This is a genomic window from Moorena sp. SIO4A1 (assembly GCF_010672065.1).
Lineage (GTDB): Bacteria > Cyanobacteriota > Cyanobacteriia > Cyanobacteriales > Coleofasciculaceae > Moorena.
On the sequence record NZ_JAAHHX010000054.1, the window covers coordinates 1 to 43551 of the forward strand.

Consider the following 43551-nt stretch of genomic DNA (forward strand, 5'->3'; position numbering starts at 1 on the left):
ACTCCAGCTAGGGTTCCCTCAAGACTTACAGCTCCTTCTGTTCCCCGGGCTACTGGCTGTAAGGTAGTAATCAGGAAAGTCCGTTTGCCGTAAGCCTTACCCACCTCACTGGCAGTGGTATCGGACAACTTAGTAGCAAAACTAGCGACATAGCCCAGTAACAATAACTGCTGGTAAGGAGCATCCACCACTAGGGTACCCAAAGCACAAATCGCTCCAGTAAGTGCTGAACCCCAAACATTCTCTGGTCCCCTAGCACCGGAACGCTTTTCCGCAATTCCTGCCGCTTCCTTTTGCGCCATACCAATGCGGGTGACACCAGACCCTACCAAAAAGTAAAATCCAACTACTGTGTAACCTGGCCAACTCAGAGTACCCCAAATCAGTACCCCTAATATCCAAGCGTGGACGATCCCAGCAGGGGTGAGTAACTTTTTGGGAGCAATCCATACCATGGCTAGGAAAACTGTGTTCACTCCAACAGCAACTAGCCAAGGATTTAAAGAAAGAATATCATCAAGCATAGCAAAATAGTTATATTGGTAATTGGTAATTGATAATTGCTCTAGCAGTTATCAATTGGGTGAGGTACAAATTACTGGGTTTTAGGGAGTAGGGAGTAGGGAGTAGGGTTATCGGGCGAGGGTATGGGGAGAATGCTAAAAAATCCTGTGTACCTCATCAGTATGAGAATTGCTAGAAGTGGTAATTAGTAATTGGTAATTGGTAATTGTGATTGCTTCTGAGCCATTACCCCACTACTCATTGCCTATTCCCCATTATCCAAAAAACCAACAACAAAGCACACTACTGAAGCAATCGGATACCAGATTAGTTCAGATTCTTGAATAAAGTTGAATTTATTCAAAACCTTGGCCAAAAGGCCACGCGTGCGCGTTCAACCTACCCTACAAGAGATCCCTGGGCAAGAACAACCTTAAACATTCAACCTTCAAAACCTTGGCCAAAAGGCCACGCGTGCGCGTTCAACCTTCAAAACCTTGGCCAAAAGGCCACGCGTGCGCGTTCAACCTTCAAAACCTTGGCCAAAAGGCCACGCGTGCGCGTTCAACCTTCAAACTTTAAAACCTTGGCCAAAAGGCCACGCGTGCGCGTTCAACTGTCAAAACCTTCAACAGTTTTCCCTTCAAACCAAAACTTATGAAACCAGTGCTATTTCATCTCGCATTTCCCGTTACCGACATTGAGCAAACTAAAGTTTACTACGGTGATGGACTTGGCTGCGAAATCGGTAGAGAATCTCGCCATGCGGTGATTCTGAATTTATACGGTCATCAACTCGTGGCTCACCTAACCAAAGAACCCCTGACACCTCAGCGGGGTATTTATCCTCGACATTTCGGGTTAGTTTTTACATCCCTGGCTGATTGGGAAGCCTTACTTTCCCGTACTCAACAAAAAGAATTACCCTTCTACGAGCAACCCAAGACTCGCTTTCCCGGTCAACTTACAGAGCATCGCACCTTTTTCCTCCAAGATCCATTTTATAACTTAATGGAGTTTAAGTTCTACTCTGATGGTTCAGCAATTTTTGGTGGACGTGAGTTGGCAGAAATTGGCGATCGCGTTTAATCCAAATCCTTTTCAGCAATTCTAAAACAGGGAAAAAACCCAAGAAGGGTTGATTAACAGGAAGGTTGATAAAAGTAGAAAAAACCCCTTACTCAGTAAGGGGTTTTTTCTGCTAAGCTCACTGGAACTACTGATACCAAGTCCCTATAACTTCCACAGGCATAAACTGTGCTTTGGATCTGTGACGGTGCGGGTTATAGATGATGGCACTCCTGAAGGTGTTCACCCCGGCACCATCACTCACACTGTTACAGCCACAGATGACGAAACCAACTATCCCGAAGATACTGAACTTACTCCTGTCACCCTTGAAATTACCGATAATGACCCAGGGTCATAACTTGAGCTGATTGAGAATCACAACTAGCCCCCCAAAACAGCGGGGGGAGAAGAGTAACGTTTGCTATAGTGATTCAAAATGTTTAGTTAGTTATCTATAGCAATAGCTAGTACCAATTGCTAATTAGGGATAGCTGCATCAGAATTGGCTTCGGGTTTGGGTCTATAGGAATTGGCTAAAGGGATTCCGGACACCCACTGGTATAGGTATCCATCTGAGTTATCCATCCTCTGGCAATACAAATGCCCGACCGGGTTTCAATTTGTCTTAAAACCTTTCCCCAATTAATTTGACCCAGCGATTTTATTCTCTTCCCCTTGACCTACTACTGTTCACCGGGAAAGTACCGAACTTACTGTGGCGCTAACTAGGGATTTTACATAGACTTCTCGAAAACTTTGCATTTATAATAAAGTACTGGCTTAGCCCCCTTGAAAACTGCCCCAAACCGATCAGAGACTGGAGTTGTTCAGGCATGAGCCTTTCAGAGGTGTTTTGTGAAAAAAGTTTTAGGAATCATTCTCGGCGGTGGTGCAGGAAGCCGCTTATATCCACTAACCAAGCCCCGGGCTAAACCAGCGGTGTCATTGGCAGGCAAATACCGGTTGATCGATATTCCTGTCAGTAACTGCATTAATTCTGAGATTTACAAAATCTATGTCCTAACCCAATTTAACTCAGCATCTCTCAATCGCCACATTACCCGTGCCTATAATTTCTCTGGCTTGACAGAAGGGTTTGTTGAAATTTTACCAGCCCAAAAAACTGCCGAAAACCCAAGCTGGTTTCAGGGAACAGCAGATGCGGTTCGTCAGTATCTCTGGTTATTTGATGGCTGGGATGTTGATGAATACCTAATTCTATCCGGAGACCACCTCTACCGGATGGACTATCGGTTATTTCTCCAACGTCACCGGGACACTAGAGCGGATATTACTCTGTCGGTTGTGCCTATTGATGAGACACGGGCATCTAGCTTTGGCTTGATGCAAATTGATGATCGGGGCAAGGTGATTGACTTTCGCGAGAAACCCACAGGGGAATTGCTCAAACAAATGCAAGTGGATACTACTGTGCTTGGGCTTACACCAGAACAAGCCAGAAATAGTCCTTATATTGCTTCTATGGGGATTTATGTCTTTAGTAAAGCAGTGATGAAAGAACTCCTCGAAGCTAATTCTGAGCACACAGACTTTGGTAACGAAGTTATCCCAGCCTCGATGCAAAAGTATAACATTCAAGCTTATTTATTTAATGATTATTGGCAAGATATCGGCACTATTGAGGCATTCTACAATGCTAACTTATCCCTGACTCGTCAACCTAAGCCATCCTTTAGCTTTTATCAGGAAGATGCTCCGATTTACACCAGGGCTCGTTATCTACCGCCCTCAAAGCTTTTAGACTGTCGGGTAACAGAGTCAATCATTGGGGAAGGGTGTATTCTCAAAGACTGCCGCATTAATAACTCGGTATTGGGATTGCGATCGCGAGTGGAAGCTGGAACAGTTATCGAGGACTCTTTAATTATGGGGGCTGACTACTATCAATCTTTAACAGAACGTCTATCAGCCCAAGAACAAGGCCAAGTGACTTTAGGGATTGGTAAGGATACTGTTATTCGTCGTGCAATTATCGATAAAAATGCTTGTATCGGTAACAATGTCAAAATATTCAACAAGGATCGTGTAGAAGAAGCCAACTGCGAAAGCGAGGGATTTTATATTCGTAATGGCATTGTTGTAGTGCTCAAAAATGCCGTAATTCCCCATGGAGCCGTGATTTAGTCCTATGGGGTGGAAACGGTAAGTTCATCTACATCAAAATTAGGCGCTAGGCAAACTTACCCTAGGGATAGGGATTAGACATGCTTAGCCTAGGCATTAATTACTACAAGCATTAGCCTAACACCTTGCTACCGAAGACCTTGCCCTAACCCTGAAAACAGCCTTGACAGAGTATTTAACATGTACGGAAATTGCGATCGCACCAGTGAGGAAGAACCGAACTAAGTTTAGTTGAAACCTTTGTTACCCTAGCGTTGAGGTAGATAAACCATAATCCAAGGGCAATAACTTACCCGTTACGATCTTAGACGATTAGGAGAAACTCTTGATGGCTGCGACCGACTTCAAAGACTATTACTCCATCCTAGGAGTCAGCAAAACTGCTAGTGCTGATGACATTAAAAAGTCCTTTCGCCGTTTGGCCCGGAAGTACCACCCAGACCTGAATCCTGGGGACAAACAAGCCGAGGCTCGCTTTAAGGAAGTCAATGAAGCCTACGAAGTGTTATCTGACTCGGACAAACGGAAGAAATACGATCAATTTGGTCAGTACTGGAAGCAAGCGGGACAAGGATGGTCTGGTGGTAGTGGAGTCGGTGTTGATGTTGGTGGCTTTGATTTTAGCCAGTACGGCAGCTTTGACGAGTTCATTAATGAATTGTTAGGTCGCTTTAGCACTGGTGCGCCCGGTGGTGGAAGCAGAAGTAGTCATAGCTACTCCTACCGTACAAGTACTTCTAACTCTAATGGGTTTAATGATTTTGGTGGTTTTAGTGGCTATAGCAGCACCTCAGGCTTTAACAACACTACGGGAGCAAGTGCTGACCGGGAAGCAACCATTAGCCTCAGTTGGTCTGAAGCCTTTAATGGTGTCCAAAAACGTTTCAGCCTAGGTAGTGAAACTATAACTGTTAGGATTCCCCCTGGTGCCAAACCCGGTAGTCGTATTCGGGTGCGAGGCAAGGGTCAGGTCAACCCTCTGAATCAGCAAAAGGGAGATTTGTATTTGAAAGTAGAACTCAAATCTCACTCTTTCTTTGAGTTCGATGGTGAGAATCTGGTTTGCGAAGTGCCAATCACACCAGATGAAGCCGTTTTGGGTGGGTCAATCGACGTACCAACTCCAGATGGCTCTGTGAGTATGAATATTCCTGCTGGTATTCGTTCTGGTCAATCTCTGCGGTTGCGGGGTAAAGGCTGGTCTTTACCTAAGGGTGGACGTAGTGATCAGTTAGTGCGAATTACGATAGTAACTCCGAAAAACCTCACCAATCAGGAGCAGGAGTACTATGAAAAAATCCGTGAAAGTCGCCGCTTCAATCCCCGGAGTCACTTGTCCCAAGTTCGACTATGATTATATCTAGCAGTTCTCAATTGGGTGAGGGACTTACTAGGAGTGGGTTAATGGGAGTAGGGAGTAGGGAGTAGGGAGTAGGGGTAAGACCATTGACTTTACCTCATAAGAGGGTATCGATGGCATTTAACAGTGTCTCTACTTCAGCATTTGAATTGAGAAAAGAAAATAGATGTTGAAAGCGGAGTTTTCCTAGCTGATCTAAAAGAAATTGGCCAGGTAGGGGAGCACCCAGTGCTTGACCAAGGTTATAGCCGCGAAAGGTGCCACAGTTGGGGTCGCTCAGAAGTGGCATTCGTAAACTGAGATCGTTAACAACTTGTTGGCTTTGCCTGATATCTGTACTCGTAATCATTAACACCTCAACTCCTTTCTCAGTGAAACGTTGGTAGTTCTCATTGATGTTTTTGATGTGAGGGAAGCACAGGGGACAGTAATGCTTTTCTGTGAAAATTCGGGTGAATGCCAAGATGACCGGTTGTTTACCCTGATAATCGGATAATTTGGTCTGACGGTTATTGGTAATATCTGGTAGCTCAAAATCAGGTGTCCTTGCTCCGAGTTGTAGGGCGTTAGTTGCTGGTACAGGCACAAAATTGTGGAAGAAGCGCTGATTGATTAAGCCACTAAAGTTAAGGTCTGTGAGCATCAGGGGTTCAATTGTCCTAGACAGGGAATAGTTTATGGTTACTGTTATAGTTTACCTGTAGGCACCCTTAACTGTGGCTAGTTCAGGCAAAGAAGGGCGATCGCTACCCATAAACCACCAGGACTTATAGCAGTTTGCACTTAACTTAGTTACAATAACAACAATAATAAAAAAATTTTGTTATCTCTTCTTTAGTCAAAAAATTACAACAATCAACTAGAGCTTGTTCTAACTCATCTCTAGTCATGGGGACTAAAGAACGCAAATAGTTTTTCAAAATAAACAAAAATTTTTACAAAGTAAGTTTTAAAACTTCCTGGGGGGCGATAATGAAGGCTATAAAGCCTACTGGAGAAGGAAAGCAGCTCTCACACATTGGCGATAATAGTGATGTTTATGGGGATATAAAGAGATAAATTATTGCATTAACTATTCTAAAAAAACAAAAAAACAAAGCAAGTAAATTAATTATGTTTAAACAGAACGATAAAAAAATTACTATGTCGTTTGTATAATATTTGTTTTTAAGTGGTACTATTTACATAGTGAGACACCTTTATGTTTGCCGTTATGACCTAAAAAAAATGCCCAACTATAGTCTAAATTAATTTATATTGGTGCGCATTACCTAGGCGATGGAATGCGCACCGCAATAAAATAATAGAAACAAGTCGGTCATTATTGAATTTAGTATCTTCCATACTATATCCTACTCTTTTTAGATATCGGAACATTCTTTCAATAACTCTATACTTGGTGATAAGACTTGTTTTTGTTCCTCCAAGCTACTGCTGCATTTTTTTGGTAATAATTCAGGGCGTTGCATAATTTTGTTGTCAACAAATAAAAATTATTGACAATAGCCTCCGATTTTTCCGGAGGCTATTTCCTTAAACCCCTTGTCATACCTGATTTTTCCCCCTAATTGTCGCCCCTCTAGGCAGCTTGCTCTCTATCACTTGGCTTGCCAAAACCTTAGCCTAGAAAAAATTCTTGAGCAAGCACCTACTGGAGAGGGAATTTCTAGGGTTCATCTGCTGCTAAAATTAACTAGACTTAGGCAAAATCATGAGTTAGCCAGTTTCTTCAACAAGGTGATTCAAACCGATAGAGGTGTTGAGTTAGATTCAATTTTAATCAATAGATTAAAGAATCTAGGTTTGATAACCTTTGACGGGAATCACGTCATGCCAAGTTGTGATTTATATCGTCAGTATTTCTTAGCACAGCTTAATGAGAAGTAATTTATAGCCAAGCTAATTGGAACCGCTGAATGCCTGAGCTTGTTCAACCCATGGTTTAAGCTGTAGGCTATCAACATCAGGACTTACGCAACTGGCACAACTAATGGTGGGGCTAGAGCACGGCGAGAGTGTAATAACTAAACTATAGACATAGTAATGTCGGGACGTTTTAGTTGGTTAATTAAGTAATTCGAAAAGAGTCCATGCTTAATTTGATAAATTGTTTGACCACTTTTATAAGCTAAATTTTTGAGTCTGAGCCAAACTAAAATAGCACAAGCAATATGGTTTCTTTGAATACGACCCTTGCGACATTGACATGATTCAATACCAGTCAATTGTTTTAATTCTCGATGAAACTCCTCAACCTTCCATCGAACCTTACACTCTTTTTGTACAACGTCCGTAGAATTCTGAGATAAATCGTTTGTAGCGATAAAATCCGTTTTGTCGGTGGAGACACTTACCCGGAAAAGTTTCACTTTTTTGGAGCCGGGAAATTTTTTAATTTTTACTAGTTTCCCGGAGTTTAATTCTTTCTCATCCCAAACTAATGATTCAATTCTTTGATAATCTTCGGGAATTGCCAGTATCATCCACAAGTCGATTCCGTTTGAGAGGACAATAATAATATTTTCTCAAACCTTCGATATATAACATTATTTTATTTGTGGCATACCAACTGTCCATCAATACAGTTCTAAATGGCAAATCCTTAGAATAGACAAGGTTTTGGAGCATATCCAAAACATGTTCTATTTTTGTCTTACCATCCCGTTCTGGGTCATAAATACGATAGTCTACTACCCAAAACTTTTTGGTTTCGTGATTGACATATATACAATTTATTAATCCAATTCCTTGGATTATACCATGGGAATTACCACTATATTGTCGTTTACTTATCTCTATTTTTCTAGAGTATCGTTTATCAATTACTGTGTCATCAAAAACTAGATAGGCTTGCTCATTTATTTCAATTAAGTCTTTGACATTATCCCACAGTAAGCGTGGGGTCAACTTCTCATTTTTTAGATAACGGTTAATTTGATCATGGCTAATCTGCTCTAAATGTTCGGCTAAATTGGTGAGAGTATAATTGAGGTGGCTACTTAATAAGTATTGACAATAGTTAAGTTTAGTAAATTTCATCACTAACTGAATTTTTTAAAGCACCCTCCTCTAATTTTATCAGAAAAATTAAAAAACGAACGACCATTAATTACTATTACTAATCTGAAAAAGGGCTGATCACAGACGTAGCTTAATATAGTACTTTAGTACTATATTAAGCTATCCACTGTGCCAGTTGCGTAAGTCCTGAACATGTTTATGCATGAGTAGTAAAGGAGGTAGGCTTGAGCGGTAAGCTAATTGTTTTCGAGGGAGTGGAAGGTGGTGGTAAAACTACCCAACTACAGCGATGCTCAAATTGGCTTCGAGCTAGTGGCTTACAAGACTGTCTAGGTACTTTGGATCAAACCATGCCCGTTGTTGTAGTCACTAGAGAACCGGGGGGAACATTATTAGGCACTAAGGTTCGCCAACTGCTACTGGATAAAGATTCCTCACCGATTCACCCTCGGGCTGAACTTTTACTCTATGCTGCTGATCGGGCTGAACATGTTGAAGAGTTGATTAAGCCACAGTTAGTCAACGGAGCAATTATCTTATGCGATCGCTACACGGATTCGACAATTGCCTACCAGGGTTATGGGCGAGGTATTGACTTGAAATTGATCGAGGAGCTTAATCAAATTGCTACCGCTGGACTGGAAAGTGACCTCACCCTGTGGCTGGATATTGATGTCGAAATTGGTCTGGAACGGGCGCGACAGCGGGGAACCGTTGACCGCATGGAGCAAGCTGACTTAGCATTTCACCGACGAGTGCAGCAGGGATTTCAGGAGTTGTATCAACAAAATCCCCATCGGATTGTTCGGGTAGATGCTAGCTACAGTGAGGAGGAAGTCCATAATTCCATTCAGAAGATTTTCCGTGAACGGTTTAAATCATGGTTCCAGGAGCGTTCGACTTTATCCTAGGGCAAGACCAAGCGATCGCATTATTGCACGGAGCAATTACAACCAACCGCATTGCCCCTGCCTACCTGTTTGCCGGTCCATCTGGGGTGGGGCGGAGTCTGGTAGCACGGGCTTTTATTGAACAGTTGTTTTGTCAAGGTATCCCCGCTGATGGGCAAGTCTCAATTAAAAAACGACTTATTCAGGGCAATCACCCAGATGTATTGTGGGTAGAGCCAACCTATCTCCACAATGGTATACTTGTTTCTGCTACAGAGGCTGTCCAAAAAGGAATTCAGCGTCAGGCACCCCCCCAAATTCGGTTGGAACAAATTCGGGAAATTGCTCGGTTTCTGAGTAATTCTCCTCTAGAAGCATCGCGCAAGGTGGTGGTACTAGAGCAGGCAGAAACTATGGCAGAGCCAGCAGCCAATGGTTTGCTGAAGACTCTCGAAGAACCAGGAAACGCTACATTGATAGTGATCGCACCTAACACTGAATCTTTGTTGCCGACCCTAGTGTCTCGCTGTCAGCGGATTCCATTTTATCGCCTGGGGCCCGAAACTATGACAACAGTGCTGCGGCAAACCGGTCATCAACAGATTTTACAGGAACCATCAGTACTCGCCATTGCCCAGGGAAGTCCGGGGGAAGCGATCGCTGCTTTTGAGCAACTCAAAGCCATGCCTCCAAACTTACTTACCCAACTTACCCAGTTACCCCACACATCCCGTCAAGCATTGGAACTGGCAAAGGAAATCGACAACAAGCTGGATACCCACACTCAGCTTTGGTTAGTGAAGTATTTACAACACTGCTACTGGCAATCACACACTCAACCAGACATGATTAAAAAGCTAGAGCAAGCTCGGCGATACCTGCTCAGTTATGCTCAACCGCGATTGGTTTGGGAGGTAACCCTGTTGGAATTGAGTATTCTTGAAGGATCAAGGATTTAGGATCAATTATAAAGTCGCAATTTTAAACGATGAAGTGGAAAATATCAAGGATAAAATAGGAAGGATCAAGGATAAGGTGGAAAGGATCAAGGATAAAGCTCCATCAAGTATTTTCTAATACTGGATATTTAGGTGCGCTCTTACCATTAAGAATTAAATTCGCGTGATTGTCGCACCTGAAGAAAACCCTACTAATCAAAATCGTTATGACTATGATATATTTGTAAAGGTTCGTAAATAATCAATTAGATTTGATACCATTTGTGTGGTTGGTTACAGATCATGGTCTGACCATGAAAATCGGATATTGGGTAGATAATTTTCTTATCCATGAACTCCCTCTCAAGATGTATGTATTTAGCCAGCACTTTGAGAAATAGTATGGGTAGCACGGTTTGAGGTGACCACCACTTGATCAGCAATCTGTAGCCAACTGACACCCTACACACTTTAAGGAGCATAACTATATGACTACAACAGAAGGATGTCTCCGGGTAGGCCAACTGGCTCCCGACTTCACGGCCACTGCTGTATTCGAGCAAGAGTTCAAGACAATTAAACTGTCTGACTATGGTGGTAAATACGTCGTTGTGTTTTTCTATCCCCTAGACTTCACTTTTGTTTGTCCTACCGAAATTACTGCATTTAGCGATCGCTTTGAAGAATTCAAAGAACTAGGCACCGAAGTCCTTGGCGTCTCTGTTGACAGCGAATTCTCTCACCTGGCTTGGATTCAGACTGACCGCAAGAGTGGTGGTGTAGGCGATTTAGCTTATCCTCTGGTTTCTGATATCAAAAAAGAAATCAGCACAGCTTACAACGTTCTTGACCCGGAAGCCGGTATTGCCTTGCGTGGTTTATTCATCATCGACAAGGAGGGCATAATCCAGCACGCTACTATCAATAACCTCTCCTTTGGTCGTAGCGTTGACGAAACCCTGCGTACCTTGAAAGCGATTCAATACGTTCAAGCTCATCCCGATGAAGTTTGCCCAGCAGGGTGGCAACCAGGTGACAAAACTATGAACCCTGACCCTGTTAAATCAAAAGTTTACTTTGCTGCGGTATAACCGAATCGCAAATATCTCAGCCCTCCTACCTTGAAGACGGAGCTTTAATACTGGGAAATTGATTGGGTATAATACCTCTTCAATTTCCCATTAACATTATGGGAACATTTTGACCGAAAAATTGGGGACTGTGAGGGGTGAGGTGCTATAGATACGGGGTTAGCCTTACCCCTGACATCAACTTGCTTGAGCAACGCGAAACCGACATATAGTGAGTAAGGAGGAGTGTTAATCCATTGAATCAACAAATGGCGCTGCCTGGGAGGAAGTATAATGTCAGAAGAGCAAAAACAGCAGCCAGAAGCGGCAAATGATGAACCAATTCAAACGCCGCCGACACCATCAGTGACAGATAAATCCGAAGACAGCTTGGAAACAACAAGTCCATCGCCTCAGACAACTGGCAAGGGAAAGTTATCGTCTTCTGAGCCTAAGTCTGGATTAATGAATCGCTTGCTGCCGATTCTTAGTACTCTTGGCCAGTTTTGGGATGGCACCTTAAAAAAAGTCCGCTCCTTGCTACCGGCAGCTTGGAATGAAAAACTGTCTGATTGGATGTTGACTGGTGCGATCGCAAGCGTGGTAGTAGTCATTCTATGGACAACACTAACGCTTCTACCAAAGACACCAGCACAGGTGGCACAAGTTCCTGCTGATACCATTAATTCTCCACAAAATTTGGAAGTTCCTCAGGAATCACAACTGGTGGAATCGGAACCCATACCCACACCAGAGTTAACTCCTGAACAAAGCCTGATTGTCGCAATTCAAAATCAAATTGCCGCTATTACCGCTCAGTACGGTAATGACCTGATTCAAGCAATTGAGGCGAACTTTCTCAGAAGTATGCTCTTGGTCAAGGTAAATGATGAGTGGTACCAACTCAACGATGCTCAGCAGAATACCTTAGCTCAAAGGATGCTGAGTCAGTCTCAAGAATTAGACTTTAGCAAGTTGGAAATTACTGACCTAGAGGGAAAGTTACTTGCCCGTAGTCCTGTGGTGGGGTCAAGTATGGTCATTTTTACCCGACATTAATGGTATTATCTGTTGACGGTTGAGGGTTGACAGTCAAGCGTCCACCCTCAACAACCCCAACTATTTACGTGATAAGATACCAGAAAAGATTAATTATCCTATCACCATTATCCCCCGCTTAATGGGTTCAAGCGCTTCATGGCACGATTTACTACTTCGGAGTAGCGTAATTGCCCACACAGAATGTTGAGCATGATTTGAGTAGCAACGGGTTTTTTAACGCCGACTTTGTACCCAATTCCGGGAAAGCTGTAGAACGCACCAGCGAGCTTAGCAGCCCAACTCATATCAGTTCCCCGTTCTTCCTGCATCACCTGGGTATAGTTTTCTAAGGCATCAGCTTGACCTGCCAAAGCTTGTTGAATGGCCTCAGCTGCTTTCATCCCACTAAACATGGAGGGTCGAATTCCCTCAGCAGTCATGGGATCCACCACACAAGCAGCTTCCCCAGCTAATACAGCATTTTGTGTATGGAGCTTCTCCTGACCTTCCCAGACACAGATGGCACCTTCGTGCTGTTGACAGCTACTCAGGTCTAAGCCGGATTTCTCCGCATAACCTTTGACTATCTTTTGGATGTCTTTGAGGTCACCACCCCGTAAGGAGCCAAGACCAATGGAGTAGCCTTCGGCTTTAGGAATATTCCAGATAAAGCCATTTTTGACCTGACCAAAGTCAAAATGGATCTCCTTACTATTAGTGTCCGATTTTGGCACTTCTAGGGCTAATGCTAAACGTGACTTACGTTCTTTGAATCCCAACCATTTTGCCATCGGTCCAGTAGCACCGTCAGCTGCAATCACATAGCGACCTTCCACAGTCCCATTGACAGTGTTGACCTGCCAGTGGTCTCCCTTAAACTCTACCCCTGTAACTGCTGTATTATCTCGAATTTCAGCACCTTGTTTTTGGGCTTGTTGGATGAGATAGTGATCGAAAACATCTCGTTGCACCATCCAAACCGGTTCTTGAGTGTCCAGTTTCACCTCTACTGGATCATCCATTTTCCAGGTGTAGCGTACACTCTCAGCTTTTAGAGATATGACAGGTGTAAAGTCGAAATCAAACCACTGTTGCACTTGTGGGGAAACCGCACCACTACAAGCTTTGTACCGGGGTAAGGATTCTTTTTCTAGAACCACCACAGACTTTCCAGCTTTAGCCAGGTGATAAGCAGCAGTTCCACCAGCCGGTCCCGCACCAACGATTATGCAGTCAAACATTATGTTTCTACTTTACTCCTCAAAGATTTATCGATTGAAGTTCACAGACTAACAGCCCAGTGTGTCAGCCTACTATCCAAATTGAGTGACCAAATTGAGTGACCAATTTACCAGGACTTACTCACGCTTGATGCCCAGCAATTGAGACAAAGTAACATGGACAATTGTAAAATCACTATCAATTCATAATAATGACCCTACAAACATTGCAGGGTCGAGATTAGGCTATTAGCAAAATGCTTACCCTTAATCAATAACATCCTGAAAACGCCTAATCAGTTATTATCTGGATGCACCTCTATACTGATAGTTTTTGTCTCTTGTTCATTCAATTTTTCAGTCATTAGACTCGTTAATCCGGATAGTTTGTTGGCTAATTACTAGGGGAATCATTAGCTTATAGAACCATTATCGACCTAGAATTTTTGAAACATGTGGATTTCTGAGCAATCTTTATTAAAGTTTCACGAAGTCACCGCCAAAACTATTGCCAAAACTATTGCCAAAACTATTAGTGTATTTTTTTCCTCCCCATCCTCTTTCCCTATGGGATTCTTATCAATCCTCAGTCTATCTCAAATCTGTTGGTATCGGTATTGAGCAGTTCAACCAAGGTAGGGGAGATGTATTTATGTAAGATTTGGGTAGACTTAGTGAGTTAGATCAGATTGCCATGATCTTAGAAATCTTATGGTGTCAGAAACAATATGACCCAATCCCCTAATTGTTCTCCCTGGCAAACTCAAATCCACTAATCAAGCTATTATCTCTATAACTTGGTTAAAGTCTTTAGGAATTGTTAGGGTCTTGGTGACTCCTAGTGTGACCTGAATTAACTAATTAACCAAAACCCCTGGCATAATACCACTAACCTGACTAAGGAAAAGTAAGTCATGGCAATGACTTATTTGACCCAAATCAGACTGTTCGGTGCTCAAGTACCGCCTAGTATGGATTTTGATGAGTTCTGAAAACTACCTCCATCACCCCAATTTTGGTCTACTGTTTCGAGTTTGCATTGTTGAAGAACAACAAGAGTTGTTCACTACGATCTATGCCCAGAGACTTTTCTTTTTGGTGAAAAGTACCACCAATGGTATTGCCTTTGAGCCAATCAGTCGTTCTGAGGCTCGGCTGTTGGTAGAAAATCGCCTTCGCTTACTTAGGCGCAGTGGTTCATCGGCTGACTATGAGCAGCTTCGGATTATCCATCAGCAAACCTTCCAATAAGTTCCATTAGGAAACCCGTTCGGGTTAATTGGGAGACTCTTTGGAGCCGGACAAGGTGAATGGGCTGATATTACCGCCAGAAGTAGGTATAAACGATGATTGTGAGGGTTTTCTGAAATTAGGTTATGGCTAGAGCCAAGTAATGGGGTAGTATATACCCAACCACATCCATCATCAATATTGCCCTCTTATATATAATGGCATAACCTTCTGCTAAGTGTTTGTTTCCACAACTACACCCCAAGCAGAAGGCAGATATATATTCTATATTGATAACCTTGTGGTGTTCTCAAGGGTGAAAATTATTAAGTAAGCTTATGGGGTAAGTTAGACTGTTTACGTTCTAGTCTAAGCATCTACTCAAGACTGCTGCCCTAGAGAAGGTCGATTATCGGTTTTGCAGAAGCTTACACTAAAGTTGTGATGGAGAGTTGACTATGAGCGGTATTTTTAATAAACTGCGCGATTTCGTCGGTCTGAATGAGCCAGTGGAATACGAATACGAATATGAAGATATGGAGGGGGATGCTTACCCAACTCCCTACCCACAAGAGCAACCGGTGCAACCGCCACCAGAGGAGGAACGTCCGACAAGACGTCGTTCTCGGGAGCGGACAACGGTATCAGAAGCAGGCGTAGGGCCATCTCCGATCAATAATGTGATTGGCATGCCTGGAGCAGCCAATGGGATTTCAGAGGTGGCAGTGATTGAACCTCGTTCGTTTGAAGAAATGCCCCAAGTGATTCAGGCACTGCGGGAACGGAAGTCGGTGGTCTTAAACCTGACTATCATGGATCCAGACCAAGCACAACGAGCGGTGGACTTTGTGGCTGGTGGGACTTACGCTATTGATGGTCATCAAGAGCGTATTGGTGAAAGTATTTTCTTGTTCACACCAAGCTGTGTTCAGGTAAGTACTCAGTCTGGTGTGATTCATGAGATACCTACTCCCCAAGTCCCTAATCCCCGTCAGACAGCTCCGTCACCAGCCTGGGGTTCTGAGCCAGATCAGATGGCTCAGTAAGCGTCAGGACTTGACAAGTGTATAGTGTTTCATGAATAACATTAATAGTTGAAAAGAGAGGTGTTGGGTTGCCTATAAAACTTGGCATAATTGGTGGCGGTGTCATGGGAGAAGCCCTCCTATCCCGTCTACTTGCCCAACAACTTTACCACCCTGATCAGGTCTTGGTGAGTGAGCTGCTGGAGCAGCGCCGTGATGGTTTGGCGCAAAAATACGGCATAAGGGTCACTGCCAATAACCAAGCGGCAGCGGCAGCATCAGAGGTTTTGTTACTGGCAATTAAACCTCAGGTATTTGAAGCGGTAGCGGCAGAACTGGGAATGGGTAGAGGTGACAACGGTCACAGCTTAGGAACGTTGCCAATGGTGATTTCAATTATAGCTGGAGTGCCTCTGGAACGACTGGAAACCGCTTTTGCCTCCCAGCCAGTGATCCGGGCAATGCCTAATACTCCTGCAACAGTTGGGGCAGGAATCACAGCCCTAGCGGCCGGAAAATGGGTATCGCCTGATCAAATGGAGCAAGCAAAGACAATTTTTAGGGCTGTTGGTGAAGTAGTTGAGATTCCGGAACACCTGATGGATGCGGTGACCGGTTTATCTGGGTCAGGCCCAGCTTATGTGGCGATTTTGGTGGAAGCCCTAGCAGATGGGGGCGTGGCAGCTGGATTACCCAGAGCGATCGCATTACAGTTGGCCCTGTCTACAGTATTGGGGACAGCCCAGCTGTTACAAGAAACTCAAATGCATCCAGCTCAATTGAAGGATAAGGTGACTAGTCCTGGGGGAACCACAATTGCTGCGATCGCTAAGTTGGAGAAGGCTGGTTTTCGATCAGCTTTGATTGAGGCGGTTTTAGGGTCTTATCAGCGTTCTCGGGAGTTGGGAGGTTGAAGATTGGAAGTTGAAGGTTGAACGCGATTGCGTGGCCTTTTGGCCAAGGTTGAAGGTTGAAGGTTGAAGGTTGAAGGTTGAAGGTTGAAGGTTGAAGGTTGAAGGTTGTTAACCCTTGGCTTCCCTTGTAGGGTAGGTTGAACATGGATCAGAACTGATTGATCAAGTGAATTTTAAGATCGATTAGGCTAGGCCGTTGTTAGTTGGTCTTGGCTAACCCCATCTGCATCTGTAGTATTATGGGGGTGTGATTTCAATGGGCAAAAAAAAACTATTGTGGGCGTCATCTAATTCTGTCATCTAGTTCTATAATAATAGCAGCTAGAGGATTTATCCCACTGGTCAAAATTGTTTAAAAGCACGGTATCTGAACTACAATCACAAAATATTCATAATTTAGTCTGAATGTAAATTTGTGGACTGCATCTATTCTGATCACAGACGATGACAGAATCTTCAATTCCGATTCGAGCCTTACCAAAAGCACGCCAACGTTCTCGACCCAATGGGTTGAAATGGTTTTCCTACATAAGTTTGGGGATTTTGAGTAATGCTGCTATTTTGGGTTTAGCTTTTTTTGTGCTCGAGCAAATCCCTCCAACTTACACCAGTAAGGCAGCAGCAATTATACCTGGTGTGGGTTCTCAAGGATCTGTTCAACTCCCTGGAGTCGGTCAAGCTTCCTCCAATCCAGGTGAGAAGTCTCCTTACGGATATCTTTTAAAGGTAGATCCACGAGAAAACTACCAGTATATCGCCATGAGTGACGTCGTATTAACTGAAGCTGCTGCTGCTGTTAATACCTCAGTCAAAGATTTTGAAGAGTTTGCCAAGCCAAGGGTTTCTTTGGATAGAGGTACCACTATCATAGAATTTGAAGTGGATGGCAAAAGCAAACTGGAAGCTCAGCGAAATACTCGGGCTTTTTATCAAGCCTTAGTCAAGCGGATTGATTACTTGAGAGCAGAAGAATCAGCTCGTCAGGATAACAAGACGTTGTTAGCGTTAGACTCTGCTAATAGTAACTTAAAAAAAGCCCAAACAAAGCTTTCTCAATTCAAAAAGAATTCACCGCTCAAAATTTCTGAACAAATCAAGAACCTTTCAGAAGAAGTAGAGAGCTTGCGAGTGGAGCGTGCTAATTTATTGGCTCAGCAGCAAGCGGCTACCTCTGGATTAAGGCAGCTAGAAGCTAACCTAAGGTTGTCAACTGACCAAGCAGCCGATGCTCTGATGCTTCAGGATGATGAAGTCTTTAAAAAGCTTTGGCAAAACTATAGCGATATCAGCGCTAACCTAACGATACTCAATACTCAATGGACACCAAATAGCCCTCAGGTGATTAATCTCAAAGCTAAGAAGCAAGCGGCGCTTGAGGCATTACTTGCTCGTAGCCAACAGCTATTGGGCAAGCGGATGGATCTTCAACGTTTGGATAATCTCAATTTAGGCTTAGATGCCCAGACAGGTCGAGCAAATCTGGCACAAGTGTTAATTAACCAGAGAGCTCAACAACAGGGACTAACCGGTCAAGTTAACACCTTGGCAGAACAAATTGCTCAGCTAGAGTCTAGACTTCAGACGTTGATTGAGAAGCAGTTAACCCTGACTGAGCTTGAGCGAGAGGTGCAAATCTCTGAAGCTATATTTACGGCGAAGTCGGCTCAATTAAACTTGAATAAATCGGATCATGCTACTGCTTATCCAACCCTGCAATTGTTAGTAGAGCCGAACTTACCGAAAGAACCTGTTGGTAATACCAAAAAAACGGTGATGCTGGGGGCTGTGGCGCTTTGCCTGTTAATTACAACTGGGCTGGTTATCCTGGCCTGGGAAAAACCGAGTTCTAAGACAGACGCTCCCAAAGATTCCACTCCGGTACTTCAACCCGAGTCTTAAACTAGTAAATTCAAAAGCACCAACAATTTGGATCTACCAACAATTTCGTAATTTTTGGATACTACCAGCACGGACAACCAAAAGGGAAAAACTCCAAGTCTGCTACCTTAATCAGGTCTATGCAGTAAGTAATAGCAATGAACCTATCCAACCGTATAATCAAAGGCTGGAAATCTCCCACGCTGCGAGTGATGTCTCTGACCTTCTTGGGTATGCTACTGGCGTGGGTTGCAGACATTTTGATGGCGGCGAAACTGGGGACTAGTCAAACCACAGATGCCTTGATTGTTGCCCTGAGCTTACCACGACTAATTGATACCGTGAGCCGGGAGGGAACCAGACAAAGCTTGGTTCCAATGTTCATGGAGCGCCGAGATGCTCTGAGTCTCAGGGAATATCATCGCTTGGTCAGTGGCATTGTCAACTTAGCTTTAGTACTCGGTGTTAGTCTAACTATTCTGTTGGAAATTCTAGCGCCATTGATTATAACTGGGTTAGCCCCAGGATTTTCCCCAGAGGGTAGAGCACAAGCAACGTTTTTATTTCGGGTCTGTGCGCCAATGGTTTTGTTTGCTCCTGGGATTGCGGTCTTTAGTGTAATCCTCAACAGCCAAAGGCGCTTTAGTGCGGTAGCTCTGCGGAATGCGATCGCACCAGGTTTCGTAGTGGCTGCCATTGGGTTGGCATGGCATCAGTCTAGTATTGCTCTGTGGATAGCGTACGCTTATACCTTGGGATTTGGTGGATTCTTTGTGCTGGTATTTCTAGATGCTTTTAAAGCGGGACACCAGCATCAATGGTTGGCCTGGGCTGGCAAAGATGACCTCCTGCGTCTGTGGCAAGCAGGTTCTTTACCCACTATCGGTTTTGTTATTAAGCTCGCATCTAATCTAGTCAAGAGCCAGATGCTGCCTTCCTTAGTAGCAGTTGGTGGGGTGTCCACATTCTACTTTGCGATTCGGATCGTCTCCGCTGCTCAAACGATTATTGGTGTCAGTATTGCTACCACCAGCTTGCCTGCCATGACAGAGCATGACTTAGCTGGGCATAAATCCCGGTTGGGATCGGCTTTGCGCAAAAACCTGACTAAAACCCTATTAGTAAGCTTACCTGCAGTACTTTTCATTGTGGTATCCCATGGGGAAATCATTCGTTTGCTATACGGACATGGTTCTTTTGAAGCTACCTCTATTGAGCAGACGTCTCAAGTGTTCTTGTGGTTAGGGCTGTCGTTGGCATTTATTTCTCTAATCCCCGTGCTTGAAGCTGGCTTGTATGCTCAGAGAGCTTATGGTTTGGTTGTCTGGAGTATGGTGACTATGGCATTTGTAGGGGTTGCTCTGAGTTGGTTATTTTGGCAAGTTTGGGGATTGATTGGTATTGCTATGAGTTGGCCTGTTATGGCTCTTATCTATGTGATACTTATCATCTATCTACTCCATCAAAAGGGTGTTTCTGTCCTCACCAACCATCCTAGTTAATCAGGGTTAATAAACTCTATGAATAGTTCAAGTATTAAACAGCACGCTTACTTGATTATTGGAGGCACGACAAAAGCGGCAACAACATCACTATTTTATTACCTAGCTGATCATCCTCAAGTTTGTACCTCTAACCTCAAAGAAATTCGCTTCTTTTTGGATAAAGATTATCCGGAAGCTTCCAACTATCGATATGAAGATGGTCTAGAAAAATATGATGATATTTTCCGTTATGCTCAGTGTTACCATTGCGAAAAAATTCGGATGGAGGCAACACCAGACTATCTTTACTCATCAGGGACACCCCATAAAATCAAACTATCTCTACCAAATGTAAAACTTATATTTATCCTAAGGGAACCGGTTTATCGCTTAATTTCTTGGTATAAGTTTGCTAAACAGAAAGAGTATATTCCTCAAGATATCAGCTTTGATAACTATGTTAACCAGCAATTAATTAATGATAATTTTTATCACGAAAATACCTATACCTATATGCGTTCCCTTGAGCAAGGACGTTATTCTTTCTACTTAAAGCCTTACTTTGACTTATTCGGCTCCGATAGAATTTATGTAGATTTTTATGAAGAATTATCCCGTAATCCCAAATCTGTGCTTGAAAAAATCTGTGGATTTGCAGGAATTGATCCCAGCTTCTATGGGGATTATCTCTTTAAAGTATATAATCCCAGCAAGGCAGTAAAAAATTGGTGGTTTCACCGGAATTATGAGCAGTTTTTAAAGTCGATGCGTCAATATACACAAGACAAACCCATTCACAAAGTTTTAAGGAAAATTCGACGGTCGCTCGATCCGATCTATTTACGCCTTAACGTGCAGCCTCAGGAAAAAGTGTCGATTTCACCAGCTATCAAAAATGCTCTTACTAAGTATTATAAACAGGAAGTTACAGCATTGGAAGAACTGCTTGGTCGCTCAGTTCCATGGGAGTCATGGAATTAATTATATAAAAAAACAATAACAAAGAACACTACCGAAACAACGGCACACGATATGATCAGACTGATGAGAGAAGAACACTAATTTAGGTCAATATCCATGAAGAAATATGTCTGTACCGTTTGCGGCTATGTATATGACCCAGAGGTAGGGGATCCAGATAGTGGCATTGCACCGGGAACACCCTTTGAAGATATTCCAGATGACTGGGTATGTCCGACCTGTGGGGTGAGTAAGGAAGATTTTGAACCGGAAGATTGACAATCGTTTATTGTCGTAATCGGTGACACTGCCACCGTGTCTTGATGCAGCGCGGTCATGGGGGAAACCACGCCAGTTGCTCATGGGGGGAACCCCCAAGACCGCACTGGCTCCCCAAGACCGCGCTGCATCGCTTTTTTTGATCAAAAATCATGGGAGGCCAGAAAAACTGGTCTCTTAGAAAAATCGCTTTCTTGGGAATTAGCAATCTGGCACTCCATAGCGCTGCTGAATTTCCAGCAATTTTACCCTGGCCTCCCCAGCATTATCGGCCAACTCAGCAAACTCCAAAAATCGCTTCAATTCCTTTTTCAACAAACTCCGTTCCACTTCCCAAGTTTCTCGTCCTAAATCTGGGGGCAAAACAATCATGTCAAATAACGTTGCCCGTTCCTTACCTGGGTGCGGTCGCAACACTCGCCCTCGCCGCTGAATAAATTGCCGGGGATTGCTACTACTTGCCAGAATTACCGCCGTTTCAATGGATGGAATATCCACCCCTTCATCCAAACATCGAATTGCTACTAACCCCTGCAACTCCCCCCGCTCAAATTGACGACGTAATTCCTCCCGTTCTGCCAACGGTGTCTGAGCAGTGTAGGTGTTGACCCGATAGCCCAGTTGAGAACCTAATAACTGGGTTACTGCTGCTAACTGACGGTTGCTTTCATTACTCACTTGCCCATCTACGGAACCATCCCCACAATAAAACAAGGTATGGTAGGTGTTGAGACGCTTAGCCATTAACCGCTGCAACGCCCTTAACTTGTTAGCAGCCGCCCCAACTAACCGAGCTCGTTGCATCAATAACGATGTTAAAGTAGTGTCATTTTCTATATCGTCTGCTTCCCCTAATGCCCAACCAATCCGTTGAGTTAATCTAGCATAGGCAATATTTTCCGCCTCTGTTAATTCCACGAACACCGGATAGTATAGGTAACGCACTAGCGCTCCTTGGTGAATCGCATCGGCTAAGGTCAGTTCTGGTTGTAATACTGAACCAAAATAGTCAAACAACGCTTCTGTGCCAGCTTCATCAAAATACCGTTCCGGTGTAGCTGACAGAGCAAGGCGCAGTCCAATGTTACGGGGTAAACTCTTTTCGATGCGGGTAGTCCCCAAATTATGGGCTTCATCTCCCACTATCAGGGTTTTATCAGGAAAATACTTCAGCTGAGACTGGAAACCATCCTTAATCAGGGTAGAATTGGTAGTGATTATGGTAATAAACGATTGTTTCCCAACCTGGAGGTTGTATAGCTGGGCAGACAGTTGACTCTGCCAACTGTAGACACTCTCGAAGGCTAAGATCGGTTCGAGATTAAAGTGTTCGCATTCTCTTGCCCACTGAGTAACCAAGTGGCGGTAAGGGCAAACCACCAGCAACACCTGTAAGCCGATTTTTTGATACAGTTCCGTTGCGATCGCTAAAGCAGTAATCGTTTTACCACTACCCGTTGCCATTTTCAGGGTTCCTCGTCCCCGATGGGCAAACCAATTGGCCACCGCTTGCCGCTGATACTGCCGCAACTGAATATCTGGTGGTATCCTAGGGCATCCCTTGGGTGAGTGAGTCTCAAAGGAGAGCGGTAATTGGTAAGCTCCCCCCGATTCAGCTACTTTGATGTTACGGGAGGGCTGATAGTATCCTCGTGCTGCTACACTTTCCCAGTCCACTGATACCATGAATGGGAATTTGTTCTTCCTCATTGGTCATTGGTCATTTGGTATTTAATAATTGGTAATTGGTAATTGGTATTTAGTATTTGCTATAGCATTTTTATTTTAGTTGTGAACATAGGATTAAATTAAAAAGGGAGCAGGGAGCAGGGAGTAGGGAGCAGTAGGAAAGAGATTGGAAGATTTTTTGGTGTTATTAAAAATCAGCAATATTGTTCGTGTCCTATTTATAAATCCTAGATTTCCTAGTTGCTATTTTCTAGTTGCTATTTTCTAGTTTACTGGATCCAAGCAAGTCTTTTGAATTTTACTTTTTACTGTTTACCTTGGTCAGCGAACACCTCAATTTCTCCTGTCCTAGAGGCTTGGCATTCCACATTACCAATTGGTTTAGAACCTAACCCTGATCGCCCATCTACCTGCTTAATGCGACAAGACTTGGTGAAGGAATAAGAGTCAGGTTTGGTGTCAGGGTTTGAACGGGGGCCGTTCCAATTGGCCTGCAAGTCTAAGTTATAGTCAGACCCAGACTTCCTGGATGAAAATTTATAGGTCACTTTCCATAGAGGATCTTCAGCAACCGGTGAGCTTTGCTTGGCTTGATATTCAATTCCCTTCAGCAACTTTTTATGATTTACTTTAAGCAGGGATTTCTCAACCTCTGACCAAGATTTTTCATTCAACTCTTCTTTCAATTGAACTTCCATCCCCTCTAAGATCGATACACCTCTAGATACCATAGTGACTTGGGCAGAGGGCAATTTCCAGACAAAGGAACTATGGATAAAATCATCGCTCAGTAAGCTAGGATATTGCACTAGCCAGTTTTGAATCACGAAATAAAACTGTATCCAGCAGCTAATCAGGAGCTGGCTACCGAATAAGATAACTAGATATTGACGTTCTGCTGGAGACGGTTTTTTTACCTTCAATCTTACTGCTAAAATATAAGGTAAAGCCGCAATTACGGCTGATATCAATGGCCAACTAATGAACGTCAAGGGTGATACGTCTTTGGAGTCGATGCCCAATAAATAGGTACTGATACCGTCAATTACGAGCTGGTATTCTCCAACGTTTAAATTGATGCCGAATAGGTAAATACTAGTTAGTGCGCCAGTAATCCAGGGACCCAGGGGCAAGCCTGTCTTGGCGTCTTTGTTCTTCTTGGCAATTCTTAGCTTAGCCGCCGCTGCCGTTACCCAGTAGACAAATAAAATAAATAAAATACCACCACAGCTTGCTATCAGCCGTTGTACAAATCCCGTGGCTAACCCTGCCATTACATAGGAAAAAACAGTTAGCCACATTAGAGCCTGCCAGGAAAATGCCTTGGGAGGTTTCAGTACCTTTACCAGCGAGTCTACCACCGCTAAGCCAATGACAAATTCGAATAGGGATGTGAAAAATTTCACGACGCTAGTTATCCACTAATGGGGTTGACATAAAGGAAACGCAGAAACAAAAGCAGTAAAATAGCGCTATAGCTACAGGAATTAGCAATGAGGACGACCATAGCTCGATTTTCCCCACCCGATCCTCTCTGACCAGAGCGCCTCAAGGATAATGACTTTTCCTCGTCGGAAGCTGATGTGGAAGCAGTTGCCTGATCTTCAGCTAGTTCTAAAAAGATTTTGAGTAACCTCAGCCCTGCCAGCTTAATAATAAAGGAAAGAAAGAAAATTGTGATCACACTCATAGCGATAAGAGTATAAAAATTGTCAGGCTTATCCTCTGAAAAGTGATCGAAAAAGATATAACTAATCATCTGGCCTTGAAATTCCGTAGGGAGTTGGTCGTGAAGGGCAAAAAAACACCACCAACCTACAATAGTGGAAAGTAGATTAATCGATGTAGCTTGCTGCATGCTGGTTTTGCGGTTGAGTTTTAGCCCTCGTTGCAGGACTATCCCTTCCACCGCAATTACCACCAGCAGGAAGAGAGTTTGAAACACGACCGTCTGTAGAGGCAATACAGGTGCCATAATTTTCGGTTTGCTCCAACGTAATAATTTGCATTAAAAACCCGTTTGAGCCACATTTTACCTGCACGATTCGGTGAAACTTGGTTTTGTTGACACCTTATGTTGACACCTTATGTTGACACCTTATGTTGACACTTTATAGTTGATTATTTTGTGTCAACCTTCAACAGAAATGGAGCAACTAAATGGGAGCAGGTCTAATGTTCATTAAATTAGACTACCAGTAATTTTCCGATACTGGTAGTTAATTTGAATGAGGGGTGTTACCCCTAAGCCTTTTTTTGCGGGTTTCCTGTTAAACTCCATAACCACAGGCTATACATTGAAGCACGACTAGGAACATCTGTAAAGATGCGATTGGCCGTAGGCCACGCTACGGGAACGCATTTTGTTACATATTTTGTCTCTTAGATACCTGTTTGACCTGCGGTCACCCTTCGCGAACAGAATTTAGGGTTTAGGCTCTAGGGTTTAGACTCTAGGGAGGGTTCTGTTGAAAGTTGTCTAGCTCTCTTAGGACGGAGGTGCTCAAGTGCCCCTGTTGTAGCTCATACCTAATACGATTAGCCTAATACCTAGAATTTCTCGATTATTGCTGTATGGCTTTGCGGTCAGTGTCTGGTAGTTGACTATTAGGGCAATGCTATGGTTGATGGATGTACCCCACACCTGACAGACAAGCCAAAACTTTATCTTTACTGTATCTTTGCTGATCAACTCCCATCACCATGGCGCAAACCTATGACACGACATCACTATGAACCTGAACTCAAACTGCGTTCTGAAAAAGGAGTAGACTACACTAAACTGCGAGACGTACTAGCAGCAGGAAAGTGGAAAGAAGCCGACTTAGAGACAGCCAGGGTACTCCTGGAAGCAGCAGGTCGAGAAGCTGAAAAATGGCTAGATGTAGAGTCGCTCAAAACATTTCCCTGTGCTGACCTGCTGACCATTGACCAGCTTTGGGTAAGATACAGCCAAGGACACTTTGGACTTAGTGTTCAACAATCCATTTATCAAGAGGCTGGAGGAGACTGCGTCAGGCTAGGTGAACGCATCGGTTGGAGAGTGAGGGGAGAGTGGATAGCCTATAGTAAAATCAAATGGAATCTAGATGCCCAGATGGGACACCTACCCGTCTGTATGGCATTCATCTGGAGTAATCATCGGTCTGTATCCGGTATCGTGTGGTTATCTCGGGTAGGGTGTGAGGCGTGGTATACTTCATTTATGCAAAGACTTGTAGAGTGTAGCATATAAGCGTTACAGCCCAAGGAAATAATTCTTTCAACAAAAATTTTAAATAAAAATCACATTTTTTTAGTTTTAGAACTCAAAACTCCCAGGTCTATTGTTTAGAGCGCCCTTTGTACAAACTAGGGATAATTTGTTAGTCTATGGGTTACTCCCCACGCCCTACTGCTGGTGCTGGAAGTCGATAAATCTTTTGGAGCGTTTACCATAAAAAAACATAATTCTCTAAACCTATGAGATAGGCTGTATCTGGATAGACAACAATGGAGTATTGAAACTCTGCGCTCTTCCATAGGCGCAGATTCTTCGGAGGAGTTAACTAACAAATGTTAGCCATTGCTCGAAACAATCACATCAACTTAACCTGCCGTAACACCAATAAGCTTGCAGTCCATCAGGCAGTGCCAATTACCGCTACTCTCTCACGGTGGTGGGGGTTGAGGTTAAGTATGTGGTTTAATTCACTAGCCTTAAAGCCTTTGCTTGTAGGGGCTAAAACTAGACTACGTGGCTGTAGCCAATCAATAATTTCGATTGATTGTCTTTTCAGTGGAAGCTCCCACTACTGGGAGTCCCAGCCAACCGAATGTTTTTTTTTGTATAACTATTATTGTAGTACTTTGACAACAGTTAAAATCGCCTCCTCGCGTTTCCTTCACCAGATAAATAACCACATAAATAACATAAATAACATAAATAATAGTAGTTTCCACTGTCCCGTGAGGCTTTAGATGACCAGCGCTTATATCCTGATTGCCTCAATTTTGGTGTTGGGGGGGTTACTCGCTACCTTAGGCGATCGCATGGGTACACGAGTAGGAAAAGCACGGCTGAGTTTATTTAATCTACGTCCCCGTACTACTGCCACGGTAGTAACAATTATCACCGGTGGCTTAATTTCCGCCTCGACCTTGGGGATTTTGTTTGCCACCAGTGAGTCTCTACGGGATGGGATTTTTGAGCTTGATAATATCCTCAAAAAACTTAGAAGTGCTCGCCGGGAGGTCAGCCAATTAGAGGATGAGAAAGATAGAGTAGAGCGGCAGTTAGAGGACGCCAGAGCAGAGCAAATAGAGGTTCAGAAGCGTTTGGATGAAACCAATCGAAATTTCCAACAGGCTCAAAATCAACTGAAAGATGTCTCTGCTCAGGTTGGGGTGCTGCGTACTGAAATTAAATCACTCCTAAGGGAACGTCAGCTGCTAATCCAACAGCGGAATCAACTCAATGAACAAATTACCCAACTCCAAAGCCAAATCACTCAATTAAAAGAATTGGTGAAGAAACGGGATCAGGAAATGCTGGAGCGAGACCAAGCTATCCAAGAGCGAGACCAAGCTATCCTCAAACAAGACCAAACGATCCAGGATCGGGAGCAGGATCTGGCTGAGAAAGACCAAGCTATAAAACAATTTGACCAGAAAATTGCTGAACGAGATCAAGTCATTGCTCAGCGTGAAACTTTCCTAAAAGAACTCGAACAAGAACTTAAAGAACTTGAACAACAACTTAAACAAAAGGAGAGTCAACTGGCTGAACGTAATCAACAACTTGAATCACAAGAAAAACAACTGGCTTTTTTAAAACGGGAACTAGCAATTCTAGAACAGTACTATCAGAATTATCGAGTACTGCGTCAGGGAAATGTTGCTTTATTTCGTGGTCAGGTACTCACCTCTGGAGTAGTACGAATTGTCGATCCAACAGCTGTAAATCAAGCCGTTGATCAACTGTTGAGCCAAGCCAATAAGACAGCCGTAGACATTACCCGTGCTAGTAGCAGTAATTCCCAAGAGCCACTGGTGCAAATTACTCAAGCACAAGTAGATCAGTTAATCCAGCAGATTAAAGATGGTAGAGACTACGTGGTGCGAATTCTCTCAGCGGGTAACTACGTTGAGGGGGAAAAACCAATACAAGTATTTGCAGATGCAGCCCTCAATCAGGTTGTCTTTAAGGGGGGTGATGTGCTTGCTACCATCTCGACTAATCCCTCAACTATGACCAATGAGCAAATTCGCAAGCGGCTCGATCAGTTGTTGGCAGCCTCTGAGTTCCGTGCTCGTCGCGCTGGGATTTTGGGTGATATCCAAGTCGGAGATGGTCGGCTGACCACCCTAACCAACTTTATTGAGCAGCTGGAGCAGTATAGTCAACCCCTTAATGTCAAAGCTATTGCCCAAGAAACTGCCTACACAGCTGGTCCTTTAAAAATGCAGCTGGTAGCGAGCTACAATGGAGAAGATGTTTTTAAAACTATTGTTAACTAGCTAGGTGGTCAGCGGTCAGCGGTCAGCGGTCAGCCGTTGGCCACGCTACGGGAATGGCCAGGCTACTTGAGGTGCTTAAAATAAACCTCATTTTATTCAAAAGCTATTCAATAGCTGATAGCTGATAGCTGATAGCTGATAGCTGATTGCTAATTGCTGATAGCTGATTGCTGATTGCTGATAGCTGATTGCTGATAGCTGATTGCTGATTGCTAATTGCTGATTGCTAATTGCTGATTGCTGATTGCTTACTTGTTAACTAGCTAGCTCCTCCACAATTTGCCAATCGGGATTGTTATTAACTGCCTCTTGAAGTAGCTCAAACATTTGCCGACAATGGTTATTAACCTGTAGAGGTAACTCTTCATTTTTGACCACAAAATTTATGGGCACTTGTTGCTCAGTGGCTTTCGATTTGTCAATCAATACGTCCACTGTAACCAGCTTGGTAAAGGATATATTATCCGGACTCTCTCTTGCCATTATATAGTCATCACTCTCGTAGAGAATCTCAAAATGGCAGGATTTTAGAACCTCAATCAGTAACGGTAGAAGACGATCAAGGGAAATAGTGATTTTAATGGAACGATTGTAGCGAGCCATATAGACCTGGGGCTTGCTGATAGCTAAACTTTTCTATCTTGACATTTTCCGCTCTAAACGGACGGAGATTCTAGGTTGATCGACTCGCCATAACCTGACGGGTTTATACCAACCAAGCTAGAGGGCAAATCTACCGAAGGGTTTTAGGTCTTATTGACCCAGTTTTCTGCATTCCCTGCTGTAACTTGTTTCTCAAAACGGCTTTTGATAGCTAACTAGTTGTTTGCTTCTAAGCCGACCTAGGTGACCAAATTGTTAGGCAAGGATTACGCAGTACCCTATCTCTGGCGATACTTTTTACTTTACTCTACGGACGAAGGATTTGGGCAATAACTTATTGTTTTTTTAACTTATTTTTAAATTATTGTTTGAAATTATTGGTTTAATTTGTTGGTTTATTACTTTATTAGTTTATTAACTTATTTTTTTTTAACTTTTGTTACTTGCTAAATTTTTCTTTCCTACTCTTGTTAAAACTTTATTGTAATCCAGGATGATTTTAACGCAATTAGTCCCAGATGTCAAGAAAACTATCCACGGCGGTTAAAACCTCCCCACACGCTCACGTTTCATCCCCCCTTGAAAAAGACGGGGTTTTCAAGGAAAGACCCAAGGGGTAGGGTGCATCTCATATTTGTAAAAAAGATCGCAAGTGTGGGGAGTGTGGGGCCCGGGCGCGGGGAGTGTGGGGCCCGGGCGCGGGGAGTGTGGGGAGTGTGGGGCCCGGGCGCGGGAATTTTCGCCGGAATTTTTGCCTAATTTCATGCATTGAGATACACCCGGGTAAAGCTTGCGCGAAGGTAAGATTTTTTATAATAATCGAATTTTAAAAAATAAAACTCAATCGAGCGATGAATGTAGCAATCATTGGTTGTGGATACGTTGGTAGTGCCGTTGCTCACCTTTGGCATCAAGAGTTAGGGTTATCAACTACAGTAACCACTACTACCCCTGAGCGTGTCCCAGAACTAGAAACAATTGCTGACCGAGTCGTTGTGGTTAAAGGAAACGACCCTATTGGTCTCGAATCGGTAGTGAAAAACCAGGAGATTATTCTTTTGTCTGTGGGTGCTGCCAATGGCAAGGTCTATCAAGAAGCCTACTTAGACACAGCCCAAACCTTAGTTTCTGTGCTCAAAACCACTCCTAGGGTACGACAGCTAATTTACACGGGAAGCTATGCTGTCTACGGTGATCGAGAGGCAGGCTGGGTAGACGAAACATCACCGATTGCTCCCCCTAGTCCCAATTATGAAATTCTGGCAGAAACTGAGCAGGTATTACTATCAGCATCCAATCCTAATCTGAAGGTTTGTATCCTGCGTCTGGGAGGAATTTATGGTCCGAAGCGGGAACTACTCAAAATATTTGGTCGATTCGCAGGTACTACTCGTGAGGGTTCGGGTCAAGAAGTCACCAATTGGATTCATCTAGATGACATAGTTGGTGCAATAGAATTTGTCCGTTCTCACCAACTTCAAGGGATTTATAACCTAGTAGATGACCAAATACTGACTTATCAAGACTTGCTTGAAAAAGTATTTAAACAGCACAACTTACCCCCCGTATCCTGGGATTCATCCGTTACTAAAGCCCGACCTTACAATGCCCGAGTGTCAAATAAAAAAATAATTGATGCAGGTTACCAGTTTATTCATCCAGAAAAAATTTTCTAATCTGATTACTCGGTGGAATGAGTTTACTGAAAATTAGCCTAAATATAAGGAACGAGGCGATTGGTGCATGAATCGCCTCTAGCCAAGATTCAACAAATACACTATCTAAAACAAGTGTGAATTTTTTGTGATAAATAGGATTTTGAATTTTAGGGAGTAGGGAGTAGGGAGTAGGGAGTAGGGAGTAGGGAGTAGGGAGTAGGGAGTAGGGAGTAGGGAGTAGGGAGTAGGGAATTGGGAAAAAATATTGTTTACCTTATTACTACAAGAACCGATAATTACCCTTAATAAAAATCTCCCCATCTCCCCATTTCCCCATCTCCCCATCTCCCCATTTCCCCATCTCCCCATCTCCCCATCTCCCCACACTCCCCTCTCTTTCCCTATTCCCCGCTCCCAGCGCTATTAGCTGATCGGTGGTACGGTCAACCCTTTAAGAGCCACCCCTTCTGCTGATGGGGTTAACCCCTTACTTTGAATTAAAACCCCAAAGCCACCCAATCCGGTGGGATCGATCAACTGGTGTAACCGTTGGCGACGCTGCATAATGTTGATCACATCCTGTGCTGTTGCTTTCGCATTTCCCCTTTCTCTAGGATCAGAAAGGGCAGCTATGCGATCGCCTAATCCCAATGCCATTAGAAACAACCCTTGCTTGGTGAAACCTACTTTACCCAAACCACATAACTCTCCTTGTCGCTCTAGGGCAGTAAAATCCACATGAGCCGTAATGTCTTGTTCGCCGATATAACTATAGGGGTTATTATGGTGGCGGTGGCGATAATAACACTGTAATGTTCCCTGATCACGGGCTGGCAAATAATACTTTTGGGCTGGATAGCCATAATCAATGGTTAGGAGAAACCCCTGGTTTAACCGTTTCGCAACAGTTTTAATCCAATCCAGTGCTGCTAGATTCACCTCAGAGCGATAGCCCTCTGGATAGGAACCAGAGAACAAATCAATACCTACCAAATCAAAATACTCTCTCAGTTGGGGTGTAGAAGGGGTATCTAAAACTTCTACAAACTTAATGTCATCCTGATCAACGGTTCCGATATAGATTTCTTTGAGATCTCCTGCTTGCAGCACAACTTGATGTACCGGTAACGCATCAACCAATTCGTTAGAGAAACAGCAACCAGTCACGGAATTGTCTTCTATTTCTTCCCAAGAACACCACCGCACAGGTAACGAGGGCTGGTCATTGTCCAGTCTAGGTAGGTTGAGTTTCAACAACAGCTGCTTCTGTTGAGCAATCATTGCTGTTGCCTTTTCCACAATGATGTAATTTACGGCACCATAGCAATCTGGGTAGTGCTGGTGCAAGTAAACTAGAACATCTGCTGCTAGGAGTCCCTGTCCTGCTCCCATTTCCATCAGAGTAAAGGGATTAGGTTGTCCGAGGATATCCCACATTTGGGCAAACTGTTCAGCAAGTAACTCCCCGAAGTCTTTTCCTAGGTGGGGTGAGGTGAAAAAGTCTCCTGATGAACCAATGTTAACTGCACCACTGGCGTAGTAACCTAGCTGTGGATGGTATAGTGCTAAGTCCATGTACTGGGCAAAGGTAATTCGCTGGTTAGGTGCTGTAGCAATGTGATTAGCAATTACCTTAGGTAGGGGTTGAGTAGATGGAAGGTTTGAATTCAAGAAATTAGTCATTAGACTTCTTGCAGAAGTCGGGAATAGGGAACAGGGAACAGGGAACAGGGAACAGGGAACAGTGGACAAGAATTGACGGAAACACGATCAGAAAACTAATTTTGTAAGAGGTTTATTATACATATATACCATTTCTGGTACTTATGAGGTACAGACAATTTCATTCTACCTACTCCCTACTCCCTACTCCCTACTCCCTACTCCCTACTCCCTACTCCCTACTCCCTACTCCCTACTCCCTTTCCTATAGCTTAGGTAGACACTTTTTTATTAGCCGTGAATACGCCATTGGGTTGAGTAATCACTGCTTGAGTCACAACCCCAGCATTATCGGTAGTGAAGTTAATACTATATCCTGGTACATCCTTAAAATAAAATTCGGTTCCTTGGTAACGAACTAACTCTATCTCTGGCTGACCAGCTAATGACAAAAATAGTTTATTATCTTTGATCAAGATAGTTATAGATGATTGACCATAAATGTCATAGTCACCCACAAATTTTTCCATAAAACTAGTGGTTAAAATGCTTTGGTCAGGGATTCGTTCAAATACAATATCCTTCACCGTCGGTTCTAGAGGTATGGACAGTCTCTGAATAGTTCCTTTGGGGTCATTAAAAAATGATAATAGTTGAAAATTATCAGAACCCTCTGATAGTAATTCAAAACTATCATAGTGGTAGTGCTTTAGTTCATAAACAATTGAATTATGAGTTGCCGTTAACTGCTGATCTTTGATCGCAATGGAAACTATTCCGTATCCGGGATGCTCAAAATCTCCTGTGTAATCTTCTAGGGGATGTGATGGTTGAGTGCCAGTTTTAGGCTGTGGTTTGGTGTTCTGTTTGCCTTGTTCAGCAGCTTGTTTAGCTTCCTCAAGCTTACTCTTAATCCTTTCATTCCAAGGAACTTCGTCGAGACCGAGCAAGCGATCGCAAATGTGATAAGTTATAATTTCTCGCAATGGGTTTACTTCGAGATTGGTGAGAACTACCACACCAATTTTATCTTGAGGCATCAACGTTGTCAGGGCATAAAATCCGTCAATATAACCCCCATGCTGAACGTGATTATGACCTCGGTAGGCAGTGAGGTACCATCCTAATCCATAAGAGTAATGCCAGATTTCCGGATACTCAAGGGATAACGGTATCACGATTTGTGGTGTATACATCTGAGTCAGAATACCAGGGTTGATAATCTGCTTATCCTCATAGTTTCCCTGGTTTTGATGGAGTAGAAGCCACTTCGCCATATCAGTAACATTGGAATTAATAGAGCCAGAAGGACCCATGGCGTCGATATTGCGAAATGGGATGGCTTTAACTACGTCATCTTTCTCTCGATAAGGAAGGGAAAAATCGTCAGTCTCCTGGGATTTGACAACGGAAAAATTGCTGTCTGCCATCGACAAGGGATTAAAAATTTCCTGCTGAACAAATTCTTCCCAGCTGCTCTCGGCAATTTGACCGACTAAGTAGCCAGCCGTCATGTACATCAAATTTTGATACTGATAGACACTCCGCAATTCATGATTAGGTTCGAGATACTGTAAGCGCTCAACTATTTCTTTACGAGTCAAAGAACTGTTATACCACATGAACAAATGCTCGGGTAAGCCAGAACGATGAGTGACCAGGTCACGGAGAGTCATGTGTTCACTAGCATAGGAATCGTATAGTTTAAACGTGGGCAGATAATGTCTAACTGGTTTATCCCAATCTAATTTTCGTCGCTGAGCCAAGATGCCCATAGCCATTGTGGTAAACGCTTTAGTGCAAGACCCAATCGGAAAGATGGTTTTAGAGGTTACTTTTAAGCCTTTTTCTACATTCCTAAAACCAAAGCCTTCACAAAAGATGATCTCGCTATCGTGAACAATAGCGACAGCCAGCCCTGGGACTTTCCACTCTTCCATTCTCTGGTTAATAAAATTACTAAGACCTTCCATTAGTTGCTCTCCATTGATGTTAATTTCAGAAGTTTCGACGCCAGTTGCTCATCTGACTCCCCACACTTCCCACACTTCCCACACTCCTCCCACTCCCCTTTCCCCAACTCCTCCTTGTCCTGTTTATTGATAATCACTTAATTTCCCCATGGCAAATTAAGTGAAGCGGGTCACCATTGGCGGTAAAATTAGATAAGATAGGTATATCTACTAGAGAAAAATTACTTATGGCTAGTGGTAAATCCCAGACTCCCGCAACTCTGTCTTACCGCGAATTGCAAATCATCGAACATGTAGCGGCTGGTTTAACCAATCTCGAGATCGCCCAGGAGCTGGCAATCAGTAAGCGCACTGTTGATAATCATATCAGTAACATTCTGACCAAAACCTGCACTGATAACCGGGTTGGTTTGGTTCGTTGGGCCTTAAAGTGGGGCAAAGTTTGCTTGAATGATGTCAATTGCTGTCCTTTACCAGCCCCTGGTCAAACCCAGTGATACCAATCACTCATCCAGTCCCGGAGATTATTGAATCATTACTTACTGATAGTTTTCAGAACTGATAGCTTTGAGAGTCGGCTTGATGCTAGGATTAGGCAGTTTTGCTCAGGTTTATTTAATTAAGTTGGTTTAACTAATTTTATTTTTTCAAGCCACCAGTTCAGCACCTCAGGGGCTCTCTTAACCGCCCAGCTACAGAGCAAGAAACCCATGATTATGTAAGTCACACTGGCATAATTAGTTTAGTTGTCCAGGGTGACTTATAGGCTTTTGGCTGACTGCTGATCACTCAAAGCTGATCACTCAAAGCTGATCACTCAAAGCTGATCACTCAAAGCTGATCACTCAAAGTTGACCGCTCAAGGTATATCTTAAGTATATCTTAAGATATTTTTAGCGATCGCGGGCAATCTTTCTCTAGGATGTCCCATACCTGTTTAGGGGTTAGGGTAGATCTCGTAGATATCTAGACTGCTATTCCTTTCGTTCTACCACTACTTTCAATCGAGCCGCCAATGCCCCGATCGCTCCCAGGGGGAGTAACCAAGGAGCCAAGAAAATAGCAGTAACTCCTCCTAATACGCCAAAAGTTAGCGGAATCTCCAACAAAATCCGATCCTGCTCATTTTTGATCATAATTCGGCGAATATTCCCCTGATTAATTAGGTCTTTAACTTTGTCAATCAGGTCATTACCACTAATACTGAATTCTTCGACACTGACCTTTGGTTGAACATCTGCCTCTACGGAATTGGAGTGATTGTTAATTTGTTGATCAGTTGGTTCATTCATGGTAAGCTGCTAAGGCACCGGCTTGGTAATTATGGTCATTACTTTTCTACATTAGCTCGAAAATAATTGTTAGTGTTGATACAAAATGCTAGAAGACTGGTGGTAAAGCATTTTGGGTTTTATAATATATATTCGAGATGTTCGTTCTATAATTGTTTGACACCGCTGTGACTAAAACCCCCCTACCCCTTAGTATCGGCGACCAGAGGGACCAAGCGACCCAACAACCGGACGCTTTGGGACGTTTTGGTAAATTTGGTGGCAAGTATGTTCCAGAAACCTTGATGCCTGCTCTAAGTGAACTAGAGCAGTCTTTTGAGCAATACCGTAATGACCCGGATTTCCAACAGGAACTACAACAACTGCTGCGAGACTATGTGGGACGTCCTAGTCCTCTGTATTTTGCTGAACGTCTGAGTAACTACTATACCAAATCTGATGGTAGTGGACCACGGATTTATTTAAAACGGGAAGATTTAAATCACACCGGTGCTCACAAGATTAATAATGCTCTGGCTCAGGTATTGCTAGCCCAGCGCATGGGTAAGCGGCGCATCATTGCTGAAACGGGAGCGGGTCAGCATGGTGTGGCTACCGCAACAGTATGTGCTCGATTTGGTCTCGAATGCGTCATTTATATGGGCGTTCAGGACATGGAACGGCAATCCCTGAATGTGTTTCGGATGCGGCTACTGGGAGCAACGGTGCAACCGGTATCGGCTGGGACTGGTACTCTCAAGGATGCTACCTCGGAAGCGATTCGAGATTGGGTGACAAATGTGGAAACTACTCACTATATCCTTGGGTCAGTGGCAGGTCCTCATCCTTACCCAAAAATGGTACGGGATTTCCATGCTGTGATTGGCCAGGAAACTCGCGCTCAATGCTTGGAAAAGTGGGGCGGTTTGCCGGATATTTTGTTAGCTTGTGTCGGAGGTGGCTCCAATGCCATGGGCCTGTTCCATGAGTTTGTTAATGAACCCTCTGTGCGGCTGATTGGAGTAGAAGCAGCAGGCGCTGGTGTAGATTCTGCTAAACATGCGGCTACTCTAACTAAGGGACGACCAGGAGTGTTGCACGGGGCAATGAGTTATTTGCTCCAAGATCAGGATGGTCAGGTGCTCGAAGCTCACTCGATTAGTGCTGGATTGGACTATCCTGGTGTTGGTCCAGAGCATAGCTATTTGAAGGATAGCAGTCGGGCAGAGTATTATAGTGTTACAGACAAAGAAGCGGTGGCTGCGTTTCAACGCTTGTCTCAGCTGGAGGGAATTATACCGGCACTGGAAACATCTCATGCGATCGCATATCTCGAAACTCTATGTCCCCAACTAAGTGGTAATCCCCAGATCGTGATTAACTGTTCCGGTCGCGGTGATAAGGATGTGCAAACTGTTGCTAAATTTATGTCAGCTCAGACCTCGAAAGATTAAGAAAATAAAAAATACATAGGAAATGTGGACTGTCAAGGGTAAATTGTAAACTACGATACAGTAATTCCTAGAAATTAGAGCCCAGCTTTTAGCCAGCCTGCTCATGCCAACACCATTGCTCAAGATTAGTTTGGGAATGCTGATCTTTGCTGTGGAATTAACCCAAGTTTTTATCAAGGGTGGTTAACTCTAGTAACCACTGTGATTTATTTGCTAGTTATGGTGCTATAACATCGCTTTACAGCGATAACTAAAACTACTAACTGACACTACTAACTGACACTACTAACTAACACTACCGGTAGTGGTTAGTCTCAGTGGTTACTGTCATCTTAACGAATAACTATGCCGTAGACCTTCTGATCATGGGAACAGAAACGGTACCCCATAGGAGCATCGAATAAACCAAATCCTGGGAGTTATCCCTAACAATACTATCGCATCAATACTATCGCATCAAACATTATCCCATCCAACAAACTTCTAGAACCTACAACCTATAACCTTTGAACCAATGACCAACACAACTGTAATTGAAGAATTGAAGGATTTTCAAGTTTGCGATCGCGATTTACCCGAATCTATATGCCAAGAGTATCTAAGGGCAGATTCCCTCGCCGTGGATACGGAAACCATGGGACTGATTTACCAACGCGATCGCTTATGTCTTGTACAGCTGTGTGATCCACAAGGACGAGTCACCTTTGTCCGCATTGACAAAGGACAAACAGAAGCACCCCGATTAAAACAGTTGTTAGAAGCGACTAATGTGCTCAAAGTGTTTCACTTTGCTCGGTTTGATGTCGCTATGCTCAGGCAAAATCTCGGTATTGAAGTCAATCCTGTATTCTGCACCAAGATTGCTAGTAAGTTAGCCCGCACCTATACTAGTAGCCATGGTCTCAAAGAATTGGTCAAAGAGCTAGAACGGATAGATTTGGATAAAAGTGCTCAGAGTTCTGACTGGGGTAATGTCGCTAACCTCTCCGATGAGCAGTTGGAATACGCTGCTAATGATGTACGCTACTTGTTAAATGTGCGGCAAAAACTGATCAATATGCTGGAACGGGAAGACCGGTGGGAATTAGCTCAACAGTGCTTTGAGGCGTTACCGACTATGGTATCTCTCGATTTGTTGCACTATCGAGATGTATTTGAACATTGAACAATCGGCGTTGGTGAATCTTCTTTTGAATAGGAGTAGAGTGGGCATCCTGCCCGCCTGGGAATATATTGAAACTGGCAAGATGCCAGTTCCACCAAGATGCCCGTTCCACCAAGATGCCCGTTCCACCAAGATGCCCGTTCCACCAAGATGCCCGTTCCACCAAGATGCCCGTTCCACCAAGATGCCCGTTCCACAAAAGTCTTAAAATCATTCCATTATTAAGCAACGCCGAATAATCAGAGACTGTTCAGAAAGTAGATATTAAAACACTGATTAGTCCCTGACTATTGGTGGGTTACCGGAGATAGCTCCTACAGTCTCGTTGCCTAACTTAACCGATGCCAGGAGCTAAGCAAAGTTTAACAAACAGTTTCCAAGCTCCAAAATCCAACTTAAACTAGTAGAGGGGGGTGTGACCCATAGCCCCTCCAGGAGATACCAGTGAAACGTATGTTTAGTTGGAAACGTGCCCAAATCCCCTTGTGTTTGGGTGCTTTTTTGATATCAGTACTGATTAGCCTATTAACCATAGCACCTAGTCAAGCACAATCTCAGGCAACTAAAACCTTGCCGCGATTGGAGATTACCCAAGGATGGCACTATCTCTGGGGTGATGTTTCTATCAATAACCTCCATAATGCCAAGCTTTGTCCTAAGCTCGAGATTTCCAACGGCGACCCTTGCTGGAAAGAATTTACGTTTCCAGAAAGACTATGGAAGTCACCGCAAGATCAACAGCAAAACAATGTTTGGTTAGGGGTTAGGTTACCAGAGGGTAAATTGCAATCTCCCACTCTTTATCTCGGAGCAGTTCCGAATATACTAGAAGCTTATTTAGATGAGCAACTGATTTATACCCGATTATCCCCTAACTCATTGCCTCCAGGTCATGGTGAAGGGTATCAATGGCCAATTGTTCCTCTTGATTCAAATTTTTCCGGCAAATCATTGTTCATTAATGTTTATGTCGGTGGTGATCAGTCTATTTACATCGGTTTTTTCGACCGGATAGTTATTGGTTCTAAATTTAACGTAATTCGGTGTTTATTCAAAGACGAAATAAGCACTATTTTAGGCTGCATTTTTATTTTAATTGGGCTGTGGTTTAGTTTAACCTGTCTATTCCGGTCTCAAGATAAACGATTGATTCTAGCCTTTGCATTATTAGCCATAGCTGGTGGCATTTACAACCTTAGCCAATCAACCATTGTTCCCTTATTATTTAAGGATTCAATGAATTGGGAGTATAGTCGATATACGGCTTTTTGTTTTCTTCCTATTCTGAGCCTGATTGGTTTTGAACAAATATTTGGTTCAGGGTATTTTTCCATCATCCAGCGGTTATGGCAAATTCACATAATTTATTCCGTAATTTCTTTAGGATTAATTTTTATCTACAACAGTTCCTGGTTGTATGAGATATATATTGATCACTACCTGCTCCTGGCTAGTACAATAATTTTATTGATCCATGCTATTCCTATAGCTATTAATAAGAGAAACTATTATGCGAAAATATTTAGTTTAGGATTATCTATCCTGGCTATAACAGCAATGCATGATATTTTAGTTTATCGCTTTGAACCGGAAAATTGGTATCAGCGATTCTATCCTTGGGGAATGTTGCTTTTTATCCTATCCTTAGGATTAATTTTAGAACGACGATTTGCTGAAACCAGGCGACTGCTAAAGGAATATAACCAGAAACTAGAAACCAAGAATGCTGCTCTTCAGGAAATGGATCAGCTCAAAAATGAATTCTTAGCTAATACATCTCATGAACTGAAAACACCTCTGAATGGCATTATCGGCATCGCTGAATCTCTGATTGATGGAGCAACAGGTGAGTTATCCCAGTCAACAGCATCTAATCTTTCTCTGATTGTCTCTAGTGGCAAACGGTTAACTCAGCTTGTTAACGATTTACTGGATTTTTCTGCCCTCAAGCATAAACAAATCAACCTGAGAATCAAGCCAGTGGGGATGCGAGAAATCACAGAAGTTGTTTTATTGCTATCCCGTCCCCTTGTGGGTAATAAAAACCTACAACTGATTAATCAAGTTTCCTCATCGAGTCCCCCTGTGGATGCTGATGAAAACCGACTCCAACAGATTCTCTATAATTTGGTGGGTAATGCCATTAAATTTACTGAACGTGGTACCATTAAAGTATCAGCAGAGGTGGTCAATTCTTATCTTAAAATTACCGTTTATGATACAGGGATTGGTATCCCACCTGATAAAGTAGACCGAATTTTTGAAGCTTTTGAACAAGGGAATGGCTCCATTAATAGGAAATATGGAGGAGTGGGGTTAGGTTTAGCTGTTACTAAAAAACTGGTGCAGCTCCACGGCGGAAATATTGATGTGGAGTCTACGCCAAACCTTGGCTCACGGTTTAGTTTCACTCTACCGATATCAAAGGGTAAAGTAGAGAGGAAACAGCGAGAGGAAGTTTCCCAGGTTCAGAATTATTTGGCGATGGCAAGTGACTCTGAACACTTGATATCTGATCACCTGATATCTGATTACCTGATGTCTGATCACCTGATATCTGATCACCTGATATCTGATCACCTGATGTCTGATCACCTGATATCTGATCACCTGATATCTGATCACCTGATGTCTGATCACCTGATGTCTGATCAGAACTTATCACCACCAACTATGAAAGCCTTGAAAATCTTGATTGTAGATGATGAACCAGTAAATCTTCAGGTTTTGGTCAACCATCTTTATCTGCAAAACTATAAGATTACTAAAGCAGTTAATGGCGAAGATGCATTCACAAAAATTACCCAAGGATACAAACCAGACTTGATTTTACTGGATATTATGATGCCGAAAATGACCGGCTATGAGTTCTGTAAAAAAATCCGTGAGAAATATCTACCGAATGAACTACCCGTAGTCTTGTTAACCGCTAAAAATCAGATCTCAGATTTGGTAGCAGGATTTGCAGCAGGAGCGAATGATTATTTAACTAAGCCCATATCCAAAAATGAATTGCTAGCACGAATTAAGACCCATCTTCAGTTAGCCAAAATTAATGTAGCTTATGGACGCTTTGTGCCTCGGGAGTTTCTGCAATTTTTAGAAAGGGACAGTATTATTGATGTCCAATTAGGGGACAATGTCCAAAAAGAGATGACAGTACTTTTTTCTGATATTCGCTCCTTTACTAGTTTATCAGAGAAGATGTCACCGCAAGACAATTTTAATTTTATCAATGACTATTTAAGTCGAGTCAGCCCAGTGATTCGTAATTATAACGGCTTCATTGATAAATATATTGGTGATGCGGTGATGGCGTTGTTTCCCGAAAAGGCTGATCATGCCCTAAAGGCAGCCATTGAGATGCAAAAGCAAGTTTATAGTTATAACTCCCATCGGAACAATAGTGGTTATGAACCGATTGCGAGTGGTATTGGTTTGCACAAGGGGAGTTTAATTTTAGGAACAGTGGGGGAATCTCAACGGATGGATACAACCGTGATTGCTGATACTGTAAATTTGGCCTCCCGTTTGGAAAGTTTAACCAAGATTTATGGAGCAGAGATTTTGATTAGTAAACCAACCTTGAATGATCTGGATAATCGAGAAAGTTATCATTATCGGTGTCTAGGGCGAGTTAAGGTGAAGGGTAAAAGTAAACCGGTGGAAATCTTTGAAGTGTATGATGCTAATCCTGAGGATTTGATTGCTTTCAAGTCCAAAACAACTCCTCGGTTTGAGGAAGCAGTTGCCTATTATGTAGAAAAAAAGTTTGCTCAGGCGCAACGGATTTTTGAGGAACTTTTAGAGAGTAATCACCAAGACCGGGTGGTTGAACTTTATATTGAACGGTGTGTTAAAGCCCGGGAGTGTGGGGTTTCGGAATTGGATATTGTGATTACTTGAATTGGTTATTAAGGGAATAGGGAGTAGGGAGTAGGGAGTAGGGAGTGTGGGGAGATGGGGAGATGGGGAGATGGGGAGATGGGGAGATGGGGAGATGGGGAGATGGGGAGAGATGTAGGGTGGGCAGTGCAGCAGACAGATTGATGTGCTTACCATCGGGTTGCGAGGCACTGCCCACCAAGGATTAATCACAATAGTAGTAGATGTAGGGTGGGCACTGCATCAGACAGATTGATGTGCTTACCATCAGGTTGCGAGGCACTGCCCACCAAGGATTAATCACAATAGTAGTAGATGTAGGGTGGGCACTGCATCAGACAGATTGATGTGCTTACCATCAGGTTGCGAGGCACTGCCCACCAAGGATTAATCACAATAGTAGTAGATGTAGGGTAAGCACTGCATCAGACAGATTGATGTGCTTACCATCAGGTTGCGAGGCACTGCCCACCAAGGATTAATCACAATAGAACAGTTGTTGATCACCTCAAGAGGTTTTGTGTTGATGAACTAAGCCTGTTAATAACCTTGGCCAATAGGCCACGCTACGCGAACAACGTACTAACCTTAAACCTTGGCCAATAGGCCACGCTACGCGAACAACGTACTAACCTTAAACCTAATAACCTTCAACATCATAACCTTCAACTTACTAACCTTCAACCTGCTAACCAAAAAAAAGTAGCCGCAGAAATACGTTCCACGGCTAGCAATTTTTACTTATGTCTCAACTTTGTAAACCTAATCAAACATAATCCGATCAGACCGTAAGCTATCAGCTTTCAGCTATCAGCTTTCAGCTATCCGTTTTCAGTTTTCAGCTATCAGCCAACGGCTGACCAATGACCACTGACCACTGACCGCTAACATCAGACCTGATGCTTTGGCCAGGGGGCAAAGCCCCCTGAAATTTAAGCCCTTAACCCAGAGTTAAATACTTCGTCATCATGGTAATGAATTCGCCAGGAATGCCAGTCGCCTGAAGGGGGCTCCACTCATCAATTTGGGCGTAACCCCGTGCATAAAGGGTATGCATGGTGTTGGTTATTGCCTGGCGGGAGCCCTTCAAAATGTGCTTAATGGGGTATTTTTTTGGAGACCGTTCCTGAGGAGTATTACTAGGAGTAATTTCCTCAGGATTGTTTTCTGGGTTAGGGCGGAAGTTGTCAGACATAGTAAAAAAAACGTTTTCAGGTTAATAACTATAATCATAACGATTATTACTTATTTTGTCAAGGGATTTTAGGATTTTTTTCGAGAGGGGTAATTGAAAGAAAATGTACGGATTATGGAATGCGATCGCTTTTAGCGTGACCTTTGGTCAATCGCGTTTTTTTTAAAGGAACAGGTAACAGGTAAAATCGTAAATATTAGTTAGCGTTCGCGTAGCGTGACCTATGGTCAATCCCATAGATATATTTCAGATAATCGCATTTTTTTGGGAGTAATTTTATCGATAGCCACGGAAACATTAAATCGGGAAAGTAATAAATTGTGATAAGTTTTTTTTCCTGCTCCCTATCTCCCTATCTCCCTATCTCCCTATCTCCCTATCTCCCTATCTCCCTATCTCCCTATCTCCCTATCTCCCTATCTCCCTATCTCCCTATCTCCCTATCTCCCTATCTCCCTATCTCCCTA

Annotated in this window: 38 protein-coding genes and 1 pseudogene; 25 read left to right on the forward strand and 14 right to left on the reverse strand. The window is 43.2% G+C overall.

Annotated elements, in window-relative coordinates:
- Positions 1-524, reverse strand: a 524-nt coding sequence (locus F6K53_RS26815) for a DUF92 domain-containing protein (protein WP_293082727.1), incomplete at its 3' end; no start/stop codon positions are given.
- A gap of 477 nt (positions 525-1001) precedes the next feature.
- Here F6K53_RS26815 and F6K53_RS26820 point away from each other — a divergent pair.
- The 5 genes from F6K53_RS26820 to F6K53_RS26840 all read left to right on the forward strand — a co-directional run bounded on the left by F6K53_RS26820 (position 1002) and on the right by F6K53_RS26840 (position 5074).
- Positions 1002-1208 (forward strand): hypothetical protein, encoded by a 207-nt coding sequence (locus F6K53_RS26820; RefSeq protein WP_293070028.1) that lies wholly within the window; start codon positions 1002-1004, stop codon positions 1206-1208.
- On the forward strand, positions 1162-1593 hold the full coding sequence (locus F6K53_RS26825) for a VOC family protein (RefSeq protein WP_293018997.1): 432 nt from the start codon (positions 1162-1164) through the stop codon (positions 1591-1593). The genes F6K53_RS26820 and F6K53_RS26825 overlap by 47 nt, the downstream gene beginning before the upstream one ends.
- A gap of 181 nt (positions 1594-1774) precedes the next feature.
- Entirely contained in the window at positions 1775-1933 is a 159-nt protein-coding gene (locus F6K53_RS26830) for a hypothetical protein (RefSeq protein WP_293070030.1), read from the forward strand.
- 497 nt (positions 1934-2430) lie between these two features.
- Positions 2431-3720 (forward strand): glucose-1-phosphate adenylyltransferase, encoded by a 1290-nt coding sequence (locus F6K53_RS26835; RefSeq protein WP_293019000.1) that lies wholly within the window; start codon positions 2431-2433, stop codon positions 3718-3720.
- Positions 3721-4048: 328 nt separating this feature from the next.
- Positions 4049-5074, forward strand: coding sequence for a DnaJ C-terminal domain-containing protein (locus F6K53_RS26840; protein WP_293082740.1), 1026 nt, complete (start codon positions 4049-4051; stop codon positions 5072-5074).
- Between the two features lie 103 nt (positions 5075-5177).
- Here the strand turns inward: F6K53_RS26840 and F6K53_RS26845 are convergent, their stop codons facing one another.
- Positions 5178-5723, reverse strand: coding sequence for a redoxin domain-containing protein (locus F6K53_RS26845; protein WP_293030349.1), 546 nt, complete (start codon positions 5721-5723; stop codon positions 5178-5180).
- An 899-nt stretch (positions 5724-6622) separates the two neighbouring features.
- On the opposite strand from F6K53_RS26845, the gene F6K53_RS26850 reads away from it, so the two are divergent.
- On the forward strand, positions 6623-6967 hold the full coding sequence (locus F6K53_RS26850; protein ID WP_293070034.1) for an AAA-like domain-containing protein: 345 nt from the start codon (positions 6623-6625) through the stop codon (positions 6965-6967).
- Positions 6968-7104: 137 nt separating this feature from the next.
- Here F6K53_RS26850 and F6K53_RS26855 read toward each other — a convergent pair.
- Positions 7105-8119 (reverse strand): annotated as a pseudogene (locus F6K53_RS26855) (transposase).
- A 206-nt stretch (positions 8120-8325) separates the two neighbouring features.
- On the opposite strand from F6K53_RS26855, the gene tmk reads away from it, so the two are divergent.
- From tmk to F6K53_RS26875, 4 genes are all read left to right on the forward strand, one after another.
- Positions 8326-9012, forward strand: coding sequence for a dTMP kinase (gene tmk, locus F6K53_RS26860; protein WP_293030355.1), 687 nt, complete (start codon positions 8326-8328; stop codon positions 9010-9012).
- Positions 8982-9950 carry a DNA polymerase III subunit delta' gene (holB, locus tag F6K53_RS26865; RefSeq protein WP_293082730.1) on the forward strand — a complete coding sequence of 323 codons (969 nt, stop codon included), beginning with the start codon at positions 8982-8984 and terminating at the stop codon, positions 9948-9950. Before tmk ends, holB begins: the two co-directional genes overlap by 31 nt.
- Positions 9951-10417: 467 nt before the next feature.
- Positions 10418-11020: a peroxiredoxin gene (locus tag F6K53_RS26870; RefSeq protein ID WP_293025041.1), complete on the forward strand. Its 603-nt coding sequence runs from the start codon at positions 10418-10420 to the stop codon at positions 11018-11020.
- Positions 11021-11293: 273 nt separating this feature from the next.
- Positions 11294-12058: a hypothetical protein gene (locus tag F6K53_RS26875; RefSeq protein WP_293025039.1), complete on the forward strand. Its 765-nt coding sequence runs from the start codon at positions 11294-11296 to the stop codon at positions 12056-12058.
- Between the two features lie 107 nt (positions 12059-12165).
- Here F6K53_RS26875 and F6K53_RS26880 read toward each other — a convergent pair whose 3' ends face one another.
- Positions 12166-13281 (reverse strand): geranylgeranyl reductase family protein, encoded by a 1116-nt coding sequence (locus tag F6K53_RS26880; protein ID WP_293025037.1) that lies wholly within the window; start codon positions 13279-13281, stop codon positions 12166-12168.
- 432 nt (positions 13282-13713) lie between these two features.
- On the opposite strand from F6K53_RS26880, the gene F6K53_RS26885 reads away from it, so the two are divergent.
- From F6K53_RS26885 to rd, 8 genes are all read left to right on the forward strand, one after another.
- Complete coding sequence (locus F6K53_RS26885; protein ID WP_293082733.1) at positions 13714-13881, forward strand: hypothetical protein; 168 nt, start codon at positions 13714-13716, stop codon at positions 13879-13881.
- A gap of 360 nt (positions 13882-14241) precedes the next feature.
- Positions 14242-14511 (forward strand): transcriptional coactivator PipX, encoded by a 270-nt coding sequence (pipX, locus tag F6K53_RS26890; RefSeq protein ID WP_293025033.1) that lies wholly within the window; start codon positions 14242-14244, stop codon positions 14509-14511.
- A gap of 437 nt (positions 14512-14948) precedes the next feature.
- Positions 14949-15536, forward strand: coding sequence for a cell division protein SepF (locus tag F6K53_RS26895; RefSeq protein ID WP_293025031.1), 588 nt, complete (start codon positions 14949-14951; stop codon positions 15534-15536).
- Positions 15537-15604: 68 nt separating this feature from the next.
- Positions 15605-16429 (forward strand): pyrroline-5-carboxylate reductase, encoded by an 825-nt coding sequence (gene proC / locus F6K53_RS26900; protein ID WP_075900396.1) that lies wholly within the window; start codon positions 15605-15607, stop codon positions 16427-16429.
- Between the two features lie 444 nt (positions 16430-16873).
- Complete coding sequence (locus tag F6K53_RS26905) at positions 16874-18328, forward strand: hypothetical protein (RefSeq protein WP_293025029.1); 1455 nt, start codon at positions 16874-16876, stop codon at positions 18326-18328.
- A gap of 137 nt (positions 18329-18465) precedes the next feature.
- On the forward strand, positions 18466-19809 hold the full coding sequence (locus tag F6K53_RS26910) for a lipid II flippase MurJ (protein WP_293025027.1): 1344 nt from the start codon (positions 18466-18468) through the stop codon (positions 19807-19809).
- Between the two features lie 18 nt (positions 19810-19827).
- Positions 19828-20772, forward strand: a complete 945-nt coding sequence (locus tag F6K53_RS26915; RefSeq protein WP_293025025.1) for a sulfotransferase — start codon at positions 19828-19830, stop codon at positions 20770-20772.
- A gap of 96 nt (positions 20773-20868) precedes the next feature.
- Positions 20869-21030 (forward strand): rubredoxin, encoded by a 162-nt coding sequence (gene rd / locus F6K53_RS26920; protein ID WP_293025023.1) that lies wholly within the window; start codon positions 20869-20871, stop codon positions 21028-21030.
- A gap of 201 nt (positions 21031-21231) precedes the next feature.
- On the opposite strand, the gene F6K53_RS26925 is transcribed toward rd, so the two are convergent.
- The 3 genes from F6K53_RS26925 to fraC form a co-directional block, all read right to left on the reverse strand.
- Positions 21232-22740 carry a DNA phosphorothioation system restriction enzyme gene (locus F6K53_RS26925; protein ID WP_293025021.1) on the reverse strand — a complete coding sequence of 503 codons (1509 nt, stop codon included), beginning with the start codon at positions 22738-22740 and terminating at the stop codon, positions 21232-21234.
- Between the two features lie 284 nt (positions 22741-23024).
- A complete protein-coding gene (locus tag F6K53_RS26930) occupies positions 23025-24125 on the reverse strand; it encodes a DUF5357 family protein (protein ID WP_293070049.1) in 1101 nt (366 codons plus the stop codon).
- A gap of 8 nt (positions 24126-24133) precedes the next feature.
- Complete coding sequence (gene fraC, locus F6K53_RS26935) at positions 24134-24694, reverse strand: filament integrity protein FraC (protein WP_293070051.1); 561 nt, start codon at positions 24692-24694, stop codon at positions 24134-24136.
- 645 nt (positions 24695-25339) lie between these two features.
- On the opposite strand from fraC, the gene F6K53_RS26940 reads away from it, so the two are divergent.
- Both F6K53_RS26940 and F6K53_RS26945 read left to right on the forward strand, forming a co-directional pair.
- Positions 25340-25954, forward strand: coding sequence for a GUN4 domain-containing protein (locus F6K53_RS26940; RefSeq protein WP_293025015.1), 615 nt, complete (start codon positions 25340-25342; stop codon positions 25952-25954).
- A 725-nt stretch (positions 25955-26679) separates the two neighbouring features.
- On the forward strand, positions 26680-28218 hold the full coding sequence (locus tag F6K53_RS26945) for a DUF3084 domain-containing protein (protein ID WP_293045623.1): 1539 nt from the start codon (positions 26680-26682) through the stop codon (positions 28216-28218).
- 255 nt (positions 28219-28473) lie between these two features.
- Here the strand turns inward: F6K53_RS26945 and F6K53_RS26950 are convergent, their stop codons facing one another.
- Positions 28474-28821 carry a hypothetical protein gene (locus F6K53_RS26950; protein WP_293025011.1) on the reverse strand — a complete coding sequence of 116 codons (348 nt, stop codon included), beginning with the start codon at positions 28819-28821 and terminating at the stop codon, positions 28474-28476.
- Positions 28822-29672: 851 nt separating this feature from the next.
- Between F6K53_RS26950 and F6K53_RS26955 the strand changes: the two genes are divergently transcribed.
- A complete protein-coding gene (locus F6K53_RS26955; RefSeq protein WP_293070054.1) occupies positions 29673-30497 on the forward strand; it encodes an NAD-dependent epimerase/dehydratase family protein in 825 nt (274 codons plus the stop codon).
- Positions 30498-30602: 105 nt separating this feature from the next.
- On the opposite strand, the gene F6K53_RS26960 is transcribed toward F6K53_RS26955, so the two are convergent.
- The 3 genes from F6K53_RS26960 to F6K53_RS26970 form a co-directional block, all read right to left on the reverse strand.
- Entirely contained in the window at positions 30603-30800 is a 198-nt protein-coding gene (locus F6K53_RS26960) for a hypothetical protein (protein WP_293082743.1), read from the reverse strand.
- A gap of 102 nt (positions 30801-30902) precedes the next feature.
- Complete coding sequence (locus F6K53_RS26965; RefSeq protein ID WP_293025007.1) at positions 30903-32162, reverse strand: class I SAM-dependent methyltransferase; 1260 nt, start codon at positions 32160-32162, stop codon at positions 30903-30905.
- 251 nt (positions 32163-32413) lie between these two features.
- On the reverse strand, positions 32414-34114 hold the full coding sequence (locus F6K53_RS26970; protein WP_293070058.1) for a serine hydrolase: 1701 nt from the start codon (positions 34112-34114) through the stop codon (positions 32414-32416).
- Positions 34115-34341: 227 nt separating this feature from the next.
- On the opposite strand from F6K53_RS26970, the gene F6K53_RS26975 reads away from it, so the two are divergent.
- Entirely contained in the window at positions 34342-34611 is a 270-nt protein-coding gene (locus F6K53_RS26975; RefSeq protein ID WP_293025003.1) for a LuxR C-terminal-related transcriptional regulator, read from the forward strand.
- Positions 34612-35088: 477 nt separating this feature from the next.
- Here the strand turns inward: F6K53_RS26975 and F6K53_RS26980 are convergent, their stop codons facing one another.
- On the reverse strand, positions 35089-35406 hold the full coding sequence (locus F6K53_RS26980; protein ID WP_293070060.1) for a DUF4342 domain-containing protein: 318 nt from the start codon (positions 35404-35406) through the stop codon (positions 35089-35091).
- Positions 35407-35573: 167 nt separating this feature from the next.
- On the opposite strand from F6K53_RS26980, the gene trpB reads away from it, so the two are divergent.
- Both trpB and F6K53_RS26990 read left to right on the forward strand, forming a co-directional pair.
- Positions 35574-36839 (forward strand): tryptophan synthase subunit beta, encoded by a 1266-nt coding sequence (gene trpB, locus F6K53_RS26985; protein ID WP_293024999.1) that lies wholly within the window; start codon positions 35574-35576, stop codon positions 36837-36839.
- Positions 36840-37353: 514 nt separating this feature from the next.
- Positions 37354-38004: a ribonuclease H-like domain-containing protein gene (locus F6K53_RS26990; protein ID WP_293070062.1), complete on the forward strand. Its 651-nt coding sequence runs from the start codon at positions 37354-37356 to the stop codon at positions 38002-38004.
- On the opposite strand, the gene F6K53_RS26995 is transcribed toward F6K53_RS26990, so the two are convergent.
- Positions 37955-38218 (reverse strand): hypothetical protein, encoded by a 264-nt coding sequence (locus F6K53_RS26995; RefSeq protein ID WP_293070064.1) that lies wholly within the window; start codon positions 38216-38218, stop codon positions 37955-37957. The genes F6K53_RS26990 and F6K53_RS26995 overlap by 50 nt on opposite strands.
- 239 nt (positions 38219-38457) lie before the next feature.
- Here F6K53_RS26995 and F6K53_RS27000 point away from each other — a divergent pair, with 239 nt between their 5' ends.
- Complete coding sequence (locus tag F6K53_RS27000) at positions 38458-41910, forward strand: ATP-binding protein (RefSeq protein ID WP_293082746.1); 3453 nt, start codon at positions 38458-38460, stop codon at positions 41908-41910.
- A 919-nt stretch (positions 41911-42829) separates the two neighbouring features.
- Here the strand turns inward: F6K53_RS27000 and F6K53_RS27005 are convergent.
- Complete coding sequence (locus tag F6K53_RS27005) at positions 42830-43084, reverse strand: hypothetical protein (RefSeq protein WP_293082737.1); 255 nt, start codon at positions 43082-43084, stop codon at positions 42830-42832.
- Positions 43085-43551 lie beyond the last annotated feature (467 nt).

Bases quoted from the DNA above. Each gene is read 5' to 3' on its own strand.
- F6K53_RS26825 (WP_293018997.1), top strand. From the start codon at position 1,162: ATGAAACCAGTGCTATTTCATCTCGCATTTCCCGTTACCGACATTGAG.
- F6K53_RS26840 (WP_293082740.1), top strand. From the start codon at position 4,049: ATGGCTGCGACCGACTTCAAAGACTATTACTCCATCCTAGGAGTCAGC.
- F6K53_RS26845 (WP_293030349.1), bottom strand. From the start codon at position 5,723: ATGCTCACAGACCTTAACTTTAGTGGCTTAATCAATCAGCGCTTCTTC.
- holB (WP_293082730.1), top strand. From the start codon at position 8,982: ATGGTTCCAGGAGCGTTCGACTTTATCCTAGGGCAAGACCAAGCGATC.
- F6K53_RS26870 (WP_293025041.1), top strand. From the start codon at position 10,418: ATGACTACAACAGAAGGATGTCTCCGGGTAGGCCAACTGGCTCCCGAC.
- F6K53_RS26875 (WP_293025039.1), top strand. From the start codon at position 11,294: ATGTCAGAAGAGCAAAAACAGCAGCCAGAAGCGGCAAATGATGAACCA.
- F6K53_RS26880 (WP_293025037.1), bottom strand. From the start codon at position 13,281: ATGTTTGACTGCATAATCGTTGGTGCGGGACCGGCTGGTGGAACTGCT.
- F6K53_RS26885 (WP_293082733.1), top strand. From the start codon at position 13,714: ATGTGGATTTCTGAGCAATCTTTATTAAAGTTTCACGAAGTCACCGCC.
- pipX (WP_293025033.1), top strand. From the start codon at position 14,242: ATGAGTTCTGAAAACTACCTCCATCACCCCAATTTTGGTCTACTGTTT.
- F6K53_RS26895 (WP_293025031.1), top strand. From the start codon at position 14,949: ATGAGCGGTATTTTTAATAAACTGCGCGATTTCGTCGGTCTGAATGAG.
- F6K53_RS26905 (WP_293025029.1), top strand. From the start codon at position 16,874: ATGACAGAATCTTCAATTCCGATTCGAGCCTTACCAAAAGCACGCCAA.
- F6K53_RS26910 (WP_293025027.1), top strand. From the start codon at position 18,466: ATGAACCTATCCAACCGTATAATCAAAGGCTGGAAATCTCCCACGCTG.
- F6K53_RS26915 (WP_293025025.1), top strand. From the start codon at position 19,828: ATGAATAGTTCAAGTATTAAACAGCACGCTTACTTGATTATTGGAGGC.
- rd (WP_293025023.1), top strand. From the start codon at position 20,869: ATGAAGAAATATGTCTGTACCGTTTGCGGCTATGTATATGACCCAGAG.
- F6K53_RS26925 (WP_293025021.1), bottom strand. From the start codon at position 22,740: ATGAGGAAGAACAAATTCCCATTCATGGTATCAGTGGACTGGGAAAGT.
- fraC (WP_293070051.1), bottom strand. From the start codon at position 24,694: ATGGCACCTGTATTGCCTCTACAGACGGTCGTGTTTCAAACTCTCTTC.
- F6K53_RS26940 (WP_293025015.1), top strand. From the start codon at position 25,340: ATGGTTGATGGATGTACCCCACACCTGACAGACAAGCCAAAACTTTAT.
- F6K53_RS26945 (WP_293045623.1), top strand. From the start codon at position 26,680: ATGACCAGCGCTTATATCCTGATTGCCTCAATTTTGGTGTTGGGGGGG.
- F6K53_RS26950 (WP_293025011.1), bottom strand. From the start codon at position 28,821: ATGGCTCGCTACAATCGTTCCATTAAAATCACTATTTCCCTTGATCGT.
- F6K53_RS26955 (WP_293070054.1), top strand. From the start codon at position 29,673: ATGAATGTAGCAATCATTGGTTGTGGATACGTTGGTAGTGCCGTTGCT.
- F6K53_RS26960 (WP_293082743.1), bottom strand. From the start codon at position 30,800: ATGGGGAGATTTTTATTAAGGGTAATTATCGGTTCTTGTAGTAATAAG.
- F6K53_RS26965 (WP_293025007.1), bottom strand. From the start codon at position 32,162: ATGACTAATTTCTTGAATTCAAACCTTCCATCTACTCAACCCCTACCT.
- F6K53_RS26970 (WP_293070058.1), bottom strand. From the start codon at position 34,114: ATGGAAGGTCTTAGTAATTTTATTAACCAGAGAATGGAAGAGTGGAAA.
- F6K53_RS26975 (WP_293025003.1), top strand. From the start codon at position 34,342: ATGGCTAGTGGTAAATCCCAGACTCCCGCAACTCTGTCTTACCGCGAA.
- F6K53_RS26980 (WP_293070060.1), bottom strand. From the start codon at position 35,406: ATGAATGAACCAACTGATCAACAAATTAACAATCACTCCAATTCCGTA.
- F6K53_RS26990 (WP_293070062.1), top strand. From the start codon at position 37,354: ATGACCAACACAACTGTAATTGAAGAATTGAAGGATTTTCAAGTTTGC.
- F6K53_RS26995 (WP_293070064.1), bottom strand. From the start codon at position 38,218: ATGATTTTAAGACTTTTGTGGAACGGGCATCTTGGTGGAACGGGCATC.
- F6K53_RS27000 (WP_293082746.1), top strand. From the start codon at position 38,458: ATGTTTAGTTGGAAACGTGCCCAAATCCCCTTGTGTTTGGGTGCTTTT.
- F6K53_RS27005 (WP_293082737.1), bottom strand. From the start codon at position 43,084: ATGTCTGACAACTTCCGCCCTAACCCAGAAAACAATCCTGAGGAAATT.